This is a genomic window from Pseudomonas sp. (genome assembly GCF_049300855.1).
Classification (GTDB): domain Bacteria; phylum Pseudomonadota; class Gammaproteobacteria; order Pseudomonadales; family Pseudomonadaceae; genus Aquipseudomonas.
Genome location: NZ_JBAQKH010000054.1, coordinates 114,198 through 170,936, shown reverse-complemented (window position 1 = coordinate 170,936; position 56,739 = coordinate 114,198). Strand labels below are relative to the sequence as shown.

The window sequence follows — 56,739 nt, the reverse complement described above, 5'->3', positions numbered from 1 at the left end:
TCGGTGAGCTGGTCGAGGTTGTTACTCATAAATGCCTCTGGGCTGAGTCTCCTGACATGATGTCAGGCAAAGTTTGACGCTTTGAGCGTCGCGTTAAAGGGGGCTTGCTTGTGCGCAGTGCGGGCTTACGCCGGGCACCGCGCATAGACAATGAAAGAGGAGCTTACCTGCCCTTTACGCTGGCGTTGCATTTCCTGTGCACACTCAAGGCGTGCAGAATCATGAGCACGGCTTGCGACGCGGCACAGGCTTTGGGAGTGAAAGCGATCTATATTGGAAAGGGACGCCATAAACCGGATGCTTTCCCGTACGTCCAGAATATCGGACGCTGACGCTTGAACGGTCATGGACGGGAACATCGTCGGCAAGCGGCGAGCCTTGCTGGCTACGCTACGGACGGATTGGTCGCCACTGATGTGATGAGCATGCAGACCGGACTGTTGCGAGCAGTCGGTGATGCCGATTAACGGCAGGCGAGACATGAAGCACCCCGGTATTATTGCTGTTATGGGTTTGATCGGAGCTTAGCCTTGTTCATTTTTTTACACAACACCCCCGTAAAAAATACAACACGGCCTGCTCAAGCCTGCGGGTGCCAAGCGTCCTGAAGACGAAAAACTGCCTCAAAGTGCCCCATAAATGCCCTCGCAGCGCTTTTTTAGGGCAAAAAAGGCCTCGCTTGACTTCGGCAGGCCGTTCGGGTTGACTGAAACCAGAAAAGATCAATGATTGATATTTTTAACAACAAAGGTGTTGCATCATGTCGGTACCCCCGCGTGCCGTTCAGCTTAACGAAGCGAACGCGTTCCTTAAGGAACATCCTGAGGTTCTGTACGTTGACCTTCTGATTGCGGATATGAATGGTGTGGTGCGCGGCAAGCGCATTGAACGCACCAGCCTCCACAAGGTTTACGAGAAAGGCATCAACCTGCCGGCCTCTCTATTTGCTCTGGATATCAACGGTTCAACGGTGGAAAGCACCGGCCTGGGCCTGGACATCGGCGACGCCGATCGTATCTGCTATCCAATCCCCGATACCCTGTGCAACGAGCCATGGCAGAAGCGCCCGACCGCGCAACTGTTGATGACCATGCACGAACTCGAAGGCGACCCGTTCTTCGCCGATCCGCGTGAAGTGCTCCGTCAAGTTGTTGCAAAGTTTGACGAGCTGGGCCTGACCATCTGCGCGGCCTTCGAACTCGAGTTCTACCTGATCGACCAGGAAAACGTGAACGGCCGTCCTCAGCCGCCACGCTCGCCGATCTCCGGCAAACGCCCGCACTCGACGCAGGTCTACCTGATCGACGACCTCGACGAATATGTCGACTGCCTCCAGGACATTCTGGAAGGTGCCAAAGAGCAAGGCATCCCGGCCGACGCCATCGTCAAGGAAAGTGCCCCGGCGCAGTTCGAAGTGAACCTGCACCACGTCGCCGACCCGATCAAGGCATGCGACTACGCGGTACTGCTCAAGCGTCTGATCAAGAACATCGCCTACGACCATGAAATGGACACCACCTTCATGGCCAAGCCGTACCCGGGCCAGGCAGGTAATGGTCTGCACGTACACATTTCGATTCTGGATAAAGAAGGCAAAAACATTTTTGCCAGCGAGGATCCCGAGCAGAACGCCGCGCTGCGTCACGCGATCGGCGGTGTGCTCGAGACCCTGCCCGCGCAGATGGCTTTCCTCTGCCCGAACGTCAACTCCTACCGTCGTTTCGGCGCACAGTTCTACGTGCCGAACTCGCCGTGCTGGGGCCTCGATAACCGCACCGTGGCGATTCGCGTACCGACCGGCTCGTCCGATGCCGTGCGTATCGAACACCGCGTTGCCGGCGCCGACGCCAACCCGTACCTGCTGATGGCTTCGGTACTGGCCGGTGTGCACCACGGTCTGACCAACAAGATCGAGCCGGGCGCGCCTGTCGAAGGCAACAGCTACGAGCAGAACGAGCAAAGCCTGCCGAACAACTTGCGCGATGCCCTGCGCGAGCTGGACGACAGCGAGGTGATGGCCAAGTACATCGATCCGAAGTACATCGATATCTTCGTCGCCTGCAAGGAAAGCGAGCTGGAGGAGTTCGAACACTCCATCTCCGACCTTGAGTACAACTGGTATCTGCATACCGTTTAAGCGGATTGCGAACCAGATAAAAACGCCGTTGGCTGTCATAGCCCACGGCGTTTTTTATGGCCGAACACAAATTCCTGGGGTTGGGGTAAATGGCCGCCTGCGGCGGTTCGCGAGCAAGCTCGCTCCCACAGGGATCTCCATTCAATATGACTTGTGCGTACACAGGAGATCCCCTGTGGGAGCGAGCTTGCTCCGGGCGGCGTTCCGACGAAAGCGGCAGACAAGACAACGCACAAGCCGGCTCGTACAATGCCCGCTGCCCCGCAGGAGACTTCCATGACGCGACCCGCCCCCGTTCGCAAACCCCGTGCCCGCAGCCAGGCGCGCATCGATTCGATACTCGACGCCGCGCGCACGCTGCTGGCTGCCGAGGGCGTGGCCAGTCTGTCGATCTACAGCGTCGCCGAACGGGCGCAGATTCCACCCTCCTCCGTGTACCACTTCTTCGCCAGCGTGCCTGCCTTGCTCGAAGCATTGACGGCGGATGTCCACGCGGCGTTTCGCGCCTGCCTGCAAGCGCCGATCGATCACGAGGCGCTGCGCGACTGGCGTGATCTGTCGCGGCTGGTCGAGCAACGCATGCTGGAGATCTACGATGAAGACGCGGCGGCGCGGCAGTTGATCCTTGCCCAACATGGTTTGACGGAAGTTACTCAGGCTGACCGTCAGCACGACATCGAACTGGGCGATCTGATGCACAAGCTGTTCGATCATCACTTCGAGTTGCCGAGGCTGCCGGAGGATGTCGATGTGTTTGCCCTGGCGATGGAGCTGGGTGACCGTGTGTATGCGCGCTCGGTGCAGCAGCATGGGCAGATCACGCCGCGCATGGCCGAGGAAGGGATGCGGGTGTTTGATGCCTATATCGGCCTGTATCTGCCACCTTATCTGCCCAAGCGTTGAGCCATGATCGTTCCCACGCTCTGCGTGGGAATGCAGCCCGTGACGCTCCGCGTCACTGGACGCGGAGCGTCCCTAGAGGCATTCCCACGCGGAGCGTGGGAACGATCACAAAAAACCCCGCAGGGCTCACGCCCTCCGGGGTTGTTTTTTACTCACCGGCTTACAACTTGGCGATCGACACCTCGGTGGATTTCACAAAGGCGATCACTTCGCTGCCCACCACCAGTTCCAGCTCCTTGACCGAACGGGTGGTAATCACCGAAGTGACGATGCCCGAAGCGGTTTGCACGTCGATTTCCGACAGCACGTCGCCGAGGACGATTTCCTTGATCGAGCCTTTGAACTGGTTGCGCACGTTGATGGCTTTGATAGTCATGGCATTGATTCCTGTCGTTGATAAAACTTGAGTTATTGCGCCCAACGCAGTTGCGTAGGCAGTGGTGAAACAGGCTCCGGCTCCGGCGGCTCGCCAGGCAGGGACAAAACTCGGTTGAGCACTTCGGTTTCCAGCGCCGCCAGCCGATGCGAACCACGCACTCGTGGGCGCGGCAGTTCGACATGCAGATCAAGACCGACTTCGCCGTCCTCGATCAGAATCACCCGGTCGGCAATCGCCACCGCTTCGCTGACGTCGTGGGTCACCAGCAGCACCGTGAAGCCGTGTTGCTGCCAGAGACGTTCGATCAGTTGCTGCATTTCAATGCGGGTCAGCGCGTCCAGTGCGCCGAGCGGTTCGTCGAGCAGCAGCAGACGCGGTTGATGGATCAGCGCCCGCGCCAGTGCGACGCGTTGTTTCTGTCCGCCTGATAAGGCCGCCGGCCATTCATTGGCGCGATCGGCCAGACCGACCGCTTCCAGCGCATCCAGTGCTTGCTGACGCCAGTTGCCCTTGAGGCCGAGCCCGACGTTGTCGATGATCTTTTTCCACGGCAGCAGACGTGCCTCCTGGAACATCAATCGGGTGTCTTCCCGCGCATCGCTGAGTGGCGCAGAACCGGCGAACAAGTCACCGCCAGTCGGTTGATCTAGCCCCGCGAGCAGGCGCAGCAAAGTACTTTTGCCACAGCCACTGCGCCCGACCACGGCGACGAATTGCCCCGCCGGAATGTGCAGATCGATGTCACGCAGCACTCGCCGCGCGCCGAAGGTTTTCTGCAGGTTGCGCACCGCCAGCGGGATGCCGCGCAGCAGGCGTGGAGGTTGTTGAGCAGTCATGCCGCACCTCCTTTGGCAACCTGATAAGCCGGGTGCCAGCGTAACCACACACGCTCAAGGCCACGCGCCGCAAGGTCGGCGAGTTTGCCGAGCACCGCGTAAAGCAGGATCGCCAGCACCACCACGTCGGTCTGCAAAAACTCGCGAGCGTTCATCGCCAGGTAGCCGATGCCGGAGCTCGCGGAAATGGTTTCGGCGACAATCAGCGTCAGCCACATAAAGCCCAAAGCGAAGCGCACGCCGACCAGAATCGAAGGCAGTGCTCCCGGCAGAATCACTTGCCAGAACAGGCTGAAACCGCTCAGGCCATAACTGCGCGCCATCTCCACCAACGCTGGGTCGACGTTGCGGATGCCGTGATAAGTGTTGAGGTAGATCGGGAACAACGTGCCCAGCGCCACCAGAAAAATCTTCGCCGACTCGTCGATGCCGAACCACAGGATCACCAGCGGAATCAGCGCCAGGTGCGGCACGTTGCGGATCATCTGCACCGAACTGTCGAGCAGGCGTTCGCCCCACTTCGACAGGCCGGTGATAAAGCCCAGGACCAGACCGATGCTGCCGCCGATGGTGAAACCGAGTGCCGCGCGCCAGCCGCTGATCGCCAGGTGCGTCCAGATTTCACCGCTGCGCACCAGGCTCACGCCGGCTTCGATCACCGCCACCGGTGCCGGCAGAATCCGTGTCGACAACCAACCGGCCGATACCGACAACTGCCACACCGCCAGCAACAACACCGGCAACGCCCAAGGCGCGAGGCTGTGGATGATTTTCTTCATGGCGCGCCTCAGCTTTGCGACGCGGCTTTGGGAAGAATGTCGTTGGCGACCATCTCGCCGAACGGGCTGACATAACCGGCGCTTTTCGGCAGTTCCGGACGCTCGATGTCGAGGTGCGGGAACAGCAGTTCAGCGACGCGGTACGACTCTTCCAGGTGTGGATAACCGGAGAAGATGAAGGTGTCGATGCCCAGATCGGCGTATTCCTTCACGCGAGCGGCCACGGTCGGGCCATCGCCGACCAGCGCCGTACCGGCACCGCCGCGCACCAGACCGACGCCGGCCCAGAGGTTCGGGCTGACTTCGAGGTTGTCGCGACTACCGCCATGCAGCGCAGCCATGCGTTGTTGACCGACCGAATCGAAACGCGCCAGCGAAGCTTGGGCGCGAGCGATGGTGTCGTCGTCCAGATGCGAGATCAGCCGGTCCGCCGCTTGCCAGGCTTCAGCGTTGGTTTCACGGACGATCACATGCAGACGAATGCCGAAGCGCACAGTGCGGCCGAGCTTGGCGGCTTTGGCGCGGACTTGGGCGATCTTCTCGGCAACCGCTGCCGGTGGCTCGCCCCAGGTCAGAACCATTTCTACCTGTTCAGCGGCCAAGTCCTGCGCCGCTTCGGACGAGCCACCGAAGTACAGCGGCGGACGCGGTTGCTGGATCGGCGGATAGAGCAATTTTGCGCCCTTCACACTGATGTGCTGACCGTCGTAATCGACGGTTTCACCTTCCAGCACTCGGCGCCAGATACGAGTGAATTCCACCGAGGCTTGATAGCGTTCTTCGTGACTGAGGAACAGACCGTCGCCGGCCAATTCTTCCGGATCACCGCCGGTTACCAGATTGAACAGCGCCCGCCCGCCAGACAGGCGATCAAGGGTCGCAGCCTGCCGCGCCGCGACCGTCGGGGAAATGATCCCGGGGCGCAGGGCAACGAGGAATTTCAGGCGCTGGGTCACCGGGATCAGCGAGGCCGCCACCAGCCACGAGTCCTCGCAAGAACGCCCAGTCGGAATCAGCACACCGCCGAAACCCAGACGATCCGCCGCTTGCGCGACCTGTTGCAGATAACCGTGGTCGACGGCGCGAGCGCCTTCGGCGGTGCCAAGGTAATGGCCGTCGCCGTGGGTAGGCAGGAACCAGAAGATATTGAGGCTCATGGAGTGGTCTCCTTGGGGATTCGAATTTACGGCGCTTTAGCCACAGCGGCCGGTGGTGTCCAGATCACGTCCTTGATGCTCAGCGGCTTGGGAATCAGCTTGAGCTGGTAGAACGTGTCAGCGATTTTTTGCTGCGCGGCGACCACTTCCGGGGTCAGGAACAGCGCGCCGTAACCCTGGCGTTTCACCGAGGTCAGGGTGATGTCCGCCGGCAGACCGAGCAGCGGCGCGACTTGTTGGGTGACGTCTTCAGGGTTGGCTTTCGACCACTCGCCGACGGCGCGCACTTCTTCCACAAGGGTCTTGATCACCTGAGGATTTTTCTCTGCGTATGGCTTGGTCGCGAGGTAGAACTGGTGGTTATCGACGATGCCTTTGCCGTCGCGCAGGGTGTGCGCTTGCAGTTGTTTCTCGGCGGCGGCCTGGTACGGATCCCAGATAACCCAGGCATCGACACTGCCACGTTCGAACGCAGCGCGAGCATCGGCGGGCGGCAGGAATACGGTTTGAATGTCGGTGTATTTGAGGCCAGCATCTTCCAGCGCACGCACCAGCAGGTAGTGGACGTTGGAGCCTTTGTTCAGCGCGACTTTCTTGCCCTTGAGATCGGCCACCGATTTGATCGGCGAGTCCTTCGGCACGAGGATCGCTTCGCTGTTCGGCGCTGGTGGCTCGTAGGCGACGTAGAGCAGATCGGCGCCGGCAGCCTGAGCGAAGACTGGCGGAGTTTCGCCGGTGACACCGAAGTCGATCGAGCCGACGTTCAGGCCTTCGAGCAGTTGCGGGCCACCGGGGAATTCAGTCCATTGCACGTCGACGCCTTGGGCGGCCAGACGCTTCTCCAAAGTCCCTTTGGCTTTGAGCAGCACCAGCGTGCCGTACTTCTGATAACCGATCCGCAATGTCTCGGCTTGAGCTTGAGTGATGGCGCCGAAGGTGACAGCCGCAGCAAACAGAGCGACCAGACCACGACGCAAAAATACAGTGCGCATAGCGCTCTCCTTTTTGCTGTTGGGTTTTGGCTGCACCTGCTTAACCGTTAGCGGCTGAGTAAGGTGAAGTACATCAAGTTCGGGTGTGGCTTAAATGCTCCAGCGAGCACTCAATAAACGTTCGTTCAGCAGGCCCGGTTCCAGCGGTTTCGGCCGGCGGGCCATGGCGCCGACAAACTGATCCAGCGCTTCATGCAGGCGCTGCTCCAGCGCTGGTGCCAGTTGTGCTGCGGCACTGCCTTCGCCGTAAGCGATCTGGCTGTCCTCGGCGAAAATCCCCTGGAGCATTTCCTGGGCTTTCAATGCCGACAACACAGGCTTGAGGGCGTAATCGACCACCAGCATGTGGGCGATGCTGCCTCCCGTGGCCATCGGCAAGACAATCTTGTGATTGAGGGCGCGCTCGGGCAGCAGATCCAGCAGGGTTTTCAGGGCGCCGGAGAACGACGCTTTGTAAACCGGCGTGGCGATCAGCAGGCCGTCGGCGTTTTCAATCTGTTGCAGCAGGTCGAGCACCTTAGGGCTGTCGAAGCGGGCGTGGAGCAAATCCTCGGCCGGGAAATCCCGAATCTGATAACTCACCACTTCCACCCCTTGCTGCTGCAACCAACGTTGCGAGCGCTCCAGCAGCACTCCGGAACGGGAGCGCAGGCTGGGGCTGCCACCGAGTGAGACGACCAGCATTGAGACGATTCCTTAAGCGTTACAGGCGATTCGCGGGTTGCGATCTCGCTTCAATGGAGTTGACCTTACCAGCTGATTTATATATCCATAAATCATATTTATTCATTTGGTTATGCGTTTTGGAGATATACATTCCAACAAACAACGGCCGAAAAAAAAGGCCGTCGAAACGGCCTGAAATCCCCTGCTTAGTAGCTACCACTGATCGTTCCCACGCTCTGCGTGGGAATGAATCCATGGACGCTCCGCGTCCACTGTGACGCAGAGCGTCACGGGCGGCATTCCCACGCTGAGCGTGGGAACGATCTGCCCAAGAAGATCACTTGTTCGGCTGTGGCGTCAGGCGCAGGTACGGCTTCACCGCGCGATAACCCTTCGGAAAGCGCTGCTTGATCTCTTCCTCATCCTTGAGCGACGGCACAATCACCACCTCTTCACCGTCCTGCCAGTTGGCCGGGGTCGCTACCTTGTAGTTGTCGGTGAGTTGCAGCGAATCGATCACCCGCAAAATCTCGTGGAAGTTGCGCCCGGTGCTCGCCGGATAAGTGATGGTCAGGCGAATTTTCTTGTTCGGATCGATGACGAACAGCGAACGCACGGTCAGCGTGTCGTTGGCGTTCGGGTGGATCAGGTCATACAGATCCGAGACTTTGCGATCGGCATCGGCCAGGATCGGGAAGTTGACGACAGTGTTCTGCGTTTCATTGATGTCTTCGATCCACTTATGGTGCGAATCCACCGGGTCGACCGACAGCGCGATGGCTTTGACGCCGCGTTTGCTGAACTCATCCTTTAGCTTGGCGGTGAAGCCCAGCTCCGTGGTGCACACCGGGGTAAAGTCCGCCGGGTGGGAGAACAGCACGCCCCAGCTATCGCCCAGCCATTCGTGGAAACGAATCTTGCCAGCGCTGGAATCCTGTTCGAAATCGGGGGCGATGTCGCCGAGTCTGAGGCTCATGGTGCTGCTCCTGATGAGTTGTTCGAGACCTCAACTGTAGCCCGGGATTTGCCATCATGAAAAAGAATAAATAATCAGATATCTAGATCATAAGTGAATATTAAACATCTGTTCACTGGACGCTCGGCGGCATCCCGACGAACATCGGTCGCAAGGTTCGAGAAGGCCTTGAGTTGCTGTAAAGAGGGGAATTTCGGGGAGGGCTTACGGGGGTGAGCCTGACTCGAAAACGCAAAAGCCCCGTCCGGCGCGATGCCGGACGGGGCTTTTTTTCATCCGCGAATCGAGACGCGCTATTACAGCAGCGGGATCGAGTAGCTGACGATCAGGCGGTTTTCATCCTGGTCACGCTGACCTGGGATGTCGTTGCGCCACATAGCGTTTTTCCACATCAGGCCCAGGTTCTTCAACGGACCTTCTGGTACGACGTAACCGACGGTCAGGTCGCGTTCCCACTCGGAACGGCCGCTACCCGACTCTGGATAAGGACGAGTGCCCGATACTGTGTCGATGTTGTCGCCACGCAGGTAGACCAGACCAGCAGTCAGGCCTGGTACGCCGATTTTGGCGAAGTCATACGAGTAGCGTGCTTGCCAGGTGCGCTCGCCGGCACGGCCGAACTTCTGGATTTGCATGTCGGTGATGGTGTAGTTCGAGGAGCCGTCGCCCTGGTTCAGCCAAGGGAAGTCGCTGCTACCGTTGGAAACCTGGTAACCGCCACCGAAAGTGTGACCAGCAACGGTGTACAGGAACAGGCCGCTGTACAGGTTGTTGTCGACTTTGCCTTTGCCGCTTGCAACGCCGTCGTAGTTGCCCGAGCTGTAGTACAGCGGGTCGTGACCGTTGGCACCGTCGTCGGAGCTGTTGAAGTAACGCAGGTCAGACTTCAGCACGCCCGGGCCGATTGCCCAGTTGTGGACCAGACCCAGGAAGTGCTGCTTGTAGAAGTCTTCCAGATTGCCGTAGTAGTACTGAGCGGTCAGGTCTTTGGTGATTTTGTAGTCACCACCGGCGTAAATGAACTTGTTGCTGTCACGACCAGTGATGGTGTGCGCGTTTGCGCCGCCAATCGACAGTTGCTCATTGTTGCTGGAGTTACGACCTTTCACGGCTTCGATCTGACCGCCAACCAGCGTCAGGTCTTTGATGTCGCCGGAAGTGATCTGGCCACCCTGCCAGGTTTGTGGCAACAGACGACCGTCGTTGGTCACGATTACCGGGTTCTTCGGCTGCAGAGTACCCAGCTTCAGTTCGGTCTGGGAAATCTTGGCTTTGGCAGTCAGGCCCAGGCTGGAGAAGTTATCAACGGCTTCGCCGTTGGACTTGCTCGGGAACACAGTGCCGCCATAGGACGTCGAGGTGGCGCCGTTGGTGCCGCCACCCGAATCCAGACGCACGCCCAACAGGCCGATGGCGTCGATACCGAAGCCGACGGTGCCTTGGGTGTAGCCGGAGATGAAACGCAGATCGAAGCCTTGGCCCCATTCTTCGTTCTTGCTCTGCACGCCAGCACGCTTGTTGGCAGCAGTGCCAGCAGCGCTGTCACGGTTGTCAGTGTTGATGTAGAAGTTACGCAGCCCCAAAGTAGCTTTGCTGTCTTCGATGAAACCGGCGGCGCCTGCCTGCTGCGCCATAACCCCTACGGCCACAGCCAGGGCCAAGGTGGACTTGTTCATGTAAAGCTCCTCTCGTTTCTAATTCTTGTGTTCCTGGCCCGGGGTCTGATGCCCTGGATCCTAAGATGCGCGATTAGCGCCAGACCGTGACTGACAAGTCAATCGTAACCTTGTGTGTCTACGACCAAGGTCTAATCGCAGTGATTTGGTCCGTGCAGAGTAAAGATTTCCTGATAAACCCAAAAAGAATTTATTCATTCTTTTTCATATCATTTCGGAATATGGCCAGTATCTTGCCATCTTCGCCGGGATACAGCGTATCGGCGACTAAGCTCATTCCTAAATGGTATTTGTTAGCCTTTTTTTATATCGATTAGCTTTGGCGTAACCCCGAATCGTCAAACCCTATCGAAAAGGCGACGCCATGATGGCCAAACGCGCACTATCTAGTCAATTTGTTACAGTTTGTGTGTCAGCAATCATTTCTTTTTCTGCCCATGCCGCCAACCTCACGGTCGGCTATCAAACCGGCATCGACCCGAGCAAAGTCCCTCAGGCTGATGGCGTCTACGAGAAAACCATCGGCGAGAAAATCGACTGGCGCCGCTTCAACAGCGGCCCGGAAGTTGTGACAGCCATCGCTTCCGGCGATGTGCAGATCGGCAACCTCGGCTCCAGCCCGTTAGCGGCTGCCGCTTCTCGCAATCTGCCCATCGTCGCGTTCATCGTTTCGGCACAGATCAATGCCGCCGAAGCCTTGGTGGTGCGCAACGGCAGCGGCATCAACACTCCGCAGGATCTGGTTGGCAAAACCATCGCCACGCCCTTCGTTTCCACCTCCCACTACAGCCTGCTCGGCGCGCTCAAGCACTGGGGCCTGGACACCTCGAAAGTCAAAGTGGTGAACCTGCAACCCGCAGAGATCGCCGCTGCGTGGAAGCGTGGAGATATCGATGGCGCGTTTGTCTGGTCGCCGGCGCTGGGTGAAATCCGCAAGACCGGCAAAACCCTGACTGATGCCGCGCAGGTCGGCCAGTGGGGCGCGCCGACTTTCGAGGTTTGGGTCGCGCGCAAGGATTTTGCCGAGAAGCATCCTGAGGTTGTCGCGAAGTTCGCCAAGGTTACGCTGGACTCATTCGCCGATTACGCGGCGCATAAAGACAGCTGGACGGCTGACTCGGTGCCGGTGCAAAAAATCGCCAAACTGACCGGTGCCAATGCCGCCGACGTGCCGGAATTGCTCGCGGGGTCAGCGTTCCCGGATGCCAAGGCGCAGCAAACCACGGCGCTGCTGGACGGCGGCACGGCGAAGGCGATTGGCGAGACGGCGAAGTTTTTGAAGGAACAAGGCAAGGTTGAAACGGTGCTGCCGGACTACTCGCCGTATGTCAGCGCGAAATTCATCACCGAGTAATTGATCGTTCCCACGCGCGGCAAAGGAATGCAGCCCGGGACGCTCCGCGTCCGATCAAAAGCCGAACGCGGAGCGTCCGTTGAGGCATTCCCACGCAGAGCGTGGGAACGATCGATCACAGGGTCTTTTCGAAGATTTTCGAATTACGCTGAAAGTTGTACAGCGAAGCCCGCGCTGCCGGCAGGCGTTCAACGCTGCTCGGTTCGAACCCACGCTCGCGGAACCAGTGCGCGGTGCGGGTGGTGAGGACGAACAAGGTCTTCAAACCCTGCGCCCGTGCGCGGGTTTCAATGCGTTCCAACAGTTCATCGCCGCGACCGCCATGGCGATACTCCGGGTTCACCGCCAGGCACGCCAGTTCGCCGGCATCGGAATCGGCAATCTGATACAGCGCCGCACAGGCGATGATCATGCCTTCACGCTCGACCACGCTGAACTGCTCGATCTCACGCTCCAGCACTTCGCGCGAGCGACGCACCAGAATCCCCTGCTCTTCCAGCGGACTGATCAAGTCGAGCAAGCCGCCGACGTCTTCAATCGCTGCTTCACGCACCAGTTCGAATTGCTCTTGCGCGACCAGCGTACCGCCACCGTCACGGGTGAACAGTTCGGTCAGCAGCGCGCCGTCTTCGGCGTAACTGACGATATGGCTGCGCGCCACGCCGCCACGGCAAGCCTCGGCCGCAGCATCTAATAGTTCCGCCTGATAGTTGCTGCTGCCCAGACGCTGCAAATGTGCCGGCACCTGTTGCGGGCGCAGTTCGCGCACCAGTTTGCCGTTTTCGTCGATCAGGCCCAGGTCAGCACCGAACAGCAGCAGCTTGTCTGCGCCCAGGTCGATGGCGGCGCGGGTGGCGACGTCTTCGCAGGCGAGATTGAAGATTTCACCGGTCGGCGAGTAGCCCAGCGGCGACAGCAGCACGATCGAACGCTCGTCGAGCAGACGATTGATACCCTTGCGGTCAACCCGGCGCACTTCGCCGGTGTGGTGATAGTCGACACCTTCCAGCACGCCAATCGGCCGCGCCGTGACCAGGTTGCCGCTGGCCACACGCAGACGCGAGCCCTGCATCGGCGACGACGCCATGTCCATCGACAGCCGCGCTTCGATAGCGATGCGCAACTGACCCACCGCATCGATCACACATTCCAGCGTTGCCGCATCGGTGATGCGCATGCCGTGGTGGTAGTGCGGCGTCAGGCCGCGGGCGGCGAGACGGGTTTCAATCTGTGGACGCGAACCGTGCACCAGCACCAGACGCACGCCGAGGCTGTGCAACAGGACGATGTCGTGAACGATGTTGCCGAAATTCGGATGCTCCACGCCGTCGCCGGGCAGCATGACGACGAAGGTGCAGTCGCGGTGGGCATTGATATAAGGAGACGCGTGACGAAGCCAATTGACGTATTCGGGCATGAACCTGGGCCTGTAATAAATAGCAGCCGGAAATAGGGGCGAAACGGAAAACGCACAGCGGGCTGATGGTTATCGTCGGAACAGGCTTGGCGACACGCGCGCTCTCCTCATGAATACGGGTTGGGGTGCTGGCAATTTACAGCGTTTGATCGAGCAAAACACAATCCTTGTGGGAGCGAGCTTGCTCGCGAAAGCGGTGTATCAGATACATTAATGTCGACTGACCCGCCGCCTTCGCGAGCAAGCTCGCTCCCACATGGACAGTGTTCAATTCATAGAACTTTGTCCGGGGTCAGGCAGTAATGTTCAATCAGTTGCCGTAATAGATGCACGGTAGGCTGCAAACGTGACATTTCAAGGTATTCGCCGGGCTGATGCGCACAAGCAATGTCGCCGGGGCCGAGCACGATGGTTTCGCAGCCAAGGCGCTGAAGATAAGGCGCTTCGGTGCCGAACGCTACTGCTTCGGCGCTATGCCCGGTGAGCTTTTCGGCGATGCGCACCAATTCGGCGTCTTCGGCCTGCTCGAACGACGGCACTTCCGGGAACAATGGCTTGTAGTCGATCTTCACCTGATGCCGCTCAGCCACCGGATTGAGCTTGCGCAGAATCTCCGCGCGCAGGACTTGCGGGTCCATCCCCGGCAATGGCCGCAGATCGAACTCCAGCGAACACTGGCCGCAAATGCGGTTGGGGTTATCGCCACCATGGATGCAACCGAAGTTCATCGTCGGTTGCGGCACGCTGAATTGCGGGTTGTTGAATTCACGTTGCCACAACAGGCGCAGGCCGCGCAGTTCGCCGATCGCATCGTGCATCGCTTCGAGGGCGCTGTGGCCCAGACGTGGATCCGACGAATGGCCGCTCTGCCCGAGAATGTCGATGCGCTCCATCATGATGCCTTTGTGCATGCGGATCGGCTTGAGCCCGGTCGGCTCGCCGATCACCGCCGCACGACCCAGCGGACGCCCGGCCTCGGCCAGCGCGCGGGCGCCGGACATCGAGCTTTCTTCGTCGCAGGTGGCGAGGATCAGTAACGGTTGCTTGAACGGCTGATCAAGCAGCGGCAGCACGGCCTCGATGATCAAGGCGAAGAAGCCCTTCATGTCGCAACTGCCCAAGCCGACCCAGCGGCCATCGACTTCGGTGAGCTTCAGCGGATCGGTCTGCCACAACGCATCGTCGTACGGCACCGTGTCGCTGTGCCCGGCCAGCACCAGCCCGCCGGGGCCGCTGCCGAAACTGGCGAGCAGGTTGAATTTGCCGGGACTGACCTGCTGGATATCACAGTTAAAACCCAAGTCACCCAGCCAGCCGGCGAGCAAATCGATCACCGCGCGGTTGGACTGATCAAGGTTCGGTTGGGTACAGCTGACCGACGGCGCGGCGATCAGCGCCGCGAACTGGTCTTGCATGGATGGCAAAGGCATCGCTGACTCCAACTCCCGATTTGAAGTCCATCATAGAACCATCCGGCGTCAGGAATAAACCGTCGCAGGGCGTAGGAAGTTTGAGTCCTGTACACTGCACGGCCTTGGCAGCCACATATTCCCCGGCTGCGCTCCCGATCCTGGATTTTCCGGCCATGCAGAAAGAAACCGAAATCAAACTCCGCGTCAGCCGCGAAACCCTCGCCGCCCTGCGCGAGCACCCGTTACTGAAAAAACGCAACAAAAGTGGCTGGGAACGCCGTGAGTTGATGAACCAGTACTTCGACACCCCCGAGCGCGATCTGGCTCAGGCCAAAGTCGCCCTGCGCCTGCGCAAGGACGGCGACGAAGTGATTCAGACCCTCAAGACCCGTGGCCAGAGCGTCGCCGGGCTGTCCGAACGTAATGAATACGACTGGAAGTTGCCGAAAGCCAAGCTCGACGTAAAGAAACTCGACGGCGAATGCTGGCCCGAGTCGCTGGCCGAACTGGACAAGAAAACCCTCAAGCCGATCTTCACCACCGATTTCGTCCGCGAGCGCGCGGAAATCGCCTGGGGCCGTGGCAAGAGCAAAGTCGTTATCGAAGCCGCGCTGGATCTCGGTCACGTGGTGGTCGGCAAGCAGAAAGAAGAAATCTGCGAGCTGGAACTGGAACTGCGCGAAGGCGAGCCTGCCGCGCTGCTGGAACTGGCGGCCGAGCTGGCTGAAACCCTGGCGCTGATGCCGTGCGACATCAGCAAGGCTGAGCGCGGTTATCGTCTGTACGACGCCAACAGCTACTCGCTGAGCCTGCCGGCGCCGGAGCTGACCCCGGAAACCCAACTCGACGACGCCTTCGCCGCACTGAGCTGGCACTTGCTCGGCAGCAGCCAGCGTCTGGCGGAACAGTACCGATTCAACGGCCACTGGCGCCTGTTGCTTGACTGGGTCGAAAGCCTCGCGGAAATGCGCGCCCTGTTGAGCAGCCTCGGCCAGGCCGCGCCGCGTCAGTCGACCCACGACTTGCGCGTCGCGCTGGATGCCTTGCTGGAAGACTGGCGTCCACTGGTGCAGGCCGGTATCGAAGACGAAGACGTGCGCAAAGCCGCACCGGAGCAGTTCCTCGAAGAACTCGAAGACCCGCGCTGGGGCTCGTTCTCGCTGAACACTTCGCGTTGGTTGCTGGCTCGCACCTGGACCGCTGATCGTAACGTACGTGGTAATCGTCAGGGCGGCGCGCAGTTGCACAGCTGGTTGCCGCGCACATTGGGCGAAGAAGCGACGGCCCTGCAATTGCAGCGCTACCAGCAGCAGCCGGAAGATCTGGCTGAGCAACTGCCGCGTATCGAGCGCATTCAGGTCTGGCTGCACCACGCACGTAACGTGCTGGACATCCCGGAAATGGATCGCCTGTACGGCGAACTGAACAAGCTGGCGCAACTGGCCAACGAGCCGACGATCACTGACGAACTGCTCGACGCGCGCAAGCATCAGGCGATTGCTGTTTACCAGAATCGCGCATGGAAAATGCTGCTGCGCATGTAACACCGCTTTCGCTGACAAGTCGAATCGTCGCACCGCAGCCCCCACAGGGTTCAGTGTTGGAATGCAGATTGTGTTCCAACACAAAACCTGTGGGAGCTGGCTTGCCTGCGATGAGGCCAGCAGCCTCTGCGCACTCTCAAACCGGCAAGCTGGTGGTGGACTTGATCTCCGACAACGCCACAATCGAATTCACTTCCTGAATCCCCGGCACCAGCGACAGCTTCTCGAAGAAGAAACGCTCATACGCCTCGATGTCCGCCGCGACAATGCGCAGCAAAAAATCCACCGCGCCCATCAGCACATAGCACTCCAGCACCTCCGGAAACCCACGAATCGCTTCGGTGAACTCAGTGAAGTTCGAACGCCCGTGGGCGTTGAGTTTGATCTCGGCAAAGATCTGCGTGTTCAGGCCAATCTTCTTGCGATCGAGCAAGGTCACCTGGCCACGGATGATCCCCTCCTCCTTCATCCGTTGAATCCGCCGCCAGCACGGCGATTGCGACAGGCCGACCTGTTCGGCGATCTGCGCGCTCGACAGCGAAGCATCCTCCTGCAGCAGGGCGAGAATCTTGCGGTCGTAACTGTCCAGCTCACTGTGCATAGAAAAACCTCAGATCGACAATCTTGCGAATTGATTCAATCGGTCATTCGCCAATAACGCCGATCATAGCCAAGAAATACCCCGCACCGAATGTAAAAATTCCTCCAGAGATTTTGGAGAATCGCCATGCCGCACCTCGAAGCCGTTACCACCCCGCCAACCCGCGCCGATGTCTGGAGCGTCAGCAACGCCCATTGCCTGGCGCAGTATCAGATTCTCGCCGAGGCTGAGCCGGATTTGCTGGTGCGGGTGCTCAACCTGTTCGCACTGCAGTGCCTCACGCCCGAGCAGGTCAACGTACAGCGCATGGACGATCTGCTGTCGATCGACCTGATCATGGGCGGTTTGAGCTGGCATCGCGCTCAAGTGATTGCGGAAAAACTTCGTAACCTGATCAGCGTCTGTTCGGTGAACCTGCAAAACGCCGACAGCGCCTGGGATGCGCCGGCACAAGCGGCGGGCTGACAAATCCGGCAACGGCTTCGTCGGGTAGTGGCCCAACGGTCGGTAGGGCCGCGACTATCCTTTTGCGCACTGTCGCTTAAAAGGAAGCCCGCATGTCCGTTCATTTCGCCACTCAGGACCGCTGGCTGGATCTCAACGATGTATTGCGTGAACTGGTCGCCCAAGGTTTTATCTGCCAGGACTCGGCGGAGCAGGCACTCAATGCCCGTCGGCGCCATGCCGCCCACGGCCAGATGCATCCGCTGGAATTCATCGCCAGTCAGCAGCTCGACGACTTAAGCCGTCCGGGCAAACACCTCGACCTGGAAAGCCTGACCCTGTGGCTGGCGCAACAGGCCGGCCAGCCGTATTTACGCATCGACCCGCTGAAGATCAATGTCGCCGCGATCACCCCGTTGATGTCCTACGCCTTCGCACAACGGCACAAGATTCTCGCGGTGGCGGTCGACCGTGATGCGGTCACTGTCGCCAGCGCCCAACCCTACGTCACGGGTTGGGAAGCCGATTTGACGCACGTATTGAAGCTGCCGATAAAACGGGTGGTGGCCAACCCGGCGGACATCCAGCGTTTCAGTGTCGAGTTTTTCCGCCTGGCCAAATCGGTCAGCGGTGCCAACAATGCTGATCAGCAGAGTGGCAACCTCGGCAACTTCGAACAATTGCTCAACCTCGGCGCCAGTGATCAGGAGCCGGACGCCAACGACGCGCACATCGTCAACATCGTCGACTGGCTGTTCCAGTACGCATTCCAGCAGCGCGCCAGCGATATCCACATCGAGCCTCGGCGTGAACAAGGCACGGTGCGCTTTCGCATCGACGGCGTGCTGCACAACGTCTATCAATTCCCGCCGCAGGTGACCATGGCAATTGTCAGTCGCCTGAAAAGCCTCGGGCGGATGAACGTCGCCGAGAAGCGAAAACCCCAGGACGGCCGGGTCAAGACCAAGACCCCGGACGGCGGTGAAGTGGAGCTGCGGCTTTCGACCCTGCCTACAGCGTTCGGCGAAAAAATGGTCATGCGGATTTTCGACCCGGAAGTGCTACTCAAGGATTTCGATCAACTGGGTTTCAGCGCCGATGACCTGCGCCGCTGGCAGGACATGACCCGTCAGCCCAACGGCATCATTCTGGTCACCGGGCCGACCGGTTCGGGCAAGACCACCACGCTGTACACCACGCTGAAAAAACTGGCGACGCCGGAAGTGAACCTCTGCACCATCGAGGACCCGATCGAAATGGTCGAGCCGGCGTTCAACCAGATGCAGGTGCAGCACAACATCGACCTGAGCTTCGCCGCCGGCGTGCGCGCACTGATGCGGCAAGACCCGGACATCATCATGATCGGCGAGATCCGCGACCTCGAAACCGCCGAAATGGCGATTCAGGCAGCACTCACCGGGCACCTGGTCCTGTCGACATTGCACACCAACGATGCGCCCAGTGCGATCAGTCGCCTGCTCGAACTCGGCGTGCCGCATTACCTGATCAAAGCCACCGTGCTCGGCGTTATGGCCCAGCGTCTGGTGCGCACCTTGTGCCCGCATTGCAAGGCACCACTGACACTGGCAGAAGAAGATTGGCAAGCCCTGACCCGCCCATGGCAGGCGCCGCTGCCGAGTAATGCCCAGCGCGCGATCGGCTGCGTCGAATGTCGCGACACCGGTTACCACGGCCGCGCCGGGGTTTACGAGATCATGCAATTGAGTGACAGCCTCAAGGCGTTCATCACTCCGGACACTGACCTCACGGCCATTCGGCGGCAGGCCTTCAAGGAAGGCATGCGCAGCTTGCGTTTGTCCGGTGCGCAGAAGGTCGCGGCCGGGTTGACGACGGTCGAGGAGGTGCTGCGGGTGACGCCGCAAAGCGAGCAGAAATAAGCAGAAATGAGCAGATAGCCATCAATCTGTTCTTAACGCCGGGCCACACCGTTACACTTGCGCCACTGATCTATCCAACAAGGAATCGTTATGCAGACCGGAAGTGTACTTTTACTGTTTGTGGCCCTGGCCATCGCCATCCTGTTCATGGGCTTCAAGGTCGTGCCGCAGGGCTTCGAGTGGACGGTCGAGCGCTTTGGTCGCTATACCAACACCCTCAAGCCGGGCCTGAACATCATCATTCCGGTGATGGACCGGATCGGGCGCAAGATCAACGTGATGGAAAGCGTGCTGGATATCCCGCCGCAGGAAGTCATCACCGCCGACAACGCCACGGTGCAGATCGATGCGGTGTGCTTTTTCCAGGTGGTGAATACCGCCCAGGCCGCCTACGAGGTGAACAACCTGGAGCACGCCATTCGCAATCTGCTGCAAACCAATATCCGCACCGTGCTCGGCTCGATGGAACTCGATGCGATGCTCAGCCAGCGTGACAACATCAACGAACGCCTGCTGCGCACCGTCGACGAAGCCACCGCGCCGTGGGGCATCAAGATCACCCGGATCGAAATCAAAGACATCAGCCCGCCTGCCGATCTGATGGCGGCGATGTCCGGCCAGATGAAAGCCGAGCGGATCAAACGCGCGCAAATCCTCGAAGCCGAAGGCCTGCGCGCCTCGGCGATCCTCACCGCCGAGGGCAAGAAACAGGCGCAGATTCTCGAGGCCGAAGGTAGCCGTCAGGCCGCATTCCTCGAGTCTGAAGCCCGTGAGCGTCAGGCCGAAGCCGAAGCTCAGGCGACCAAAGTGGTGTCCGAGGCCATCGCTGGCGGCAACGTTCAGGCGGTCAACTATTTCGTTGCACAGAAATACATCGACGCACTGGGCAAACTGGCTTCGGCCAACAACAGCAAAGTAATCCTCATGCCGCTGGAAGCCAGTTCGATGATCGGCGCCGTGGGCGGCATCGGCGAAATCGTCAAGGCGACCTTCGACGGCAAGAAGGCCTGAGTCATGCCCACCGAACTGTTCACCTTCTGGAGCTGGCTGGGGCTGGGCACCGTGTTGCTGATCCTCGAAGTGTTCGGGGCGGGCGGCTACCTGCTGTGGATCGGCATGGCGGCGGCCGCGGTCGGTGTCACCACGTTCGTATGGCCAACCCTGCCGTGGGAAGTTCAGCTGTTACTTTTTGCTGTGTTTTCGATCCTCACGGCGCTGTATTGGTGGCGACGCCAGCGCACAGCCGTGCGCCGCAGCGATCAACCGCTGCTGAACCTGCGTGGTCAGGAACTGATCGGCAAAGTGTTCGTGGTCAGTGAAGCGATTGTCGATGGTCGCGGCAAGATCAAGGTGGCCGATGGCGTATGGATCGCTCGCGGACCGGACACCGCGCTCGGCGAACGCGTACGCGTGACCGGGCAGCAAGGTGCGGTGCTGTTGGTGGAGCGCGCGGAATAGCCGGATACGGAACTGGATCGTGGAAATGACGATCCAACGCCGTAGTCAACCCCCAGGAGTCACCACATCATGCGTCTCAAACTTGCTGTTGCCACACTGGCCTTGCTGTCCCTTCCCGTTGGTTCGGCCATGGCGGACAGCTTCTGGCGTAATGTCATCTCGTCCGGTGCGACCACCGGTTCGACCTACCTGACGTTCAAGGATCACAAGCTGATCATCGCCGCGCAGGACGATGCCGGCAGTTTCGTTGCCAGTGACGGCAGCATTCGCGGCCCATATCTGGAAGCGGCGATGCAGAAAGTCCGCGCCGACAATCCGGGTCTGCAGGCCTCGGACATGGAACTGGCGAATGCGATTCTGGCGAAGAACGCCGTGGCTTCCGAGTAAGCCATCCGCCAACAAAAATGCCGCTCAAACGAGCGGCATTTTTTTGCCTGTCTTCTGAGACCAGCACAAAACCCTGTGGGAGCGAGCTTGCTCGCGAAGGCAATGTCACATTCACAATATGCGGCGACTGACACGCCGTCTTCGCGAGCAAGCTCACTCCCACAAGGACCGCATACAGTCTGGATGTCAGCGGTAATCATCGACCGGGACACAAGCACAGAACAGGTTGCGGTCGCCGTAGACGTTATCGACCCGGTTCACTGCCGGCCAATACTTGTGCGCCTTGCTGTGCGCATCCGGGGTGATGCCCTGCTCGATGCTGTAAGGACGTTCCCACACTCCGGTGACATCCGCCAAGGTATGCGGCGCCCGTTTCAGCGGGTTGTCTTCCGCCGGCCAATTGCCGTTCTGCACTTCGGTGATTTCTGCACGAATGCTCAGCATGGCGCCGATAAACCGATCCAGTTCAGCCTTGGATTCACTTTCGGTCGGCTCGACCATCAAGGTGCCCGGCACCGGGAACGACATGGTCGGCGCATGGAAGCCGTAATCCATCAGGCGCTTGGCGACGTCTTCTTCACTGATGCCGGTCTGCGCCTTCAACGGTCGCAGATCGAGAATGCATTCATGTGCCACGCGCCCGTTGCGCCCGGTGTACAGCACCGGGAACGCGCCGGATAAATGCTGCGCCAGGTAATTCGCCGCGAGGATCGCCACTTCGCTGGCATCCGCCAGTTGCGGGCCCATCATGGCGATGTACATCCAGCTGATCGGCAGGATGCTCGCACTGCCCCACGGCGCGGCGCTGACCGCACCGTTCTGCGCCAGCGGCCCGTCGATCGGTACCACCGGGTGGTTGGCGACAAACGGCGCCAGGTGCGCGCGAATGCCGATCGGGCCCATGCCCGGCCCGCCACCGCCATGGGGAATGCAGAACGTCTTGTGCAAGTTCATGTGCGACACGTCGGCGCCAATGTCCGCCGGCCGCGCCAGGCCGACCTGCGCATTGAGGTTGGCGCCGTCCATGTACACCTGACCGCCGTACTTGTGGATCACTTCGCAGATTTCGCTGATGCCCTCCTCGTACACACCATGCGTCGACGGATAAGTCGCCATCAGGCACGACAACTTATCCCCAGCCTCAGCGGCTTTGGCTTTCAAATCCTCCAGATCGACGTTGCCCGCTTCGTCGCACTCGACGATGACCACGCGCATGCCGGCCATCTGCGCCGACGCAGGGTTGGTGCCGTGAGCCGAGGATGGAATCAGGCAAATGTCCCGCGCGCCCTGCTGCCGGCTCTCATGATATTTACGGATCGCCAGCAATCCCGCGTATTCACCCTGTGCGCCGGAGTTGGGCTGCATGCAGATGGCGTCGAACCCGGTGATCGCGCATAACCAGCGCTGCAGTTCTTCGATCATCAACGTGTAGCCGACGGCCTGCTCGCGCGGCACAAACGGGTGCAGATGGGCAAATTGCGGCCAGGTGATCGGGATCATCTCGCTGGTGGCGTTGAGCTTCATGGTGCAGGAGCCCAGCGGGATCATCGACTGATTGAGCGCCAGATCCTTGTTCTCCAGATGTTTGAGGTAACGCAGCATCTCGGTTTCGCTGTGATGGGCGTTGAACACCGGATGGCGCAAATAAGGCGTGTTGCGCTGGAGGTTGTCGGGAATCCCTGAAACAAGCGCTTCAGCATCCAGTTCGTCGACGTTCAACCCATGATCGGCACCGAGCAGTACATCGAACAGCTTCGCCACGGTGTTTTCATCGCAGGTTTCATCAAGGCTCAGGCCCAAGCGACCACGACCAAGAATCCTCAGGTTGATCTGCGCCGCTTGAGCGCTTTCGATGATCGCGGTTTGCGCCCCCCCGACGTCCAGGGTGAGGGTGTCGAAAAACTGCGCATTGACCCGACTTATTCCTTTGCGCTCAAGCCCGGCCGCCAGAATACAAGTCAGCCGATGCACACGCTGAGCAATGCGTTTCAAGCCTTCCGGGCCGTGATACACCGCATAGAAACTGGCGATGTTGGCCAACAGCACCTGCGCCGTGCAGATGTTCGAGTTGGCCTTCTCGCGGCGGATATGTTGCTCGCGGGTTTGCAGGGCCATGCGCAGTGCGACGTTGCCCCGCGTATCCCTGGAGACCCCGATGATCCGCCCCGGGATCGCCCGTTTGTATTCTTCGCGACTGGCAAAAAACGCCGCATGCGGACCGCCATAGCCCATCGGCACACCAAAGCGCTGCGACGAACCGAACACCACGTCGGCGCCCAACTCACCCGGCGGCGTCAGTAATAACAAACTCAACAAATCCGTGGCGACGCAGGCCAGCGCCTGTTGTGCATGCAAGTGGTCGATCAATGGCCGCAGATCGCGCACCTCACCGTGGGTGTCCGGGTATTGCAGCAGCGCACCGAAGACCTGGTGCTGTTTCAAGTTATCCACAGTGTCGATGATCAGTTCGAAGCCGAAACCTTCGGCGCGGGTCTGCACCACGGAAATGGTCTGTGGATGGCAGTTCTCGTCGACGAAAAACAGATTGCTCTTCGACTTCGCCACGCGCTTGGCCAGGGCCATGGCTTCTGCCGCCGCCGTGGCTTCATCGAGCAGCGAGGCATTGGCCAGTTCCAGCCCCGTCAGGTCGATGGTCAGTTGCTGGAAATTCAGCAGTGCTTCGAGCCGGCCCTGCGCGATCTCCGGTTGATACGGCGTGTACGCGGTGTACCAGCCGGGATTTTCCAGGACGTTACGCAGGATGACGGTCGGCGTCAGGGTGCCGTGATAGCCCATGCCGATCAGGCTGGTCCAGAGCTGATTCTGCTCGGCATAACCGCGCAGTCTGGCCAGCGCCGCTGGTTCATCCAGTGCCGGTGGCAGATCGAGCGCGCGATTGAAGCGAATGCCCGGCGGCACGGTCTGTTCGATCAGTTCGACACGGCTGCCGAGGCCGAGACTGTCGAGCATCGCTTGTTGCTCGGCGGCATCGGGGCCGAGGTGACGGCGCAGGAAGGCATCGGGGTCGCGTAACTGGCTCAGGGACGGCAACTGGGACATGACGGGCTCTCTCTTGGCTGGCGCTCGGCGTCAATGCAACACGGTCAAACCAGCATAGCAGTCGATATCGGCGAGCACGGCTTGGCGGCCACGGGTGTTCCGGGCCATGCTGTGGTGCCTGCTTCAGGCGTCCAATCCGCGGATGATCAAAGCCTTATGAGCCCACTGCCGTTCCTGCCGTTTTCCAAACCTGTCATCGACGAAGCCACCATTGCCGCCGTCGGCGATGTCTTGCGCTCCGGCTGGATCACCAGCGGGCCGAAGGTCCAGGCCTTTGAAGCGCAGTTGTCGCAATACTTGGGCGGCCGCCCGGTGCGCACTTTCAACTCCGGCACCTGCACCATGGAAATCGCCTTGCGCATCGCCGGCATCGGCCCCGGTGATGAAGTGATCACCACGCCGATTTCCTGGGTGGCCACGGCCAACGTGATCCTTGAGGTGGGCGCCACACCGGTGTTTGCCGACATCGACCCGGTGACCCGCAATATCGATCTCGATCAACTGGAAGCGGCTATCACCCCACGCACCAAAGCGCTGATTCCGGTTTATCTCGCCGGCCTGCCGGTGGACATGGAGCGCCTGTACGCCATCGCCCGTAAACACAATCTGCGCATCATCGAAGACGCCGCACAGGCGCTGGGTTCGAGCTGGAACGGCCAGCGCATCGGCGCCACTGGCGATTTCGTGTCGTTCAGTTTTCAGGCCAACAAGAATGTCACCTGCTCCGAGGGCGGTTGCCTTGTGCTGAACACACCTGAGGAAGCGCGGCTGGCGGAGAAGTACCGCTTGCAGGGCGTGACCCGCAACGGTTTCGATGGTCTGGACGTCGATGTGCTGGGCGGCAAGTTCAACATGACGGACGTTGCGGCCACCATCGGTCTTGGGCAATTCGCTCATATCGAGAGCCTGACCGCTCATCGACGCGAACTGGCTCGCCATTACTTCAACTGTTTTGGCGGCGATTTCGAAGCTGTGTATGGCGCACAACTGCCGCCGGCGGACTTCAGCAACAGCAACTGGCATCTGTTTCAACTGGTGCTGCCAGAACGCACGGATGGTCTGCCAGCGCGGGCAACCTTCATGGAGCAGATGCAGGCGCGAGGGATCGGCATCGGCTATCACTATCCGCCGATTCACTTGCTGAGTTTGTACCGCGAGCGCGGTTTCAAGGAAGGCATGTTGCCGGTGGCCGAGCGTGTCGGCCGGCTGATTGTCTCGCTGCCGATGTTCACCACGATGAACAAGGACGATGTCGAGCGCTCGGTGGCGGCAGTGAAGGCGGTTTTGCACGGCGCTTGAAGGACGCCCATGAAAAAGCCCCGACAGGTCGGGGCTTTGCGGTGTTCCGTGAAGCTTATTCGCCGATGGCAGCCTTGTAAGCGGCAGCGTCGAGCAGCTTGTCCAGCTCAGCCTTGTCGCTTGGCTTGAGCTTGAAGATCCACGCGCCGTACGGGTCGGAGTTCAGCAGCTCGGGCGAGCCGCCCAGCTCTTCGTTGATCGCGATGACTTCACCGCTGATCGGCGAGTAAATGTCCGAAGCGGCTTTCACCGACTCAACGACACCGGATTGATCACCAGCGGCGAACACCTTGCCTACTTCAGTCAGCTCGACGAACACCACATCGCCCAGCGCTTCCTGCGCGTGATCGCTGATACCCACGGTGACGGTGCCGTCGGCTTCCAGACGGGCCCATTCATGACTTTCGGCAAAACGCAGTTCGGCAGGGATATCGCTCATCTTCGGTGTCCTCAAGAAATTGTCAGCGGTCTGCCCGCCGGAAAAGGTTAGATCAAAGTTTTGCCATGGCGTACGAAGGTCGGTTTGACCACTCGCACGGGGTACCACTTGCCACGGATTTCCACTTCGGCGCGGTCGGCGGTTGCCATCGGAACACGCGCCAGGGCAATCGATTTGCTTAGCGTAGGAGAGAAACTACCACTGGTGATCTCCCCTTCGCCAACATCGGCGATGCGAACCACCTGATGGGCACGCAAAACACCGCGCTCTTCCAGCACCAGGCCGACCAGTTTGTGTGCAACGCCGGTGGCTTTTTCCGCTTCCAGCGCAGCGCGGCCGATGAACTGGCGCGTGGCCGGTTCCCAAGCGATGCTCCAGGCCATGTTCGAGGCCAGTGGCGAAACGTCTTGATGAATGTCCTGACCGTAGAGGTTCATCCCGGCTTCCACCCGCAGGGTGTCGCGGGCACCGAGGCCAATCGGGGAAATACCGGCGCCGACCAGGTCGTTGAAGAATCCCGGCGCCTGATTCGCCGGCAGACAGATCTCCAGGCCATCCTCGCCGGTGTAACCGGTGCGTGCGATGAACCAGTCGCCGTCGGCGTAGCCTTCAAACGGTTTGAGGTGCTGAATCAGCGTGGCGCGGGCCTGGGTCACCAGTTCGGCAATCTTGTGCCGGGCCTGCGGGCCTTGAATGGCAAGCATCGCCAGTTCGCCGCGTTCGTGCAGTTGCACGTCGTAATCGCCGAGCTGCGCGTTCATCCAGGCCAAGTCCTGATCGCGGGTGGACGCGTTGACCACCAGACGATAAGCGTCGTCCAGGCGATAAACGATCATGTCATCGACGATGCCGCCGCGCTCATTGAGCATGGTGCTGTACAACGCACGGCCGGGGCGGTGCAGGCGGTCGACATCATTGGCCAGCAAATGCTGCAGCCAGGACTTGGCCTGGGCACCGGTGACGTCGATCACGGTCATGTGGGATACATCGAAGACCCCGCAATCGCGGCGCACTTCGTGGTGCTCCTCGACCTGCGAGCCGTAATGCAGTGGCATGTCCCAACCGCCAAAATCGACCATCTTCGCGCCGAGGGCGAGATGCAGGTCATACAGAGGCGTACGCTGTCCCATGGGTTTCTCCTTCCGGGCGTGGCGAAGGTGCGGACAGCCGCTGTACGGGTGAAAGCCTTGAAATAGAAGGCTCTCAGCCGATTCCAGCGAACAGATCTGTCAGACGAACCGCACCGAATGCCGCGCATTGTAGCCGCATGATTCAGGACTGACGACTAAGTGTTTCGTTGCGCCGAACGGCGGATCAGTCCGATAACCGGCAACAGGCCGACCAGAACCAGCGTCAGCGCCGGCAACGATGCCCGCGCCCATTCCCCTTCACTGGTCATTTCAAAGATCCGTACGGCCAGCGTATCCCAGCCAAACGGGCGCATCAGCAGGGTGGCGGGCATTTCCTTGAGCACATCGACGAACACCAGCAACGCCGCGCTCAACGTGCCGGGCAGCAAAAGAGGCAGATACACTTTGAAAAACAGTCGCGGCCCACTGACACCGAGGCTACGTGCTGCTTCGGGCAAAGAAGGCCGTATACGCGCCAGACTGCTTTCCAGCGGCCCGTACGCCACCGCGATAAAGCGCACCAGATACGCCATCAACAATGCCGCCAGACTGCCGAGCAGCAACGGTTTGCCCGCGCCCCCGAGCCAGCCCGAAAGTGGAATCACCAACTCGCGATCCAGATAACTGAACGCCAGCATGATCGACACCGCCAGTACCGAACCCGGCAACGCATAACCGAGATTGGCCAGACCAACGCCGGCGTTGATCGCCCGAGTCGGTGCCAGGCGCCGGGCAAACGCCAGCAACAAGGCAACGCTGACGGTGATCAACGCTGCCATGGCGCCCAGATACAGCGTATGCAGGATCAGCCCGGCATAGCGTTCATCGAGATCGAAACGGCCGCGCTGCCAGAACCAGACGAGCAGTTGCAGCACCGGAATGACGAAGGCACAGGCGAACACCAGTCCACACCAGCTCATCGCGGCGAAAGCCTTGAATCCACGCAGGTGGTACAGCGCTTTGAGCCGTGGCCGCTCGTTGCTCGCCCGGTTGGCGCCGCGCGCACGACGCTCGCCGTAGAGCACCAGCATCACCACCAGCAGCAACAGGCTGGCCAGTTGCGCGGCGCTCGGCAGGCTGAAGAAGCCGTACCAGGTTTTGTAGATCGCCGTGGTGAAGGTGTCGAAGTTGAACACCGACACCGCACCGAAATCGGCGAGGGTTTCCATCAGCGCCAACGCTACACCGGCACCAATGGCCGGACGCGCCATCGGCAAGGCCACACGCCAGAAAGCCTGCCACGGTGATTGGCCGAGCACCCGCGCGGCTTCCATCAGGCCTTTGCCCTGGGCGAGGAACGCGGTGCGCGCCAGCAGGTAGACGTACGGGTAGAAGACCAGCACCAGCACGATAATCACCCCGCCGGTGGAGCGCACCCGGGGCCAGCGCAGGCCTGAGCCGAACCATTCGCGCAGCAGGGTTTGCACGGGGCCGGCAAAGTCGAGCAGGCCGACGAAGACGAAGGCCAGCACGTACGCGGGGATGGCGAAGGGCAGCATCAGCGCCCAGTCGAGCCAGCGCCGCCCGGGGAATTCGCAGAGGCTGGTGAGCCAGGCGAGACTGACGCCGAGCAGGGTCACACCGACACCGACGCCAACGACCAGCGTCAGAGTATTGCCGAGCAGGCGTGGCATCTGGGTTTCCCAAAGGTGCGACCAGATTTGTTGATCGATGGTCTGCCAGGAGAGCAGCAAAACGCTCAGGGGCAACAGCACCAGCGCAGCGATGGCGAAGACGATGGGGTACCAGCGGCGTTGGGCGGGGTGGGCCACTTTTGGGTCTCTGGGGGGATTGAGGGTGTTCTTGGATTGAGTATTTCAGGTTGAGATTGCTGCCCTCACCCTAACCCTCTCCCAGAGGGAGAGGGGACTGACCGAGGTGCTCACGCAAGCTACATCGACCTGAGATATCGAGTCGAACTCAGGTTTCGAAAACACTACAAGTCGGCCCCCTCTCCCTCTGGGAGAGGGCTGGGGTGAGGGGCTGGATCTCGAAGCAGACAAGTTTATCGAAAAAGCCTCAATTCCAACCCGCCCGATCCATCATCCGAATCGCCTCAGCCTGACGCTTGCCCGCCACTTCCACCGGCAAGGTGTCGGCAACAAACTTGCCCCACGCCGCCACTTCCTCTGAAGGTGCCACCGCCGGGTTGGCCGGGAATTCCTGGTTCACGTCAGCAAAAATCTTCTGCGCCTCAGGTGTGGTCATCCACTCGACCAAAGCCTTGGCCGCTTCCGGATGCGGCGCATGCTTGGTCAGGCCAATGCCCGAGAGGTTCACGTGTACGCCACGATCCGCCTGGTTCGGCCAGAACAATTTCACCGGCAGCTCCGGCTTCTGCTTGTGCAGGCGACCGTAGTAGTAAGTGTTGACGATGCCGACGTCGCACTGGCCGGCGCTGATCGCTTCGAGCACCGCTACGTCATCGGAGAACACATCGGTGGACAGGTTATTGACCCAGCCCTTGAGGATTTTTTCGGTCTTCTCGGCGCCATGGACTTCGATCATGGTCGCGGTCAGCGACTGGTTGTAGACCTTCTTCGCCGTACGCAGGCACAGACGCCCTTCCCAGTTCTTGTCAGCCAGCGCTTCGTAAGTGGTCAGTTCGCCCGGCTTCACGCGCTGAGTCGAATAGGCGATGGTCCGCGCGCGCAGGCTCAGGCCGGTCCACGCATGGGTGGACGAGCGGTACTGCTGCGGGATGTTGGCGTCGATGGTTTTTGAAGTGAACGGCTGGAGGATGCCCATTTGCTCGGCTTGCCAGAGGTTGCCGGCGTCGACGGTGAGCAACAGGTCAGCCGTGGCGTTTTCGCCTTCGGCCTTGATGCGCTGCATCAGCGGCGCTTCCTTGTCGGTGATGAACTTGATCTTCACCCCGGTCTTGGCGGTGTAGGCATCGAAGACCGGTTTGATCAGTTCATCGATGCGCGACGAGTAAACCACCACCTCATCAGCGGCCTGAGCCGTGGTGCTGCCGATCAGGGTCAAGGCCAGTGCGGTCAGAAGACGCTTGGGTGCCAACATGGGAGTGGTCTCTCGGTCGGAAAATGTGGGCCAAATGATAAGGACTCACATTTACCACCTCAATCGAACTCTTTTTGAAGGAGTTACCAGATGTTGCACAGCGTTATTTTTGTATTGGGTTTGCCGACGCCATCGCTGGCAAGCCAGCTCCCACAAGGTTTTCGGTATATCCAACATTGATGTTTCCCACCGACCACTGTGGGAGCGAGCTTGCTCGCGAAGGGGCCATAAGCCTCAATGGAGATGTCAGGGTTTGGCCAGCGCCGGAAGATCCCCGGTCAACCCGAGGGCTTCACGCACAAACAGCGCCTTCGCCTCGGGCATCTGCTCCACCAGCTTCAACCCAGCATTGCGCAACCAGCGCACCGGCAACGGATCCGCCTGAAACAATCGCTCAAACCCTTCCATCGCCGCCATCAGTGCGAGGTTATGCGGCATGCGCCGACGCTCGTAACGGCTCAGCACCTTCACATCGGCCAAACGCTCACCGCGTTCGGCCGCTTGCAACAACACCTCGGCCAGCACCGCCGCATCGAGGAAACCGAGGTTCACCCCCTGCCCGGCCAACGGGTGAATGGTGTGCGCCGCATCGCCGATCAGCGCCAGGCCTTCAGCCACATAGCGTTTGGCGTGACGCTGACGCAGCGGCACGCACAGTCGCGGGTCAGCGCTGATCACCTCACCGAGGCGACCTTCAAAGGCACGCTCCAGCTCACGGCAGAAATCCGCTTCATCCAGCGTCATCAAACGCTCGGCCTCGCTCGGCGTGGTCGACCAGACGATCGAACACCAATCCTGCTGGCCGTCACGCTCCAGCGGCAGAAACGCCAGCGGCCCGTGATCGGTAAAACGCTGCCACGCGGTCATCTGGTGCGGCTTACTGCTGCGCACGCTGGTAACGATGGCGTGATGCAGGTAATCCCACTCGCGCGTCGCCACACCGGTGAGACGGCGAACTGCCGAGTTGGCACCGTCAGCGGCGATCACCAGCGGCGCACGCAACTGACGGCCATCGGCCAAGGTCAGCAGCCAGTCATCGCCGGAGCGGCGCATCTGTTCCAGCCGCGCATTGGCCAGCATGCCCAGATCGCAATCGTGCAAACGGTCGAGCAAGGCATCCTGCACAACACGGTTTTCAACGATGTGGCCGAGCACCTCGGCATGCACACTGCTCGCCGAGAAATGAATCTGCCCGGTGCCGCTGCCGTCCCACACGTGCATGTCGGTGTACGGGCTGCTGCGGCGCTTGGCGATGCCTTCCCAGACGCCGAGGCGTTCAAGAATCCGCTGGCTCGCCGCTGACAGGGCGCTCACTCGCGGCTCAAACGCCGCGTCAGTGTCGAACGGTTTGACGCTCAGCGGGCTGCCGTCGAGCAGCAGGACTTCCAGCCCGCTGTCCTGCAACGCCAACGCCAAAGCGCTGCCGACCATTCCGGCTCCGACAATCAGCAGATCTGCGCGCATTTCCATGCTTTAAGCCTGTCTCGCTTGCGGCTTGAGCCGCACGTAAAGGGTTTTACCGACCCGCGCCACCAGATTGCCGGCGCCGTCATGAATGTCGACCTGCAACTGCGGCAGGTATTTCTCGCCATTGGCGGTTTGCCGGCGAATCTCGGCGAGCAAGGTCTCGTCGATATTGAAGCGGGCGAACACCGGGCCTTTGCCTGGCGCAATGAAATCGATGTCGGCGGCCTTGTCCCAGACGATGTAACGCGAGCCGAGGTTTTCCATGAGCATCAGCATGAAGAACGGATCGACCATCGAATACAGACTGCCGCCAAACTGCGTGCCGACGTAGTTGCGGTTGTACCAGCCGAGGCCCATCGACACCTGAACGTCGCGGAAGTCATCGCTGATGTGCCGAACGCGGACACCGGCGCCAAGATAAGGCGGGTAGAACGTCATCACCCAGCGCATCAACCGCGCCTTGCCGAATTTAGCGGTCAACCACTTAAGCATCCGGACGTGTTCCCAAACCCATGGCCTGGCGCGCAAACCAGCGCTTGGCCGGTGGCAGCAGATCAAGTCCGAGCAAGCCGATGTTGCGACCCAGCGACACCAGTGGCTGCGTGCTGCCGAACAGCCGCGTGACCTGATCGGAAAAACCGACGGTGAGATCCTGATCGAGACGCTGACGCTCGCGATACGCCTGCAACGTAGCGAAGTCGCCGAGCGGTTTATCGCTGGCCAACAGCGCAGCCGCCAAGGTGTCGGCATCACGCAGCGACAGGTTGAAACCCTGACCGGCGATCGGGTGCAGGCTGTGTGCGGCGTTGCCGAGCACAGCCAGATGCGAACGCACTTGTTCTTCGGCTTCGACCAGCGTCAGCGGATATAGATGTCGTGCGCCAACCTGTTTCAGCGTGCCGAGGCGGTAACCGAACACGCCCTGCAACTCGCTGAGGAAATCGCGCTCGCTCAAATCGGCCAGGCGCTGTGCGTCCATGCCCAGACGGGTCCAGACCAAAGCGCAGCGGTTTTCCGGCAACGGCAGCAGCGCCATCGGCCCTTCGTCGGTGAAGCGCTCGAAAGCCATGCCGTTGTGCGCTTCACTCGGGGTGATGTTGGCGATCAGCGCACTCTGGTTGTACGGACGCTTGCGCACGTTGATGCCCAGTTGCTCGCGCAGACCGGAACGACCGCCATCGGCGAGCACCGCGAGGTCACATTCAAGCGTGGTTTCATCATTGAGGGTCAGGCGATAGCCATCGGGCAGCGGTTCCATGCGCGTGACTTCCGCCGGGCAGCGCCAACTGATCACTTCTTTATCGATGTGCTGCCACAGGCACTGGCCGAGCCAGGCGTTTTCCACCACGTAACCGAGCGCCGGCACGCCCTCTTCCATCGCCGACAGACGCGCGGTGGAGAAGCGGCCACGATCAGAGACGTGAATCTGTTTGATCGGCTCGGCGCGGCGGGAGATTTCCTGCCATACACCGAGCCGTTGATAAATCTGCCGCGAGCCAAAGGACAGCGCCGACGAACGCGCGTCGTAGCTCGGCTGCCAGCTGTCGCCGGGAGCGAACGGTTCGATCAGCACGATCTTCCAGCCACGCGCCTTGGCCCCGGCCTGCAAGGCCAAGGCCAGGCTGGCGCCGACCAGACCGCCACCGATGATTGCCAGATTGACTCGACTCATGCCGCGTGTGTCCTTGCTTGTGCCATCAGCGCTTCGATGTCGGCGACGGTTTTCGGCACGCCGCTGGTGAGGATTTCACAACCGGTTTTGGTCACCACCACGTCGTCCTCGATGCGCACGCCAATGCCGCGCCATTTCTTCGCGACGTTTTGATTGTCCGGGGCGATGTAGATGCCCGGCTCGACGGTCAGCGCCATGCCGACTTCGAGCACGCGCCATTCGCCGCCGACCTTGTACTCGCCAACGTCATGCACATCCATGCCCAGCCAGTGGCCGGCGCGGTGCATGTAGAACGCTTTATAGGCTTCGCTGGCGATCAATTCGTCGACCTCACCCTGCAGCAAACCGAGTTTCACCAACCCCGTGGTGATAACGCGAACCGTGGCTTCGTGCGCCTGATTCCAGTGTTTGTTCGGGGCGATTTCGGCGAATGCAGCTTCCTGCGAGGCCAGCACCAATTCGTAGATCGCTTTCTGCTCGGGCGAAAACTTGCCGTTGACCGGCCAGGTGCGGGTGATGTCGCTGGCGTAGCAGTCAATCTCGCAACCGGCGTCGATCAACACCAGATCACCGTCCTTGAGCAGCGCGTCATTCTGCTGGTAATGCAGGATGCAGCTGTTGCGCCCGGCGGCGACGATCGAACCATAAGCCGGCATTTTCGCCCCGCCCTTGCGGAATTCGTAGTCGAGTTCGGCTTCGAGGCTGTACTCGTGGAGCCCGGCCCGACTGGCCTGCATCGCGCGGATGTGGGCTTGCGCCGAGATCCGCGCGGCTTCGCGCATCACCTTCACTTCCGCCGCCGATTTATACAGACGCATGTCGTGCAGCAGATGATCCAGGGCAACGAATTCGTTCGGCGGCTGGGCGCCGAGGTGCGCCTTGGAGCGGATCACGTTGATCCAGTCCATCAGGTGGCGATCGAATTCGGGGTTGCTGCCCATCGCCGAATACACCCGGTCGCGGCCTTCGATCAGGCCCGGGAGAATGTCGTCGATGTCGGTGATCGGGAAAGCGTCGTCGGCACCGAAGTCACGAATCGCGCCTTCCTGCCCCGCGCGCAAGCCATCCCACAATTCGCGTTCGGCATTGCGTTCACGGCAGAACAGCACGTACTCGCCATGCTCGCGACCGGGCATCAAAACGATGACGGCTTGCGGCTCGGGAAAGCCGCTGAGGTACTGGAAGTCGCTGTCCTGACGGTAGACGTGCTCGACGTCGCGGTTGCGGATGGCCACCGCGGCGGCGGGCAAAATCGCGATGCTGTTGGGTTCCATCTGCGCCATCAGGGCCTTGCGGCGACGGCTGTATTCCGCTTTCGGGATATGGGTCATGGGCAGATGGCTTTCCCTGGCACGCGATTAATGCAGCGACGGCTTGGCGGCTGGCGGCACGTCGGCTTTCTTGGTTTCCGAGAACAGCAGCAGCGGCGCGACGCGCAGGTACTCCATGACTTCCATGTAGTCGGTTTCGCCGTCTTCGGATTCTTCCAGCGCATCCTGCACCTGGGCAATGGCGGCCAGATCCTGCAGCACTTCGGTGGCTTCAGTGCTGAGCATGCTGCTGTCGCGGCAGTTCAGGCCGAAACCGCTGAGGAAGCCCTGGCACCACTCACCCAGTGCAGCGGCGCGGTCGGCCAGCGGCGCGTCATCGGTCGGCAGCAGCAGAACGACAGTGACGTCGTCGCCGGTCAGTTCGCCTTTGACCATCTCTTGCAGGCCGATCAGGGCGTTGCGGACGTTGTCCTGGATGTCGCCTTCGAGCAGTTCGGCGGCGTCGATCAGCCAGCCTTCGTTATCGAAGCCGGCACCGGCGCAGCTGCGTCCGAGCAGCACGCCATGCAATTCGGCAGGCGAGACGTTGTGGCCGCTGGAAGTCAGCAGGGTGGCAAAGGCTTGGTACGGGGAATTCGCAATGGTCATGGGCAGCTAGGCGCCAGACGGCGCTATGTCTAGAATGAAGGCCTTGTATCCTACATCGACAGACTCGCCAAGACTATTAAAGGCTGTCCGCCAGCTATCCCATCAGACAGACTCCGACCCAGTGGACACAATGGAAGACACCGACCTGCAAGCGCTGATGGCCAGACTCGAACTGCTGATTACCCGAGTCGAGCAACTTAAGAGTCAAAACACACTCTTACTAGCTCAGGAAAAGACCTGGCGCGAGGAACGCGCTCACCTCATTGAAAAAAACGAAATCGCCCGGCGTAAGGTCGAATCGATGATTTCGCGCCTCAAGGCCCTGGAGCAAGACTCATGAGTTCAAGCAATAGCGTTACCGTGCAGATCCTCGACAAAGAATATTCGATCATCTGCCCGCAGGAAGAACGCAGCAATCTGGTCAGTGCTGCCCGCTATCTGGACGGCAAGATGCGCGAGATCCGCAGCAGCGGCAAAGTCATCGGCGCCGACCGCATTGCCGTGATGGCCGCGCTGAACATCACCCACGACCTCTTGCACAAAGAAGAGCGTCCGGACATCCAGGCCAGCGGTTCGACCCGTGAACAGGTACGCGACTTGCTCGATCGTGTCGATCTGGTGCTCGCCGACGATCAGAACACCACCAAGGGCTGATTCGACTGAGCGCTTGCGGTATACTCGCAGCACTCCCTGGGGTGCTTGCCAGTTGACGATGTCCCTGAGCCGATTCGCACTACCCTGGAAGTTGCACGTTGGGCTGGTGTGCATGTCCGCTAGACGGAAAGCCTTAAAGTCTACTGCATCTTCCACCTTGAACTTTCGGGTTCAAGGGCTAAGTCGACAGCGGTTCATCCGGGGAGCCTGATTCGAATCCGATGGCGGTGAAAACCGCCATCGGATTTTTTATGCGTACGTTTTTGCATCCATCCTGCCGAAGCCGAACCATGACCGAACCCGCGCTGCTGCCCCGCCCGCAACTCCGCCGCCTGCTGCGCAAGGCGCGCCGTGCGCTGACCAAGAGCGAGCAACGCCAGGCCGCCAAAGGCCTGTTGCGGCAATTGGCCCAAGACCCGCGCTTTCGTCGGGCAAAACACATTTCCCTGTACCTGCCCACCGATGGTGAAATCGATCCGCGTCTGCTGCTGCGTGAAGCGCAGCGTCGGGGCAAGGCGACTTACCTGCCGGTGCTGAGCGCCTGGCCACGGACCAAAATGGTCTTTCAACGGATTCGTCCCGGCGAAAAGCTCAAACCCAATCGTTTCCGCATTCTCGAACCACGGGCCAATCTGGCCCGGCAACGCAAAGTCTGGGCGCTGGATCTGGTGTTGTTGCCGTTGGTGGGGTTTGACGATGTCGGCGGGCGACTGGGCATGGGCGGCGGTTTTTACGATCGCAGCCTGGCGTATCTGGCGCGCCGTAAAAGCTGGCGCAAGCCGACGCTGCTGGGCCTGGCCCATGAATGTCAGAAGGTCGAACGGTTGGCGCAAGCCAGTTGGGATATACCGTTACACGGCACGGTCACCGACAAGGCGTGGTATTTCGCGGGATAGAGCGCCGCACAGAACAGCGGCGCCGAGAAAGCAGCTTCAGCGTTTGAACGCGGTCGACTGTTGCACCTGTTGCGCGACTTCAATCGGCGCGTCGGCCTTGTTCGACCACAGGCTCTGTGCGTAACCGGTGGTCACGACGCCCAAGCCAAACAAAATTACCAAAGTCCATAGTAGATCCGGTTTGCGTTTCATCGATTGCCCCCCTCAAGGCACATCATCACGATGACAGCAGCGGTTTCCGTTCGTAGGCCGTGCAGCAGCGTCAAGCTTTAAAGGCCGGCATTTTGCGACAACGTGAACCTGCGCGCAAACGCTGACGTCAACCGACTGTCGGTTTGTCATAAAATTGCCCGACAACCTGCCCAATGACCGTTTCAGGAGCAAAAAACCATGGCCTATTGGCTGATGAAGTCCGAGCCCGACGAACTCTCGATCAAAGGTCTGGAAAAGCTCGGCAAAGCGCGCTGGGATGGGGTTCGCAACTATCAGGCACGTAACTTCCTGCGGGCGATGGCGGTGGGCGATGAGTTCTTTTTCTATCATTCCAGTTGCCCGGAGCCGGGAATTGCCGGTATCGGGAAAATTATTCAGGCGGCGTACCCGGATCCCACCGCAATGGAGCCGGAAAGCCACTACTTCGACCCGAAGGCTACTCCGGAGAAGAATGCGTGGAGTGCAATCGATGTCGAGCACGTCGAGACGTTTGCCCGGGTCTTGAAGCTGGATTATCTGAAGCAGCAGACCGCGCTGGCCGAGATGCCGTTGGTGCAGAAGGGCTCGCGATTGTCGGTGATGCCGGTCACACCAGAGCAGTGGGCAGCGGTCATCGCACTAAAACCCTGATTCATTTGCCGCCGGCCAAAATGCAATCGCTGGCAAGCCAGCTCCCACAGGGGTTTTCAGTGAACACATAATTTGTGACCACCCGAAAAACCTGTGGGAGCTGGCTTGCCAGCGATGGGGCCCGCCCGGACGACGGATGACTTATTGAATGATCAGGTTGTTGAACAACAGATCTTCAACCACCGGCTTGCCGGTCTCGTCATTCATCACTTGCTGGGTCTGCTTCAACGCTTCCTGACGCAGCTTCTCTTTACCTTCGATGCTGCCCATCGCCTCGGTCGTCTGCTGAGTAAACAGCGCCACCAGTTGATTACGGATTAGCGGCTCGTTGGCCTTGACCAGTTTGGCGGCTTCATCGCCCGTCACGCGCAGCGCCACGTCGGCCTTGTAGACCTTGAGCTTCGGTGTGCCGTCCAGCCCGTAGTTGCCCACGAACGGCGGGCTCAGGCTGATGTAGCTGACCTTCGGCGCTTCGCCTTCTTTGGCTTCTTCGGCCAGCGCTGCCACAGGCAGAGACAGGGCCAGCAACAACATGATCCACGCTTTCACAATTCGCTCCTTATCCGGTTTGCGGCCTAGCATAACGACCCGCCGCGCAAGCACAAGCTTATGGCTGACTATCAGGGCCGGGCATGCTCGTTGACCCGTTGACTGACACACCTACACTTATCGGCCATCACTCCCAAAGGAATAGCCCTGATGAAAGCCGTGCTGTGCAAAGCCTTCGGCCCTGCCGAATCGCTGGTACTGGAAGACGTCGCCAGTCCTGTCGTCAAGAAGAACGAAATCCTGCTGGACGTGCACGCCGCCGGGGTCAACTTCCCGGACACGCTGATCATCGAGGGCAAGTACCAGTTCAAACCGCCCTTCCCGTTCTCGCCGGGTGGCGAAGCAGCAGGCGTGGTCACGGAGGTCGGTGAAAAGGTCAGCCACCTGAAGGTCGGCGATCGGGTCATGGCCCTGACCGGCTGGGGCAGCTTCGCTGAACAGGTCGCGGTGCCGGGCTACAACGTGCTGCCAATCCCGCCGTCGATGGACTTCAACACCGCCGCCGCCTTCAGCATGACCTACGGTACTTCGATGCACGCGCTCAAGCAGCGCGCCAACCTGCAACCGGGCGAAACCCTGCTGGTGCTGGGCGCGTCCGGCGGTGTCGGCCTGGCGGCGGTGGAAATCGGCAAAGCCATGGGCGCCCGCGTCATCGCCGCCGCCAGCAGCACCGAGAAGCTCGCGGTGGCCAAGGCTGCCGGCGCCGATGAGTTGATCAACTACAGCGAAGCCAGCCTCAAGGACGAAATCAAACGCCTCACCGACGGCCAGGGCGCTGATGTGATCTACGATCCGGTCGGCGGCGACCTGTTCGATCAAGCCATCCGCGCCATCGCCTGGAACGGCCGCTTGCTGGTGGTCGGCTTCGCCAGCGGCCGGATCCCCGAACTGCCGGTCAACCTCGCCCTGCTCAAAGGCGCGGCGGTACTCGGCGTGTTCTGGGGCTCCTTCGCCCAGCGCCAGCCGCAGGACAACGCGGCGAACTTCCAGCAGTTGTTTGGCTGGTTTGCCGAGGGCAAGTTGAAACCGCTGGTGTCGCAGGTGTATCCGCTGAGCAATGCGGCGCAGGCGATCAATGATCTTGGCCAGCGCAAGGCTGTCGGGAAGGTTGTGGTAAAGGTTCGCTGAGGCGCCTCAATGACCGGGCGACGCCGCCATGTCGCCCGGCATCAGATCTTCCTGCACCTTCTCGCTACGCGACTCCACCAACTGCCCCTTGTCGTCGAAGCGCAAAACAATCAGCCAATCGTAAACATCCACCGGCCATTTCGGCTGGCCGATCAACGCCGGGCCATCGCCGCCGAAAGCGGCTATCAGCTTATTGATGTGGCCGTGATGCCAGGCAATCAGCACGGTTTTCGCCTGATTGCTCTTGCGCAGTGAGCTAACCAGTCTGTCGACGTCGTTATTGGCGAACGGCTGTTCAATCGGCAGTTGCAGGCGTTGCGACAGCGGGATCAAAGTCTGCCGGGGGCGGATGCTTTGCGCGCTGTCAGCGGTAGCGATCAGACGTTGCGGCGTGAGCGTCTGGCCATCCAGTTTCAACGGGGTGAAATAGTCGGCGTAAGCGGCGGCGCGTTGTTCGCCACGAGCATTGAGCTCAGGACCCACCTCGGGCTTTTCCGCATGACGGACGATCAGCACAGTGACATTGCGTAACCCCGGCGCCGCCGAGTCTTGCGCGAGACTCAGCGCCAACACGGAAACAGTGAGCGCTACCGCTACCAGCAATCTGGGCAGCAACCTGCGAACTTTCGGGGTCATCGGTTTTCTCGCGAAATCAGTCGGTCTATTGATCGCGAGTCTAAAACACAACGTCCCGGCCGCCACAAAAACGCCCTGTTCTTACAGCTGAGCGACAGGTTCATAAAGGAACGTGCGATTTCCAACATTTCCGCTGTTTTGCCAATGCGAACCGGTGCTATTTTCGGTAACGAAACTGTAACATTCGCATCCGCAGTCAAAACAAGAAATTTGGAGCTCTTGAATGTTTGCTTTCTTTCGACCTGCCGCACATCAGGCTCCATTGCCTGAAGAAAAAATAGACAGCACGTACCGACGCCTGCGCTGGCAGATCTTCGCCGGTATTTTCTTTGGCTACGCCGGTTATTACCTGCTGCGCAAAAACTTCTCCCTGGCCATGCCGTACCTGATCGACGAAGGCTACAGCCGTGGCGATCTGGGTCTGGCGATGTCGGCGATCGCCATTGCCTATGGCCTGTCGAAGTTCCTCATGGGCCTGGTGTCCGACCGTTCCAACCCGCGCTACTTCCTGCCGTTCGGCCTGCTGGTCTCGGCCGGGGTGATGTTCATTTTCGGTTTCGCGCCTTGGGCAACGTCCAGCGTGACCATGATGTTCATTCTGCTGTTCATCAACGGTTGGGCTCAGGGCATGGGCTGGCCGCCGAGTGGCCGGACCATGGTGCACTGGTGGTCGCAGAAGGAACGTGGCGGTGTGGTGTCCGTATGGAACGTGGCGCATAACGTCGGCGGCGGTCTGATCGGCCCGCTGTTCCTGCTCGGCATGGGCTTGTTCAACGACTGGCATGCTGCGTTCTACGTGCCGGCAGCCGTGGCGCTGGGCGTGGCGGTGTTCGCGTTCATCACCATGCGCGACACCCCGCAATCGGTTGGCCTGCCACCGATCGAGAAGTACAAGAACGATTACCCGGAAGGCTACGACGCCAGCCACGAAGACGAATTCAGCGCGAAAGAGATTTTCGTCAAATATGTGCTGCGCAACAAAATGCTCTGGTACATCGCCATGGCCAACGTCTTCGTCTACCTGCTGCGCTACGGCGTGCTGGACTGGGCGCCGACCTACCTGAAGGAAGCCAAGGGTTTCACCGTGGATAAAACCTCGTGGGCCTATTTCTTCTACGAGTGGGCGGGTATTCCCGGCACGCTGCTGTGCGGCTGGATGTCGGACAAGATCTTCCGGGGCAACCGTGGCCTGACCGGCATGGTGTTCATGGCACTGGTGACTGTCGCGACGCTGGTTTACTGGCTGAACCCGGCCGGCAACCCGACCGTCGACATGATCGCGCTGTTCTCGATCGGCTTCCTGATCTACGGCCCGGTGATGTTGATCGGCTTGCAGGCACTGGAACTGGCACCGAAGAAAGCCGCTGGCACCGCTGCGGGTTTCACTGGGCTGTTCGGTTATCTCGGTGGTTCGGTCGCGGCCAGTGCCGCGATGGGCTACACCGTGGACCATTTCGGCTGGGATGGCGGTTTCGTGCTGCTGGTGGGCGCTTGCCTGTTGTCGATGGCCTTCCTGGCCCCGACGCTGTGGCACAAGCAAGTCGCCAGTCAGAGCCGTGAAGCGGTCGCTTGATCGCTTTGTGATTGACAGCGTTTGAGCCGCGCCTCCAGATTGCGATCTGGCATGGCGTGGCTGCGCAGGGCGTGTGCGGTCTGCTCGACATAATCGCGAGTGGTGCCGTAACGCCCACTGGCGCTTTCGAACACCTGGCTCAGCACGTGATCCGGCAAGTTGCCGGCATAGCTGGGCAGGTGCCGCTCCAACACGAATCCCAAGGCCTGAACCTGACTGCCATCTGCGAGCCGGCAGTTGAGCCAGTGTGGCCGATACGACGGCACCGGCATCTCGCGTTTCCACAGCGCATAGAGCGCTGCGTCAAGATTGTCCTCCGGCAAGCGATAAGCAAAGCCGCTGCATGAACCGCCGCGATCCAGACCAAACACCAGCCCCGGCATTTCCGGCGTACCACGGTGCTCGTGCGACCACAGGTACAAACCGCGATGATAGCCATGCACGCGTCCACGCACGCGCTCCACTGCTGAACACTCCGGCCGCCAGATCAGCGAACCGTAGGCGAACAGCCACACCGGCCCGCCCTTGTGGCGCGCCATGGTCGATTGCATGGAAGCGAGAAGTTGTTCGTGCGTCAGCTGCGGCCCAAGATCGAGCCGCGGAGGGTAATTCAAATTCAGAAAAGCGTTTTCAATGGCGCTCATGGCGAATAGCGTTCAGCTCCCCGCGGGTAAAGAATTACTTAATAGAACGCACCGCTGTAACAATAAGGCACATAAGTTTTAAGGCAATTTGGGTGCCATGGCACAGTTCTTAATTGATTGCCTGATTGATATATAACCTAGCGGTATTTATGCAATTACATAAATACCGATCGGCTATATAGAGAGTTATAACGGATTCAGCACGAGGCTCAAGAGCGCGGGGCGTACGCGAACACGTCAGCGCGCATTTGATGGGCGTCCATCCCGGCTTCGACCAAGGCGTCGAGCGTGCCGTAGACCATGGCCGGCGAGCCGCTGGCGTAAACGTGCAGCGGCTTCAGGTCAGGAAAGTCTTCGCAGACTGCCTCATGCAACATGCCGCAGCGCCCTTCCCAACCGCATTGATCGCTGACGACTTTGTGCAGGAACAGGTTGGGCAACTTCAGCCATTCGTCCCAATGTTCGATCTCATAGAAATCTTCCGGACGGCGCACGCCCCAATACAGATGCACGGGATGTTTGAAGCCGTTGGCGCGGCAGTGCTCGATCAGGGCGTGAATCTGGCCCATGCCGGTACCGGCGGCGACCAGCACCAGCGGCCCATCCGGCAGCTCGGCCAGATGCGTATCACCGAATGGCAGCTCGACACGCACCATCGCGTTGCGTTGCAGCTGTTCGATCAGGCTCAGTGCACTGGCTTCGCGCGCCAGCACGTGGATTTCCAGATCACGTCCGCCGTGCGGTGCCGAAGCCATGGAGAACGCCGATTTCTCGCCGTTCTCGCGCTCGATCATCAAGTATTGCCCGGCGTGATAACGCGGCGGCTTGCCGGCCGGGGCGCGCAGACGCACGCGCCAGGTGTCGCCACCGACGTCGCGGCATTCGATGACCTGACACGACAGGCTGCGCACCGGCAGTTCTCCCAGCGCGAGCACGCCATCCCACAGCAGGATGCAGTCTTCCAGCGGCTCGGCTATGCAAGTGTAGAACTCGCCGTGGTCATGCACCTTGCCGTCCTGCGCGACGCTACCTTCAACCAGCAGCGCCGCACACACGTGACAATTACCGTTGCGGCAGCTTTGCGGGCATTCATAGCCCAGGCGCCGCGCGCCATCGAGAATCCGCTCACCGGGCTGTATCTCAAGCACTGCTCCGGAGGGCTGCAGGGTTACACGCATCAATCTATTCCTAACTGATTCCAGATGGCATCGATCCGTTGGGTAACGGCGTCGTCCTTGACGATCACGCGGCCCCACTCGCGAGTGGTTTCGCCTGGCCACTTGTGGGTGGCATCGAGGCCCATTTTCGAACCTAACCCTGAGATCGGCGAGGCGAAGTCGAGGTAGTCGATCGGCGTGTTATCGATCATCACCGTGTCGCGCTTGGGGTCCATGCGCGTGGTGATGGCCCAGATCACGTCGTTCCAGTCGCGGGCGTTGATATCGTCGTCGGTGACGATAACGAACTTGGTGTACATGAACTGTCGCAAAAACGACCAGACACCGAGCATCACGCGCTTGGCATGCCCTGGATACGACTTCTTCATGGTCACGATGGCCATGCGGTACGAGCAACCTTCCGGCGGCAGGTAGAAGTCGGTGATTTCCGGGAACTGCTTTTGCAGGATCGGCACGAACACTTCGTTCAGCGCCACACCGAGGATCGCCGGCTCATCCGGCGGCCGGCCGGTGTAGGTGCTGTGGTAGATCGGTTTGATCCGGTGGGTAATGCGCTCGACGGTGAACACCGGGAAGCTGTCGACTTCGTTGTAGTAACCGGTGTGGTCGCCGTACGGGCCTTCATCGGCCATTTCGCCCGGATGGATCACGCCTTCGAGGATGATCTCGGCGGTGGCCGGCACTTGCAGGTCGTTGCCACGGCACTTGACCAATTCGGTGCGGTTACCGCGCAAGAGCCCGGCGAAAGCGTATTCGGACAGGCTGTCCGGCACTGGCGTCACGGCGCCGAGAATGGTCGCAGGATCAGCCCCCAGGGCCACGGACACCGGGAACGGCTGACCCGGATGCTTTTCGCACCATTCGCGGTAGTCGAGCGCACCGCCACGGTGACTGAGCCAACGCATGATCACCTTGTTGCGGCCGATCACTTGCTGACGGTAGATACCGAGGTTCTGACGATCCTTGTTCGGGCCTTTGGTGACAGTCAGGCCCCAGGTGATCAGCGGGCCGACGTCGCCGGGCCAGCAGGTCTGCACCGGCAGCATCGCGAGGTCGACGTCGTCGCCTTCGATGACCACTTCCTGGCACACCGCGTCTTTGACGACTTTTGGCGCCATCGAGATGATCTTGCGGAAGATCGGCAGTTTCGACCATGCGTCTTTCAAGCCCTTCGGCGGCTCGGGCTCCTTGAGGAACGCCAGCAGCTTGCCGATTTCGCGCAGCTCGCTGACCGACTCGGCGCCCATGCCCATGGCCACCCGCTCAGGGGTGCCGAACAGGTTGCCGAGCACCGGGATGTCGTAGCCAGTCGGCTTTTCGAACAACAGCGCCGGGCCCTTGGCCCGCAGCGTGCGGTCGCACACCTCGGTCATTTCCAGCACCGGCGAGACGGGAATCTGGATGCGTTTCAACTCTCCGCGCTGCTCAAGCTGCTGCACGAAATCCCGAAGATCCTTGAATTTCATTGACGATGGCACCCTCAAAATAGGCGTACATCCTACCTGCTCTGACGGGCAAACAGCAGCCCGTCAGCGCCCGGCATCGCTCAATCCTGGCTCGCACCCAGCAGCAACGGCGCAAACAGCGGGCTCAGTCGGGCGCTGCCGGCGTCTGACAAGTGATCTTCGTCCCGGTACTGCGAATGACCGTTGACCTCGATACTGCAGACCCCGCCCGCGCACATCATCGGTGTCGGATCAATCACATGCACGCCAGGATCGGCAGCGCTCATGGATTCGAACAAGATACCGATGAAGCGCTGCCGCGCCAGATGCTCCTCGAGCGGACGGCCAAGACCTTCGGCCGAGCGCCCGATCCGCGCAAGGCTGGTCAGGCGATTGATGATGCCTTTGCGTTGCAACGGCACTTCCTTGAACAGCCAGACTTGCACACCCGCTTGCCTCAGCGCTGCCACTCGCGCCTTGAGAGCAACAGCCATGCGCTGTTCGGCCTGGGCAGTATCGTCATGGGGATTGAGCAGAACCTTTTTGTCACCGTCCTCGCGGCCATACATGTACAGACTCCAGTTGGACGCCAGCACCACATCCTTGATCCCAAGGCTGCGCACGCGCTCCATGGTCTGCTCGTTGAAATCCTTGCAGCGCTGGCGCGGCTCATCACTGAGAATCGGCGGGCAGGCGCTCATGCTGTAGAGCCATACCGGGCGCCCTTCGCGACGGGCATTGCTCTCGATGGCCGGGAGCAACGCGGCGGTGTGGCTGTCGCCCCAGAACAATTGCGTGGCCGGGACATCTTCATTGCCACCGACCAGGCAGGCCTTGTCCAGTGATTTGTCCTGGGTGACCAACATGCATTTCATTTGCCCGGCCCGCCATTCACGGGACTGTGCGTATTCCAGTGCCTTGCCGGTCAGACGCTGCGGTACACCATCGGCCGAACGGATCGCCGACCCTGTCGCCACCAACACGGCGATTGTCGCAACCGCACCGGCCAACACTGCATTGCGCGAAGCCAACAGGCGCTTTTCCCGGAACGGCAACTCGACATAGCGCAGGCTCAGCCACGCAAGGCCCAACGCCAGAGCGATCCAGCAGATGGCCTCCACAGGCTGGATGCCGTCGATCGAAATGGCATTGGCGTAGACATAGACCGGCCAGTGCCACAGGTACAGCGAGTAAGAGAGCAAACCGACCCAGACCAGCACGCGCAGACTCAACAGTCGCGCCGTCCAACTCGCACCTTGTGCACCCGACCAGATCAGCGCCGTCGTCCCCAACACCGGCAGCAGGGCCGCCCAGCCGGGGAATACTGTGGACTTGTCAAAAGTGAACACCGCAACCAGCACGGCTGACAGCCCGGCGAGGCCGACAGCTTGATACAGCCACGGCCGCACGGGCTGTTTCGGCGCCGGCGTTACCGCAAGCATTGCGCCGCACAACAGTTCCCAGGCCCGGGTCGGCAGCGAGAAGAAGGTGAATTCCGGCTTGTGCTCGATGTAGTGAATGTTCAAGCCGAACGATACCAGCAGTACTGCAAACAACATCCAGCGCCAGTGGCGGACATAACGAATCAGCACGGCCATCAGCAACGGGAAAAAAATGTAGTACTGCTCTTCTACCGCCAGCGACCAGGTGTGCAGCAGCGGTTTCAGGTCAGAAGCCGGCTGAAAGTAGCCGTCTTCGCGCATAAACAGAATGTTGGAGATAAACAGCGACTGATAACGCACCGTTCGTCCCAGTTCGGCATAGTCCTTGGCAGTCAGCAGCAACCAGCCCAACGCCAGCGTGACCACCATGACCACTGTCAGTGCCGGGATGATCCGACGAGCCCGACGGGCCCAGAAATCAATGAAGCTGAAACGCTGCGCGCTGATTTCTCGAAACAGAATACCGGTGATCAGGAAACCGGAAATGACGAAGAAAACATCGACGCCGACAAAACCGCCGCTGAATGTACTGAATCCGAAATGAAAAAGTACGACGGGAATTACCGCCAGAGCCCGTAATCCGTCGATATCACGGCGATTGCCAAACGTGTGCATGAAAAAACCTTACCTGTTCTGGATACAAAATCCCTTGAAGGCGCGAAGTTATCAGCCGCACAAACTTCAATCCAGATACAAATAATCCAAGGCAAAAAAAAGCGCCCTTTCGGACGCTTTTCTCAAACAGCTTTCGTATTACTTGCGCTTCATCGACAAGAAGAACTCGTCGTTGGTCTTGGTCGTTTTCAGCTTGTCGACCAGGAACTCGATGGCAGCCACTTCGTCCATCGGGTGCAGCAGCTTGCGCAGAATCCACATACGCTGCAATTCGTCATCGGCGGTCAGCAACTCTTCGCGGCGGGTGCCGGAACGGTTGATGTTGATCGCAGGGAACACGCGCTTCTCGGCGATCTTGCGATCCAGAGGCAGCTCCATGTTGCCGGTACCCTTGAACTCTTCGTAGATCACTTCGTCCATCTTCGAACCGGTTTCAACCAGCGCGGTGGCGATAATGGTCAGCGAGCCGCCTTCTTCGATGTTACGCGCAGCACCGAAGAAACGCTTTGGCTTCTCGAGGGCGTGGGCATCGACACCACCGGTCAATACCTTGCCGGAGCTCGGGATCACGGTGTTGTAGGCACGGGCCAGACGGGTGATGGAGTCAAGCAGGATCACCACGTCTTTCTTGTGTTCAACAAGGCGCTTGGCCTTCTCGATCACCATTTCAGCAACCTGCACGTGACGGGTCGGCGGCTCGTCGAAGGTCGAGGCAACCACTTCGCCGCGCACGGTGCGCTGCATTTCGGTTACTTCTTCCGGACGCTCGTCGATCAACAGCACGATCAGGTGAACTTCAGGGTTGTTACGGGCGATGTTCGCTGCGATGTTTTGCAGCATGATCGTTTTACCGGCTTTTGGCGGTGCCACGATCAGACCACGCTGGCCTTTGCCGATCGGGGCGCACAGGTCGATCACACGACCGGTCAAGTCTTCAGTGGAACCGTTACCGGCTTCCATCTTCATGCGCACGGTCGGGAACAGCGGGGTCAGGTTCTCGAAGAGAATCTTGTTTTTCGCGTTCTCGGGACGATCGAAGTTGATCGTGTCGACCTTGAGCAGGGCGAAATACCGCTCGCCTTCCTTCGGAGGGCGGATCTTGCCAACGATGGTGTCACCGGTGCGCAAGTTGAAGCGGCGGATCTGGCTTGGCGAGACGTAGATATCGTCCGGGCCGGCCAGGTAGGAAGCGTCAGCGGAGCGCAGGAAGCCGAAGCCGTCCTGGAGAATCTCCAGCACGCCATCACCGGAGATTTCCTCGCCGCTTTTCGCGTGCTTTTTCAGCAGGGAGAAAATCACGTCCTGCTTGCGCGAACGGGCCATATTTTCTATGCCCATCTGTTCGGCCAATTCGAGCAGTTCGGTAATCGGCTTTTGCTTGAGTTCAGTCAGATTCATATAGGAATGACGTAATCATTTATGGAGGGGGGGAAATTAAGCTTTTGGCTTAATGAGGCCGCGCCGCGGAGAAGGCGACAGGATCGCGAACTAATTCGAAAAGGAGTGCGTCGGCGACGGCTAGCAGGGGGCAATGGAGAAACCAGTGCGGGGCCGAATGTACCACCTGAGTTTCGGAGCGTCTAGCCCTGAATACGCAAAAAGCCCCGCTAATTGCGGGGCTTTTTTTCAGGCACTTTACAGCGACGCTTAGATGTTGGCGTCGAGGAAAGCAGCCAGCTGCGACTTCGACAGGGCGCCGACTTTGGTCGCTTCAACGTTGCCGTTCTTGAACAGCATCAGCGTCGGGATACCACGCACGCCGTGCTTGGCCGGGGTTTCCTGGTTTTCGTCGATGTTCAGTTTGGCAACGGTCAGCTTGCCTTTGTAAGTCTCGGCAATCTCGTCCAGAACCGGAGCGATCATTTTGCAAGGACCGCACCATTCAGCCCAGTAATCGACCAGGACAGCGCCTTCGGCCTTGAGTACGTCGGCTTCGAAGCTAGCGTCGCTAACGTGTTTGATAAGATCGCTGCTCATGGAATTCTCCAGGTTGTAAGCAAAAAAACGTGGCCCATCATAGCCGCCCTTCCCCTGTTCAGGAAGCCGCAGTTGATTGAGTCTTGCTATGGCACTCGATGAGTTTGGGTATAGCTCAAGTCACGCCGTGGCGGGGGCGATGAAGGAAATTCCAGTGCGCAGGGCGGCGTTGCGCACGTGCTCCTGCATGGCTTTTTGGGCCGCACCCGACGCCCGGCGCGCGAGGGCCCGGAGGATCTTGCGGTGTTCCTGCCAGGTTTCCATGGCGCGCTCGGCACGGATGAACGGTAGTTTCTGGCTCTCCAGGAACATCTCGGCGCTGGCGGTGAGGATGCTCAGCATCGCCTGATTGCCGCTGGCCAGCAGGATTCGGCGGTGAAATTCGAAGTCGAGTTTCGCGGCGGCATCAAAGTCTCCGGCCTTCAATTGCTCGCGCATGGCCGCGACGTTGTCTTCCAGCGCATCCAGATCGAAGGTACTCAACGTCACCGCCGCCAGGCCTGCGGCAAAGCCTTCCAGCGCATAGCGCAATTGAAAGATGTCCAGCGGCGACGCCTGCGCTGCAAACGACCACCCCGGCGCGCTATCGCCGCGCGACAGCTCCACTGGCGACTGCACGAACACGCCTTTGCCCGGCTGAATACTGACCACACCCAACGCACTCAGCGACGACAGTGCCTCACGCAACGATGCCCGGCTCACGCCCAGTTGCAGCGCCAGATCCCGCTGCGACGGCAAGGCATCGCCCGCGCCGAAACCTTGCTCGGTGATCAGTTTGCGGATCGCTTGCAGCGCCACTTCGGGTACCGCACGGGAAATCGAATTCATGGTTTTTCAGACGCGCCAGGCCAATGTGCGGCTAGTTGTAAAGCTATTCGCCGAGTCCGGCAAGTCGTGCCCCAGTGGGGTTCGGTGCGGCACGCCGATGCGCGATAGCAGTGCGAAAAACAACCTGACTGTTCAGACCAGTAAGACCGAACAAAGCCGCTGAAACCGCGGCCTGTCGCGACGAAAGCCGTGTATTGGCACGGCCCGTGCTCTGTCCGAACGCAGAAATCACTTCCCGCCGATCCGGAGATTTTCCATGACCAAGCGTTACAGCGCCCTCCTCGCCGCCCTGTTTTCCTCTTTGTTGCTCAGCCAGGCTCCCGCTCACGCCGACGGTCTCGACGACGTGGTCAAGCGCGGCACCCTGAAAGTCGCCGTGCCGCAGGACTTCCCGCCGTTCGGCTCGGTCGGCCCGGACATGAAACCTCGCGGTCTGGACATCGACACGGCAAAACTGCTGGCTGATCAACTCAAGGTCAAACTCGAACTGACCCCGGTCAACAGCACCAACCGCATCCCGTTCCTGACCACCGGCAAAGTCGATCTGGTGATTTCCAGCCTCGGTAAAAACCCTGAGCGCGAGAAAGTCATCGACTTCTCCCGCGCCTACGCACCGTTCTACCTCGCCGTGTTCGGCCCGCCAGACGCTGCGATCGCCAGCCTCGACGATCTCAAGGGCAAGACCATCAGCGTCACCCGGGGCGCCATCGAAGACATCGAGCTGAGCAAAGTCGCCCCCGCAGGCGTGACCATCAAGCGCTTCGAAGACAACAACTCGACCATCGCCGCCTACCTCGCAGGTCAGGTCGACCTGATCGCCAGCGGCAACGTGGTGATGGTCGCGATCAGCGAAAAGAACCCGAAACGTGTGCCGGCGCTGAAAGTGAAGCTCAAGGATTCGCCGGTCTACGTCGGCGTGAACAAGAACGAAGCCGCGCTGCTGGCCAAGGTCAACGACATCCTGACCACCGCCAAGGCTGACGGCGCACTGGAAAAGAATTCGCAGACCTGGCTGAAAGAGCCGCTGCCGGCCGATCTCTGATCGACTGCGCGGGAGACCTTCATGGCTTATCAGTTCGATTTCATGCCGGTGGTGCAAAACACCGACCTGTTGCTGCGCGGGGCGCTGTTCACCCTTGAGCTGACGGCCATCGGCGCACTGCTTGGGGTTGGCGTCGGGATTGTCGGGGCGCTGGTGCGAGCGTGGAACATCCGCCCGTTCTCGGCGATCTTCGGCGTCTACGTCGAGTTGATCCGCAACACGCCGTTTCTGGTGCAGTTGTTCTTCATCTTCTTCGGCCTGCCGTCGCTTGGCGTGCAGATTTCCGAGTGGCAGGCGGCGGTGCTGGCGATGGTGATCAACCTTGGCGCCTATTCGACGGAGATCATCCGCGCCGGCATTCAGGCGATTCCGCGCGGGCAACTGGAAGCCGCGGCGGCATTGGCGATGACCCGCTTCGAGGCGTTCCGTCACGTAGTCCTGCTGCCGGCGCTGGGCAAGGTCTGGCCGGCGCTGAGCAGCCAGATCATCATCGTCATGCTCGGCTCGGCGGTGTGTTCGCAGATCGCTACCGAAGAGCTGAGCTTCGCCGCCAACTTCATTCAGTCGCGCAACTTCCGCGCCTTTGAAACCTACGCGCTGACCACGTTGATCTACCTGTGCATGGCGTTGCTGATTCGCCAATTGCTCAATTGGATCGGTCGCCGCTACATCAGCAGGAGCCGCGCATGAGTGACTTCACCTTCTGGGACATCCTGCGCAACCTGCTCGTCGGCCTGCAATGGACGCTGGCGCTGTCGCTGGTGGCGTTTATCGGCGGCGGGATTGTCGGGCTGCTGATCCTGATCATGCGCATCTCGAAAAACGCTGTGTCGAGCAGCATCGCCCGCACCTGGATCGAGCTGTTCCAGGGCACGCCGCTGCTGATGCAGCTATTTCTAGTGTTCTTCGGCGTGGCGCTGGCAGGGATCGAAATCTCGCCATGGATGGCCGCAGCGATTGCCCTGACCTTGTTTACCAGTGCCTATCTGGCAGAGATCTGGCGCGGCTGCGTCGAGTCGATCTCCCATGGCCAGTGGGAAGCCTCAGCGAGTCTGGCGCTCAATCCGCTGGAGCAACTGCGCTACGTGATCCTGCCGCAAGCGCTGCGCATTGCCGTGGCGCCGACCGTGGGTTTCTCGGTGCAAGTGGTCAAAGGCACCGCCGTGACCTCGATCATCGGCTTCACCGAGCTGACCAAGACTGGCGGCATGCTCGCCAACGCCACCTTCGAACCGTTCATGGTCTACGGCCTCGTCGCCCTCGGCTACTTCCTGCTCTGCTACCCCTTGTCCCTCAGTGCGCGCTACCTGGAAAGGAGACTGCATGCCTCTGCTTAGAATTTCCGCCCTGCATAAATACTACGGCGAACACCATGTGCTCAAAGGCATCGACCTCAGCGTCGAGGAAGGCCAGGTGGTGGCGATCATCGGCCGCAGCGGCTCGGGCAAATCCACCCTGCTGCGCACACTTAATGGCCTGGAGTCGATCAACGACGGGGTGATCGAAGTCGACGGCGAATACCTCGACGCTGCCCGCGCCGATCTGCGCAGCCTGCGGCAGAAGGTCGGCATGGTCTTTCAGCAGTTCAATCTGTTCCCGCACCTGACCGTGGGCGAAAACGTCATGCTCGCGCCGCAAGTGGTGCAGAAAGTGCCGAAAGCCAAGGCTGCAGAGCTGGCGCGGGAGATGCTCGAACGGGTTGGCCTTGGAGAAAAATTCGATGCCTTCCCGGATCGCCTCTCGGGCGGCCAGCAACAGCGCGTGGCGATTGCCCGGGCATTGGCGATGTCGCCGAAAGTGTTGCTGTGCGATGAGATCACCTCGGCGCTCGACCCGGAACTGGTCAACGAAGTGCTCAGCGTGGTGCGGCAACTGGCCAGGGAAGGCATGACGCTGATCATGGTCACCCATGAAATGCGCTTTGCCCGCGAGGTCGGCGACAAACTGGTGTTTATGCACCATGGCAAGGTGCATGAGGTGGGCGATCCGAAGGTGCTGTTTGCCAATCCACAGACGGCGGAGTTGGCGAACTTTATTGGCACGGTGGAAGCGACAGCCTGAAGATCTTCTGAGGCAGTGATGCCCTCTTCGCGAGCAAGCTCGCTCCCGCATTGGAATGCGCTCACCTGTGGGAGCAAGCTTGCTCGCGAATGGCCGCGCCGCGATCTGCAGACTTTCTGCGCTGAATCAACGGTTTGAACCGTGCGCGTTGGCGCCAGCGTTTGATCGTGGCACGATGTCGAGGTTATCGACCGAGACCCCCTGACCATGCCGCAATCCCAAGCCAAGAATCTGTCCCTGATCGCCGCGATCGACCTGGGCTCCAACAGCTTTCACATGGTCGTGGCCAAGGCCCAGAACGGCGAAATCCGCATTCTCGAGCGCCTCGGCGAGAAGGTTCAGCTGGCTGCCGGCATCGACGACGAGCGCAAGCTCAACGAAGAATCGATGCAACGCGGCCTCGATTGCCTCAAACGTTTTGCCCAACTGATCAACGGTATGCCGCTGGGCGCCGTGCGCATCGTCGGCACCAACGCCTTGCGCGAAGCGCGCAACCGCCTCGAGTTCATCCACCGCGCCGAAGAAATCCTCGGCCATCCGGTGGAAGTCATCTCCGGCCGCGAAGAAGCGCGGCTGATTTATCTGGGCGTGTCGCACACCCTCGCCGACACCCCGGGCAAACGCCTGGTCGCCGACATCGGCGGCGGCAGTACCGAGTTCATCATCGGCCAGCGCTTCGAGCCGTTGCTGCGCGAAAGCCTGCAAATGGGCTGCGTCAGCTTCACCCAGCGCTACTTCAAGGACGGCAAGATCACCCCGGCCCGCTACGCCCAGGCGTACACGGCGGCGCGGTTGGAGATCATGAGCATCGAGCACGCCCTGCATCGCCTGACCTGGGATGAAGCCATCGGCTCCTCAGGCACCATCCGCGCCATCGGCCTGGCACTGAAGGCCGGCGGCCATGGCACCGGCGAAGTGAACGCCGAAGGTTTGGCCTGGCTCAAGCGTCGCCTGTTCAAGCTCGGCGACGTCGACAAGATCGATTTTGAGGGCATCAAGCCTGATCGCCGGACCATTTTCCCGGCGGGTCTGGCGATTCTCGAAGCGATCTTCGATGCTCTCGAACTGCAACGCATGGACCACTGCGACGGCGCGCTGCGTGAAGGCGTGCTGTACGACCTGCTCGGCCGCCATCACCACGAAGACGTGCGCGAGCGCACCCTGACCTCGCTGATGGAGCGCTACCACGTCGACCTGGAGCAGGCGGCACGGGTTGAGCGCAAAGCCTTGCACGCGTTCGATCAGGTTGCGGTGGACTGGGAGCTGGATGACGGCATCTGGCGCGAACTCCTTGGCTGGGCGGCGAAAGTGCACGAAGTCGGCCTCGACATCGCGCACTATCACTACCATAAGCACGGCGCCTACCTGATCGAGCACTCGGACCTTGCGGGCTTCTCCCGCGAAGACCAACAGATGCTCGCGCTATTGGTGCGCGGCCATCGCCGCAATATTCCCAAGGACAAATTTGCCGATTTCGGTGACGACGGCGACAAGCTGATCCGCCTGTGCGTGTTGCTGCGCTTTGCGATCCTGTTCCATCACATTCGTGGCACCCAGACGATGCCGCAGGTGGTGCTGCATGCGAAGGGTGACAACCTGGATGTGGAGTTTCCGGAGAACTGGCTGGATGAGAATCAGCTGACTCAGGCGGATTTCGGGCTTGAGGCGGAGTGGCTGACGCGGGTGGGGATTGTGCTTACTGTTCACTGAGTAACGGGCAGGCATAAAAAAGGCGATCCGTTGGGATCGCCTTTTTATTGGGTTCGACTTGAGTACAGAGGTGAACCTTCCCCCTCACCCCAGCCCTCTCCCGAGGGAGAGGGAGCCGATTTGTGGACTTTTCAAATCCTGAGTTCGACTCGATTTCTCAGGTCGGCGTATAGCGTAAGACACCTCGGTCAGTCCCCTCTCCCTCCGGGAGAGGGTTAGGCGGGCGGCGTTCCGATGAGGGGCTTGTGACCTTCAAGGCCTCAACTGCTCACCGGCAAAATCGGACTACCCAACCGTTCCAGCAACGTCGCCTGCGCACTCCTCGGGTTCTGATTGCCGGTCGGCGTGTTGCGGATATAACGGCCATCCGACTGCAGGCTCCAGCTGTGGGTGTTGTCGGTCAGGTACAACTCCAGCTCTTTCTTCACCCGGGTCAGCAGCTTTTTGCCTTCGACCGGGAAGCAAGTCTCGACGCGCTTGTCGAGGTTGCGCTCCATCCAGTCGGCACTGGAGAGGAACATCTGCTCATCGCCACCATTGAGGAAGTAGAACACCCGCGTGTGCTCCAGGAAGCGACCGATGATCGAGCGCACGTGGATGTTGTGCGAAACCCCGGCAATCCCCGGGCGCAGGCAGCACATGCCGCGCACCACCAGATCGATGCGCACACCGGACTGGCTGGCCTTGTACAGCGCGCGGATGATCTTCGGATCGGTCAGCGAGTTGAACTTGGCGATAATGTGCGCCGGTTTGCCTTCGACGGCGAACTGGGTCTCGCGGGCAATCATGTCGAGCATGCCCTTCTTCAGCGTGAACGGCGCATGCAGCAGCTTCTTCATGCGCAGGGTTTTACCCATGCCGATCAACTGACTGAACAGTTTGCCGACGTCTTCGCACAAGGCGTCGTCGGAAGTCAGCAGGCTGTAGTCGGTGTACAGTTTGGCGTTACCGGCGTGGTAGTTACCGGTGCCGAGGTGCGCGTAACGGACGATCTCGCCGGCCTCGCGACGCAGGATCAGCATCATCTTGGCGTGGGTCTTGAAGCCAACCACGCCGTAGATCACCACCGCACCGGCCGCTTGCAGACGGCTGGCCAGTTGCAGGTTGGACTCTTCATCGAAGCGCGCACGCAGCTCGATCACCGCCGTCACTTCCTTACCGTTACGCGCGGCATCGACCAGCGCATCGACGATCTCGGAGTTGGCGCCGGAACGGTACAAGGTCTGGCGCACGGCCAGAACGTGTGGGTCCTTTGCCGCCTGACGCAGCAGGTCGACCACCGGGGTGAACGACTCGAACGGGTGCAGCAGCAGGATGTCCTGCTTGCTGACCACGCTGAAAATGTTTTCGCTGTTCTGCAGCAGTTTCGGGATCTGCGGGGTGAACGGCGTGTATTGCAGCTCCGGATGACTGTCCAGGCCGGTGATGCTGAACAGCCGCGTCAGGTTGACCGGGCCGTTGACCTGATACAGCTCGCTCTCGCTCAGGTTGAACTGCTTGAGCAGGTAGTCCGAGAGATGTTTCGGGCAGGTGTCAGCGACTTCCAGCCGCACCGCATCGCCGTAACGACGCGAGAACAACTCGCCACGCAGGGCGCGGGCCAGGTCTTCGACGTCTTCGGAATCGAGCGCGAGGTCAGCGTTTCGGGTCAGACGGAACTGGTAGCAGCCTTTAACCTTCATGCCCTGGAACAGGTCATCGGCGTGGGCGTGGATCATCGACGACAGGAACACATAGTTGTCGCCGGGGCCTCCGACTTCTTCCGGCACCTTGATGATCCGTGGCAGCAGACGCGGTGCCGGGATGATCGCCAGACCGGAGTCGCGACCGAAGGCATCAATGCCTTCCAGCTCGACGATGAAGTTCAGGCTCTTGTTCACCAGCAACGGGAACGGGTGCGTCGGGTCGAGGCCGATCGGCGTGATGATCGGTGCGATCTCGTCGCGGAAGTAGCGGCGTACCCAGGTTTTGAGCTTGACCGTCCAGTTGCGGCGACGGATGAAACGCACCTGATGCTTTTCCAGCTCCGGCAACAGGATGTCGTTGAGGATCGCGTACTGCCGATCCACATGACCGTGCACCAGCTCGCTGATCCGCGCCAGCGCTTGATGCGGTTGCAGACCGTCGGCACCCGCCTGTTCACGGGCGAAGGTGATCTGCTTCTTCAGGCCGGCGACACGGATTTCAAAAAATTCGTCGAGGTTGCTGGAGAAGATCAGCAGGAACTTCAAGCGCTCCAGCAACGGATAAGACTCGTCCAGCGCCTGTTCGAGCACGCGGATGTTGAATTGCAGTTGCGAGAGCTCGCGGTGGATGTACAGGCTGCTGTCATCCAGGCCCGGAATGGCAATAGCCGGCACCACCGCCGCAGGTTCGGCCGCCGGCGCGGGTGGCGCAGGCTCCAATTCCGGCGGGGTCTCGGTGATTTGCTCGACCACCGGTTGAGCTTCTTTTACTGCAACTTCCGTGAGTCCTTCGGTATTCATTGAATG

General features: G+C 60.2%; 54 protein-coding genes and 1 other RNA gene (1 of these 55 cut by a window edge). 22 read left to right on the top strand and 33 right to left on the bottom strand.

Translation table 11 applies throughout. From position 1 onward, the window contains the following. Positions 1–29: the beginning of a glutamine synthetase family protein gene (locus WA225_RS26015; RefSeq protein WP_007913846.1), read on the bottom strand. 1,330 nt of this gene lie to the left of the window's left edge; 29 of the gene's 1,359 nt are visible here — the first part of the coding sequence; its start codon is at positions 27–29; its stop codon lies beyond the left edge, outside the window. Between the two features lie 731 nt (positions 30–760). Between WA225_RS26015 and WA225_RS26010 the strand changes: the two genes are divergently transcribed. Beyond that, on the top strand, positions 761–2,137 hold the full coding sequence (locus WA225_RS26010; RefSeq protein ID WP_007913842.1) for a glutamine synthetase family protein: 1,377 nt from the start codon (positions 761–763) through the stop codon (positions 2,135–2,137). A gap of 276 nt (positions 2,138–2,413) precedes the next feature. Beyond that, positions 2,414–3,040, top strand: a complete 627-nt coding sequence (locus tag WA225_RS26005; protein ID WP_034151970.1) for a TetR/AcrR family transcriptional regulator — start codon at positions 2,414–2,416, stop codon at positions 3,038–3,040. Positions 3,041–3,200: 160 nt separating this feature from the next. Here the strand turns inward: WA225_RS26005 and WA225_RS26000 are convergent, their stop codons facing one another. The 8 genes from WA225_RS26000 to WA225_RS25965 form a co-directional block, all read right to left on the bottom strand. Beyond that, positions 3,201–3,416, bottom strand: coding sequence for a TOBE domain-containing protein (locus WA225_RS26000; RefSeq protein ID WP_003229256.1), 216 nt, complete (start codon positions 3,414–3,416; stop codon positions 3,201–3,203). Positions 3,417–3,448: 32 nt separating this feature from the next. Further along, positions 3,449–4,255, bottom strand: a complete 807-nt coding sequence (gene ssuB / locus WA225_RS25995) for an aliphatic sulfonates ABC transporter ATP-binding protein (RefSeq protein ID WP_422610194.1) — start codon at positions 4,253–4,255, stop codon at positions 3,449–3,451. Next, positions 4,252–5,034, bottom strand: coding sequence for an aliphatic sulfonate ABC transporter permease SsuC (gene ssuC, locus WA225_RS25990; RefSeq protein WP_003229260.1), 783 nt, complete (start codon positions 5,032–5,034; stop codon positions 4,252–4,254). The genes ssuB and ssuC overlap by 4 nt, the downstream gene beginning before the upstream one ends. Positions 5,035–5,042: 8 nt before the next feature. Further along, positions 5,043–6,191: an FMNH2-dependent alkanesulfonate monooxygenase gene (gene ssuD / locus WA225_RS25985; protein WP_018928626.1), complete on the bottom strand. Its 1,149-nt coding sequence runs from the start codon at positions 6,189–6,191 to the stop codon at positions 5,043–5,045. 26 nt (positions 6,192–6,217) lie between these two features. After that, positions 6,218–7,183, bottom strand: coding sequence for a sulfonate ABC transporter substrate-binding protein (locus tag WA225_RS25980; protein WP_422610193.1), 966 nt, complete (start codon positions 7,181–7,183; stop codon positions 6,218–6,220). A 90-nt stretch (positions 7,184–7,273) separates the two neighbouring features. Then, entirely contained in the window at positions 7,274–7,867 is a 594-nt protein-coding gene (gene ssuE / locus WA225_RS25975; protein ID WP_008085340.1) for an NADPH-dependent FMN reductase, read from the bottom strand. A 319-nt stretch (positions 7,868–8,186) separates the two neighbouring features. Next, positions 8,187–8,825, bottom strand: coding sequence for a peroxiredoxin (locus WA225_RS25970; RefSeq protein ID WP_007913831.1), 639 nt, complete (start codon positions 8,823–8,825; stop codon positions 8,187–8,189). Positions 8,826–9,121: 296 nt separating this feature from the next. Continuing rightward, entirely contained in the window at positions 9,122–10,501 is a 1,380-nt protein-coding gene (locus WA225_RS25965) for an OprD family porin (RefSeq protein ID WP_422610192.1), read from the bottom strand. 364 nt (positions 10,502–10,865) lie between these two features. On the opposite strand from WA225_RS25965, the gene tauA reads away from it, so the two are divergent. Continuing rightward, a complete protein-coding gene (gene tauA / locus WA225_RS25960) occupies positions 10,866–11,855 on the top strand; it encodes a taurine ABC transporter substrate-binding protein (RefSeq protein ID WP_422610191.1) in 990 nt (329 codons plus the stop codon). A gap of 115 nt (positions 11,856–11,970) precedes the next feature. Here tauA and argA read toward each other — a convergent pair whose 3' ends face one another. Together argA and argE are read right to left on the bottom strand one after the other, a co-directional pair. Continuing rightward, positions 11,971–13,272 carry an amino-acid N-acetyltransferase gene (argA, locus tag WA225_RS25955; RefSeq protein WP_064116338.1) on the bottom strand — a complete coding sequence of 434 codons (1,302 nt, stop codon included), beginning with the start codon at positions 13,270–13,272 and terminating at the stop codon, positions 11,971–11,973. A 272-nt stretch (positions 13,273–13,544) separates the two neighbouring features. Beyond that, positions 13,545–14,702, bottom strand: a complete 1,158-nt coding sequence (gene argE / locus WA225_RS25950; RefSeq protein ID WP_422610190.1) for an acetylornithine deacetylase — start codon at positions 14,700–14,702, stop codon at positions 13,545–13,547. Between the two features lie 155 nt (positions 14,703–14,857). Between argE and WA225_RS25945 the strand changes: the two genes are divergently transcribed. After that, the gene (locus WA225_RS25945) at positions 14,858–16,228 is read left to right on the top strand and encodes an inorganic triphosphatase (protein ID WP_422610189.1); all 1,371 of its coding nucleotides are present in this window, start codon (positions 14,858–14,860) and stop codon (positions 16,226–16,228) included. Positions 16,229–16,364: 136 nt separating this feature from the next. Here WA225_RS25945 and WA225_RS25940 read toward each other — a convergent pair whose 3' ends face one another. Then, positions 16,365–16,829, bottom strand: a complete 465-nt coding sequence (locus tag WA225_RS25940; protein WP_016983809.1) for an Lrp/AsnC family transcriptional regulator — start codon at positions 16,827–16,829, stop codon at positions 16,365–16,367. A gap of 126 nt (positions 16,830–16,955) precedes the next feature. On the opposite strand from WA225_RS25940, the gene WA225_RS25935 reads away from it, so the two are divergent. The 5 genes from WA225_RS25935 to WA225_RS25915 all read left to right on the top strand — a co-directional run bounded on the left by WA225_RS25935 (position 16,956) and on the right by WA225_RS25915 (position 21,016). Next, positions 16,956–17,294, top strand: coding sequence for a hypothetical protein (locus WA225_RS25935; RefSeq protein WP_422610188.1), 339 nt, complete (start codon positions 16,956–16,958; stop codon positions 17,292–17,294). A gap of 92 nt (positions 17,295–17,386) precedes the next feature. Continuing rightward, positions 17,387–19,171, top strand: coding sequence for a GspE/PulE family protein (locus WA225_RS25930; RefSeq protein ID WP_422610187.1), 1,785 nt, complete (start codon positions 17,387–17,389; stop codon positions 19,169–19,171). 90 nt (positions 19,172–19,261) lie between these two features. Continuing rightward, positions 19,262–20,182, top strand: a complete 921-nt coding sequence (locus WA225_RS25925; protein WP_064116343.1) for an SPFH domain-containing protein — start codon at positions 19,262–19,264, stop codon at positions 20,180–20,182. A gap of 3 nt (positions 20,183–20,185) precedes the next feature. Further along, a complete protein-coding gene (locus tag WA225_RS25920; RefSeq protein ID WP_422610186.1) occupies positions 20,186–20,629 on the top strand; it encodes an NfeD family protein in 444 nt (147 codons plus the stop codon). 66 nt (positions 20,630–20,695) lie between these two features. Further along, entirely contained in the window at positions 20,696–21,016 is a 321-nt protein-coding gene (locus WA225_RS25915) for a DUF2388 domain-containing protein (protein ID WP_176470061.1), read from the top strand. A gap of 186 nt (positions 21,017–21,202) precedes the next feature. Here the strand turns inward: WA225_RS25915 and gcvP are convergent, their stop codons facing one another. Further along, positions 21,203–24,076, bottom strand: a complete 2,874-nt coding sequence (gene gcvP, locus WA225_RS25910; RefSeq protein ID WP_422610185.1) for an aminomethyl-transferring glycine dehydrogenase — start codon at positions 24,074–24,076, stop codon at positions 21,203–21,205. Positions 24,077–24,232: 156 nt separating this feature from the next. Between gcvP and WA225_RS25905 the strand changes: the two genes are divergently transcribed. Continuing rightward, entirely contained in the window at positions 24,233–25,375 is a 1,143-nt protein-coding gene (locus WA225_RS25905) for a DegT/DnrJ/EryC1/StrS family aminotransferase (protein WP_422610184.1), read from the top strand. A 55-nt stretch (positions 25,376–25,430) separates the two neighbouring features. Here WA225_RS25905 and gcvH read toward each other — a convergent pair whose 3' ends face one another. The 9 genes from gcvH to WA225_RS25860 form a co-directional block, all read right to left on the bottom strand. Continuing rightward, complete coding sequence (gcvH, locus tag WA225_RS25900) at positions 25,431–25,814, bottom strand: glycine cleavage system protein GcvH (RefSeq protein WP_422610183.1); 384 nt, start codon at positions 25,812–25,814, stop codon at positions 25,431–25,433. Between the two features lie 47 nt (positions 25,815–25,861). Further along, positions 25,862–26,944 (bottom strand): glycine cleavage system aminomethyltransferase GcvT, encoded by a 1,083-nt coding sequence (gene gcvT / locus WA225_RS25895; protein ID WP_422610182.1) that lies wholly within the window; start codon positions 26,942–26,944, stop codon positions 25,862–25,864. A gap of 155 nt (positions 26,945–27,099) precedes the next feature. Beyond that, the gene (locus WA225_RS25890; RefSeq protein WP_422610181.1) at positions 27,100–28,716 is read right to left on the bottom strand and encodes an ABC transporter permease; all 1,617 of its coding nucleotides are present in this window, start codon (positions 28,714–28,716) and stop codon (positions 27,100–27,102) included. Positions 28,717–28,963: 247 nt separating this feature from the next. Continuing rightward, positions 28,964–29,968, bottom strand: a complete 1,005-nt coding sequence (locus WA225_RS25885; RefSeq protein WP_422610180.1) for an extracellular solute-binding protein — start codon at positions 29,966–29,968, stop codon at positions 28,964–28,966. Between the two features lie 246 nt (positions 29,969–30,214). Next, on the bottom strand, positions 30,215–31,432 hold the full coding sequence (locus WA225_RS25880; RefSeq protein ID WP_422610383.1) for a 2-octaprenyl-3-methyl-6-methoxy-1,4-benzoquinol hydroxylase: 1,218 nt from the start codon (positions 31,430–31,432) through the stop codon (positions 30,215–30,217). A gap of 9 nt (positions 31,433–31,441) precedes the next feature. Further along, complete coding sequence (locus WA225_RS25875) at positions 31,442–31,927, bottom strand: DUF4442 domain-containing protein (RefSeq protein ID WP_127930175.1); 486 nt, start codon at positions 31,925–31,927, stop codon at positions 31,442–31,444. Then, positions 31,920–33,107: a 2-octaprenyl-6-methoxyphenyl hydroxylase gene (gene ubiH / locus WA225_RS25870; RefSeq protein WP_422610179.1), complete on the bottom strand. Its 1,188-nt coding sequence runs from the start codon at positions 33,105–33,107 to the stop codon at positions 31,920–31,922. Before ubiH ends, WA225_RS25875 begins: the two co-directional genes overlap by 8 nt. Then, entirely contained in the window at positions 33,104–34,438 is a 1,335-nt protein-coding gene (pepP, locus tag WA225_RS25865) for a Xaa-Pro aminopeptidase (RefSeq protein ID WP_422610178.1), read from the bottom strand. Before pepP ends, ubiH begins: the two co-directional genes overlap by 4 nt. 27 nt (positions 34,439–34,465) lie before the next feature. Beyond that, complete coding sequence (locus tag WA225_RS25860; protein ID WP_422610177.1) at positions 34,466–35,026, bottom strand: YecA family protein; 561 nt, start codon at positions 35,024–35,026, stop codon at positions 34,466–34,468. A 130-nt stretch (positions 35,027–35,156) separates the two neighbouring features. On the opposite strand from WA225_RS25860, the gene WA225_RS25855 reads away from it, so the two are divergent. The 4 genes from WA225_RS25855 to WA225_RS25840 all read left to right on the top strand — a co-directional run bounded on the left by WA225_RS25855 (position 35,157) and on the right by WA225_RS25840 (position 36,576). Next, positions 35,157–35,366, top strand: coding sequence for a TIGR02449 family protein (locus WA225_RS25855; protein ID WP_422610176.1), 210 nt, complete (start codon positions 35,157–35,159; stop codon positions 35,364–35,366). Further along, the gene (locus tag WA225_RS25850) at positions 35,363–35,680 is read left to right on the top strand and encodes a cell division protein ZapA (protein ID WP_034151990.1); all 318 of its coding nucleotides are present in this window, start codon (positions 35,363–35,365) and stop codon (positions 35,678–35,680) included. Before WA225_RS25855 ends, WA225_RS25850 begins: the two co-directional genes overlap by 4 nt. Positions 35,681–35,710: 30 nt before the next feature. Next, a non-coding RNA gene (gene ssrS, locus WA225_RS25845) (6S RNA) lies at positions 35,711–35,889 on the top strand. Positions 35,890–35,970: 81 nt separating this feature from the next. Then, entirely contained in the window at positions 35,971–36,576 is a 606-nt protein-coding gene (locus tag WA225_RS25840) for a 5-formyltetrahydrofolate cyclo-ligase (protein WP_422610175.1), read from the top strand. Between the two features lie 36 nt (positions 36,577–36,612). Here WA225_RS25840 and WA225_RS25835 read toward each other — a convergent pair whose 3' ends face one another. Continuing rightward, the gene (locus WA225_RS25835) at positions 36,613–36,768 is read right to left on the bottom strand and encodes a hypothetical protein (protein WP_016985917.1); all 156 of its coding nucleotides are present in this window, start codon (positions 36,766–36,768) and stop codon (positions 36,613–36,615) included. A gap of 198 nt (positions 36,769–36,966) precedes the next feature. On the opposite strand from WA225_RS25835, the gene WA225_RS25830 reads away from it, so the two are divergent. After that, complete coding sequence (locus WA225_RS25830; protein WP_422610174.1) at positions 36,967–37,419, top strand: EVE domain-containing protein; 453 nt, start codon at positions 36,967–36,969, stop codon at positions 37,417–37,419. Positions 37,420–37,560: 141 nt separating this feature from the next. Here the strand turns inward: WA225_RS25830 and WA225_RS25825 are convergent, their stop codons facing one another. Further along, a complete protein-coding gene (locus WA225_RS25825; protein WP_064116357.1) occupies positions 37,561–37,968 on the bottom strand; it encodes a flagellar basal body-associated protein FliL in 408 nt (135 codons plus the stop codon). Positions 37,969–38,118: 150 nt separating this feature from the next. On the opposite strand from WA225_RS25825, the gene WA225_RS25820 reads away from it, so the two are divergent. After that, complete coding sequence (locus WA225_RS25820; RefSeq protein ID WP_422610173.1) at positions 38,119–39,096, top strand: NADPH:quinone oxidoreductase family protein; 978 nt, start codon at positions 38,119–38,121, stop codon at positions 39,094–39,096. Positions 39,097–39,102: 6 nt separating this feature from the next. Here WA225_RS25820 and WA225_RS25815 read toward each other — a convergent pair whose 3' ends face one another. Further along, positions 39,103–39,732 carry a flagellar basal body-associated protein FliL gene (locus tag WA225_RS25815; RefSeq protein WP_422610172.1) on the bottom strand — a complete coding sequence of 210 codons (630 nt, stop codon included), beginning with the start codon at positions 39,730–39,732 and terminating at the stop codon, positions 39,103–39,105. A gap of 223 nt (positions 39,733–39,955) precedes the next feature. On the opposite strand from WA225_RS25815, the gene glpT reads away from it, so the two are divergent. Further along, complete coding sequence (gene glpT, locus WA225_RS25810) at positions 39,956–41,305, top strand: glycerol-3-phosphate transporter (RefSeq protein WP_007911178.1); 1,350 nt, start codon at positions 39,956–39,958, stop codon at positions 41,303–41,305. On the opposite strand, the gene WA225_RS25805 is transcribed toward glpT, so the two are convergent. The 7 genes from WA225_RS25805 to WA225_RS25775 all read right to left on the bottom strand — a co-directional run bounded on the left by WA225_RS25805 (position 41,281) and on the right by WA225_RS25775 (position 49,434). Then, positions 41,281–41,949: a gamma-glutamylcyclotransferase gene (locus tag WA225_RS25805; RefSeq protein ID WP_160059841.1), complete on the bottom strand. Its 669-nt coding sequence runs from the start codon at positions 41,947–41,949 to the stop codon at positions 41,281–41,283. The two genes, glpT and WA225_RS25805, sit on opposite strands and share 25 nt — an antisense overlap. Before the next feature lie 209 nt (positions 41,950–42,158). After that, positions 42,159–43,127 (bottom strand): CDP-6-deoxy-delta-3,4-glucoseen reductase, encoded by a 969-nt coding sequence (locus tag WA225_RS25800; RefSeq protein ID WP_034151997.1) that lies wholly within the window; start codon positions 43,125–43,127, stop codon positions 42,159–42,161. Further along, a complete protein-coding gene (gene ubiD, locus WA225_RS25795; protein ID WP_077574985.1) occupies positions 43,127–44,593 on the bottom strand; it encodes a 4-hydroxy-3-polyprenylbenzoate decarboxylase in 1,467 nt (488 codons plus the stop codon). The genes WA225_RS25800 and ubiD overlap by 1 nt, the downstream gene beginning before the upstream one ends. A gap of 80 nt (positions 44,594–44,673) precedes the next feature. Beyond that, positions 44,674–46,629, bottom strand: a complete 1,956-nt coding sequence (locus WA225_RS25790; protein ID WP_422610171.1) for an acyltransferase family protein — start codon at positions 46,627–46,629, stop codon at positions 44,674–44,676. A gap of 138 nt (positions 46,630–46,767) precedes the next feature. Next, positions 46,768–48,027, bottom strand: coding sequence for a transcription termination factor Rho (rho, locus tag WA225_RS25785; protein WP_003229334.1), 1,260 nt, complete (start codon positions 48,025–48,027; stop codon positions 46,768–46,770). A 249-nt stretch (positions 48,028–48,276) separates the two neighbouring features. Beyond that, positions 48,277–48,606, bottom strand: a complete 330-nt coding sequence (gene trxA, locus WA225_RS25780; protein ID WP_003206727.1) for a thioredoxin TrxA — start codon at positions 48,604–48,606, stop codon at positions 48,277–48,279. 120 nt (positions 48,607–48,726) lie between these two features. Continuing rightward, on the bottom strand, positions 48,727–49,434 hold the full coding sequence (locus tag WA225_RS25775) for a FadR/GntR family transcriptional regulator (protein WP_422610170.1): 708 nt from the start codon (positions 49,432–49,434) through the stop codon (positions 48,727–48,729). Between the two features lie 256 nt (positions 49,435–49,690). On the opposite strand from WA225_RS25775, the gene WA225_RS25770 reads away from it, so the two are divergent. The 5 genes from WA225_RS25770 to ppx all read left to right on the top strand — a co-directional run bounded on the left by WA225_RS25770 (position 49,691) and on the right by ppx (position 54,247). Continuing rightward, positions 49,691–50,476: a transporter substrate-binding domain-containing protein gene (locus WA225_RS25770; protein WP_422610169.1), complete on the top strand. Its 786-nt coding sequence runs from the start codon at positions 49,691–49,693 to the stop codon at positions 50,474–50,476. Positions 50,477–50,497: 21 nt separating this feature from the next. Continuing rightward, the gene (locus WA225_RS25765; RefSeq protein WP_150793753.1) at positions 50,498–51,166 is read left to right on the top strand and encodes an amino acid ABC transporter permease; all 669 of its coding nucleotides are present in this window, start codon (positions 50,498–50,500) and stop codon (positions 51,164–51,166) included. Then, positions 51,163–51,813: an amino acid ABC transporter permease gene (locus WA225_RS25760; RefSeq protein ID WP_422610168.1), complete on the top strand. Its 651-nt coding sequence runs from the start codon at positions 51,163–51,165 to the stop codon at positions 51,811–51,813. The genes WA225_RS25765 and WA225_RS25760 overlap by 4 nt, the downstream gene beginning before the upstream one ends. Further along, positions 51,800–52,537, top strand: a complete 738-nt coding sequence (locus WA225_RS25755; protein WP_422610167.1) for an amino acid ABC transporter ATP-binding protein — start codon at positions 51,800–51,802, stop codon at positions 52,535–52,537. Before WA225_RS25760 ends, WA225_RS25755 begins: the two co-directional genes overlap by 14 nt. 207 nt (positions 52,538–52,744) lie before the next feature. Continuing rightward, positions 52,745–54,247: an exopolyphosphatase gene (ppx, locus tag WA225_RS25750; protein WP_422610166.1), complete on the top strand. Its 1,503-nt coding sequence runs from the start codon at positions 52,745–52,747 to the stop codon at positions 54,245–54,247. A gap of 260 nt (positions 54,248–54,507) precedes the next feature. On the opposite strand, the gene ppk1 is transcribed toward ppx, so the two are convergent. Further along, complete coding sequence (gene ppk1, locus WA225_RS25745) at positions 54,508–56,733, bottom strand: polyphosphate kinase 1 (protein ID WP_422610165.1); 2,226 nt, start codon at positions 56,731–56,733, stop codon at positions 54,508–54,510. Between the last annotated feature and the right edge of the window lie 6 nt (positions 56,734–56,739).

Excerpts from the sequence above, each read along its gene's own strand:
- WA225_RS26010 (WP_007913842.1), top strand. The coding sequence starts at position 761 with ATGTCGGTACCCCCGCGTGCCGTTCAGCTTAACGAAGCGAACGCGTTC.
- WA225_RS26005 (WP_034151970.1), top strand. The coding sequence starts at position 2,414 with ATGACGCGACCCGCCCCCGTTCGCAAACCCCGTGCCCGCAGCCAGGCG.
- WA225_RS26000 (WP_003229256.1), bottom strand. The coding sequence starts at position 3,416 with ATGACTATCAAAGCCATCAACGTGCGCAACCAGTTCAAAGGCTCGATC.
- ssuB (WP_422610194.1), bottom strand. The coding sequence starts at position 4,255 with ATGACTGCTCAACAACCTCCACGCCTGCTGCGCGGCATCCCGCTGGCG.
- ssuC (WP_003229260.1), bottom strand. The coding sequence starts at position 5,034 with ATGAAGAAAATCATCCACAGCCTCGCGCCTTGGGCGTTGCCGGTGTTG.
- ssuD (WP_018928626.1), bottom strand. The coding sequence starts at position 6,191 with ATGAGCCTCAATATCTTCTGGTTCCTGCCTACCCACGGCGACGGCCAT.
- WA225_RS25980 (WP_422610193.1), bottom strand. The coding sequence starts at position 7,183 with ATGCGCACTGTATTTTTGCGTCGTGGTCTGGTCGCTCTGTTTGCTGCG.
- ssuE (WP_008085340.1), bottom strand. The coding sequence starts at position 7,867 with ATGCTGGTCGTCTCACTCGGTGGCAGCCCCAGCCTGCGCTCCCGTTCC.
- WA225_RS25970 (WP_007913831.1), bottom strand. The coding sequence starts at position 8,825 with ATGAGCCTCAGACTCGGCGACATCGCCCCCGATTTCGAACAGGATTCC.
- WA225_RS25965 (WP_422610192.1), bottom strand. The coding sequence starts at position 10,501 with ATGAACAAGTCCACCTTGGCCCTGGCTGTGGCCGTAGGGGTTATGGCG.
- tauA (WP_422610191.1), top strand. The coding sequence starts at position 10,866 with ATGATGGCCAAACGCGCACTATCTAGTCAATTTGTTACAGTTTGTGTG.
- argA (WP_064116338.1), bottom strand. The coding sequence starts at position 13,272 with ATGCCCGAATACGTCAATTGGCTTCGTCACGCGTCTCCTTATATCAAT.
- argE (WP_422610190.1), bottom strand. The coding sequence starts at position 14,702 with ATGCCTTTGCCATCCATGCAAGACCAGTTCGCGGCGCTGATCGCCGCG.
- WA225_RS25945 (WP_422610189.1), top strand. The coding sequence starts at position 14,858 with ATGCAGAAAGAAACCGAAATCAAACTCCGCGTCAGCCGCGAAACCCTC.
- WA225_RS25940 (WP_016983809.1), bottom strand. The coding sequence starts at position 16,829 with ATGCACAGTGAGCTGGACAGTTACGACCGCAAGATTCTCGCCCTGCTG.
- WA225_RS25935 (WP_422610188.1), top strand. The coding sequence starts at position 16,956 with ATGCCGCACCTCGAAGCCGTTACCACCCCGCCAACCCGCGCCGATGTC.
- WA225_RS25930 (WP_422610187.1), top strand. The coding sequence starts at position 17,387 with ATGTCCGTTCATTTCGCCACTCAGGACCGCTGGCTGGATCTCAACGAT.
- WA225_RS25925 (WP_064116343.1), top strand. The coding sequence starts at position 19,262 with ATGCAGACCGGAAGTGTACTTTTACTGTTTGTGGCCCTGGCCATCGCC.
- WA225_RS25920 (WP_422610186.1), top strand. The coding sequence starts at position 20,186 with ATGCCCACCGAACTGTTCACCTTCTGGAGCTGGCTGGGGCTGGGCACC.
- gcvP (WP_422610185.1), bottom strand. The coding sequence starts at position 24,076 with ATGTCCCAGTTGCCGTCCCTGAGCCAGTTACGCGACCCCGATGCCTTC.
- WA225_RS25905 (WP_422610184.1), top strand. The coding sequence starts at position 24,233 with ATGAGCCCACTGCCGTTCCTGCCGTTTTCCAAACCTGTCATCGACGAA.
- gcvH (WP_422610183.1), bottom strand. The coding sequence starts at position 25,814 with ATGAGCGATATCCCTGCCGAACTGCGTTTTGCCGAAAGTCATGAATGG.
- gcvT (WP_422610182.1), bottom strand. The coding sequence starts at position 26,944 with ATGGGACAGCGTACGCCTCTGTATGACCTGCATCTCGCCCTCGGCGCG.
- WA225_RS25885 (WP_422610180.1), bottom strand. The coding sequence starts at position 29,968 with ATGTTGGCACCCAAGCGTCTTCTGACCGCACTGGCCTTGACCCTGATC.
- WA225_RS25880 (WP_422610383.1), bottom strand. The coding sequence starts at position 31,432 with ATGCGCGCAGATCTGCTGATTGTCGGAGCCGGAATGGTCGGCAGCGCT.
- WA225_RS25875 (WP_127930175.1), bottom strand. The coding sequence starts at position 31,927 with ATGCTTAAGTGGTTGACCGCTAAATTCGGCAAGGCGCGGTTGATGCGC.
- ubiH (WP_422610179.1), bottom strand. The coding sequence starts at position 33,107 with ATGAGTCGAGTCAATCTGGCAATCATCGGTGGCGGTCTGGTCGGCGCC.
- pepP (WP_422610178.1), bottom strand. The coding sequence starts at position 34,438 with ATGACCCATATCCCGAAAGCGGAATACAGCCGTCGCCGCAAGGCCCTG.
- WA225_RS25860 (WP_422610177.1), bottom strand. The coding sequence starts at position 35,026 with ATGACCATTGCGAATTCCCCGTACCAAGCCTTTGCCACCCTGCTGACT.
- WA225_RS25855 (WP_422610176.1), top strand. The coding sequence starts at position 35,157 with ATGGAAGACACCGACCTGCAAGCGCTGATGGCCAGACTCGAACTGCTG.
- WA225_RS25850 (WP_034151990.1), top strand. The coding sequence starts at position 35,363 with ATGAGTTCAAGCAATAGCGTTACCGTGCAGATCCTCGACAAAGAATAT.
- WA225_RS25840 (WP_422610175.1), top strand. The coding sequence starts at position 35,971 with ATGACCGAACCCGCGCTGCTGCCCCGCCCGCAACTCCGCCGCCTGCTG.
- WA225_RS25835 (WP_016985917.1), bottom strand. The coding sequence starts at position 36,768 with ATGAAACGCAAACCGGATCTACTATGGACTTTGGTAATTTTGTTTGGC.
- WA225_RS25830 (WP_422610174.1), top strand. The coding sequence starts at position 36,967 with ATGGCCTATTGGCTGATGAAGTCCGAGCCCGACGAACTCTCGATCAAA.
- WA225_RS25820 (WP_422610173.1), top strand. The coding sequence starts at position 38,119 with ATGAAAGCCGTGCTGTGCAAAGCCTTCGGCCCTGCCGAATCGCTGGTA.
- WA225_RS25815 (WP_422610172.1), bottom strand. The coding sequence starts at position 39,732 with ATGACCCCGAAAGTTCGCAGGTTGCTGCCCAGATTGCTGGTAGCGGTA.
- glpT (WP_007911178.1), top strand. The coding sequence starts at position 39,956 with ATGTTTGCTTTCTTTCGACCTGCCGCACATCAGGCTCCATTGCCTGAA.
- WA225_RS25805 (WP_160059841.1), bottom strand. The coding sequence starts at position 41,949 with ATGAGCGCCATTGAAAACGCTTTTCTGAATTTGAATTACCCTCCGCGG.
- WA225_RS25800 (WP_034151997.1), bottom strand. The coding sequence starts at position 43,127 with ATGCGTGTAACCCTGCAGCCCTCCGGAGCAGTGCTTGAGATACAGCCC.
- ubiD (WP_077574985.1), bottom strand. The coding sequence starts at position 44,593 with ATGAAATTCAAGGATCTTCGGGATTTCGTGCAGCAGCTTGAGCAGCGC.
- WA225_RS25790 (WP_422610171.1), bottom strand. The coding sequence starts at position 46,629 with ATGCACACGTTTGGCAATCGCCGTGATATCGACGGATTACGGGCTCTG.
- rho (WP_003229334.1), bottom strand. The coding sequence starts at position 48,027 with ATGAATCTGACTGAACTCAAGCAAAAGCCGATTACCGAACTGCTCGAA.
- trxA (WP_003206727.1), bottom strand. The coding sequence starts at position 48,606 with ATGAGCAGCGATCTTATCAAACACGTTAGCGACGCTAGCTTCGAAGCC.
- WA225_RS25775 (WP_422610170.1), bottom strand. The coding sequence starts at position 49,434 with ATGAATTCGATTTCCCGTGCGGTACCCGAAGTGGCGCTGCAAGCGATC.
- WA225_RS25770 (WP_422610169.1), top strand. The coding sequence starts at position 49,691 with ATGACCAAGCGTTACAGCGCCCTCCTCGCCGCCCTGTTTTCCTCTTTG.
- WA225_RS25765 (WP_150793753.1), top strand. The coding sequence starts at position 50,498 with ATGGCTTATCAGTTCGATTTCATGCCGGTGGTGCAAAACACCGACCTG.
- WA225_RS25760 (WP_422610168.1), top strand. The coding sequence starts at position 51,163 with ATGAGTGACTTCACCTTCTGGGACATCCTGCGCAACCTGCTCGTCGGC.
- WA225_RS25755 (WP_422610167.1), top strand. The coding sequence starts at position 51,800 with ATGCCTCTGCTTAGAATTTCCGCCCTGCATAAATACTACGGCGAACAC.
- ppx (WP_422610166.1), top strand. The coding sequence starts at position 52,745 with ATGCCGCAATCCCAAGCCAAGAATCTGTCCCTGATCGCCGCGATCGAC.
- ppk1 (WP_422610165.1), bottom strand. The coding sequence starts at position 56,733 with ATGAATACCGAAGGACTCACGGAAGTTGCAGTAAAAGAAGCTCAACCG.